The 50,583-nt window shown below is 72.0% G+C and carries 49 protein-coding genes, 2 pseudogenes and 1 riboswitch (1 of these 52 cut by a window edge); of the genes and pseudogenes, 22 read left to right on the forward strand and 29 right to left on the reverse strand.

Features of this window, described 5'->3' with window-relative positions; genetic code table 11:
• Together AB0I49_RS08785 and AB0I49_RS08790 are read right to left on the reverse strand one after the other, a co-directional pair.
• Nucleotides 1-282, reverse strand: partial view of an asparaginase gene (locus tag AB0I49_RS08785; RefSeq protein ID WP_363226131.1) — the beginning only. Its footprint begins 705 nt before the window's first position; 282 of the gene's 987 nt are visible here — the first part of the coding sequence; the start codon lies at nt 280-282; its stop codon lies beyond the left edge, outside the window.
• Between the two features lie 62 nt (nt 283-344).
• The gene (locus tag AB0I49_RS08790) at nt 345-986 is read right to left on the reverse strand and encodes an ABC transporter substrate-binding protein (protein ID WP_363226132.1); all 642 of its coding nucleotides are present in this window, start codon (nt 984-986) and stop codon (nt 345-347) included.
• Between the two features lie 158 nt (nt 987-1,144).
• Between AB0I49_RS08790 and dtd the strand changes: the two genes are divergently transcribed.
• A complete protein-coding gene (dtd, locus tag AB0I49_RS08795) occupies nt 1,145-1,570 on the forward strand; it encodes a D-aminoacyl-tRNA deacylase (protein WP_363226133.1) in 426 nt (141 codons plus the stop codon).
• A 67-nt stretch (nt 1,571-1,637) separates the two neighbouring features.
• Here dtd and AB0I49_RS08800 read toward each other — a convergent pair whose 3' ends face one another.
• From AB0I49_RS08800 to AB0I49_RS08825, 6 genes are all read right to left on the reverse strand, one after another.
• Nucleotides 1,638-2,603, reverse strand: a complete 966-nt coding sequence (locus tag AB0I49_RS08800) for a folate-binding protein (RefSeq protein ID WP_363226134.1) — start codon at nt 2,601-2,603, stop codon at nt 1,638-1,640.
• Nucleotides 2,604-2,628: 25 nt separating this feature from the next.
• Nucleotides 2,629-3,066: a transcriptional repressor gene (locus AB0I49_RS08805; RefSeq protein WP_363226135.1), complete on the reverse strand. Its 438-nt coding sequence runs from the start codon at nt 3,064-3,066 to the stop codon at nt 2,629-2,631.
• Between the two features lie 20 nt (nt 3,067-3,086).
• Entirely contained in the window at nt 3,087-4,136 is a 1,050-nt protein-coding gene (locus AB0I49_RS08810; protein ID WP_363226136.1) for an ABC transporter substrate-binding protein, read from the reverse strand.
• 20 nt (nt 4,137-4,156) lie between these two features.
• A complete protein-coding gene (locus AB0I49_RS08815) occupies nt 4,157-4,960 on the reverse strand; it encodes an ABC transporter ATP-binding protein (RefSeq protein ID WP_363226137.1) in 804 nt (267 codons plus the stop codon).
• Nucleotides 4,960-6,048: an iron ABC transporter permease gene (locus AB0I49_RS08820; RefSeq protein WP_363226393.1), complete on the reverse strand. Its 1,089-nt coding sequence runs from the start codon at nt 6,046-6,048 to the stop codon at nt 4,960-4,962. The genes AB0I49_RS08815 and AB0I49_RS08820 overlap by 1 nt, the downstream gene beginning before the upstream one ends.
• Nucleotides 6,049-6,179: 131 nt before the next feature.
• A riboswitch (cobalamin riboswitch) is annotated at nt 6,180-6,265 on the reverse strand.
• Nucleotides 6,266-6,327: 62 nt separating this feature from the next.
• A complete protein-coding gene (locus AB0I49_RS08825) occupies nt 6,328-6,891 on the reverse strand; it encodes an FABP family protein (protein WP_363226138.1) in 564 nt (187 codons plus the stop codon).
• Nucleotides 6,892-7,167: 276 nt separating this feature from the next.
• On the opposite strand from AB0I49_RS08825, the gene AB0I49_RS08830 reads away from it, so the two are divergent.
• The gene (locus tag AB0I49_RS08830) at nt 7,168-7,533 is read left to right on the forward strand and encodes a DsrE family protein (RefSeq protein ID WP_363226139.1); all 366 of its coding nucleotides are present in this window, start codon (nt 7,168-7,170) and stop codon (nt 7,531-7,533) included.
• A 21-nt stretch (nt 7,534-7,554) separates the two neighbouring features.
• Here the strand turns inward: AB0I49_RS08830 and AB0I49_RS08835 are convergent, their stop codons facing one another.
• The 7 genes from AB0I49_RS08835 to AB0I49_RS08865 all read right to left on the reverse strand — a co-directional run bounded on the left by AB0I49_RS08835 (nt 7,555) and on the right by AB0I49_RS08865 (nt 11,973).
• A complete protein-coding gene (locus tag AB0I49_RS08835) occupies nt 7,555-7,833 on the reverse strand; it encodes a DUF3099 domain-containing protein (RefSeq protein WP_363226140.1) in 279 nt (92 codons plus the stop codon).
• A gap of 119 nt (nt 7,834-7,952) precedes the next feature.
• On the reverse strand, nt 7,953-8,240 hold the full coding sequence (locus tag AB0I49_RS08840) for a DUF1416 domain-containing protein (RefSeq protein ID WP_363135692.1): 288 nt from the start codon (nt 8,238-8,240) through the stop codon (nt 7,953-7,955).
• A gap of 42 nt (nt 8,241-8,282) precedes the next feature.
• A complete protein-coding gene (locus AB0I49_RS08845) occupies nt 8,283-9,119 on the reverse strand; it encodes a sulfurtransferase (protein ID WP_363226141.1) in 837 nt (278 codons plus the stop codon).
• 161 nt (nt 9,120-9,280) lie between these two features.
• Nucleotides 9,281-9,361 (reverse strand): putative leader peptide, encoded by an 81-nt coding sequence (locus tag AB0I49_RS08850; protein ID WP_362163676.1) that lies wholly within the window; start codon nt 9,359-9,361, stop codon nt 9,281-9,283.
• A gap of 204 nt (nt 9,362-9,565) precedes the next feature.
• Complete coding sequence (locus tag AB0I49_RS08855; protein WP_363226142.1) at nt 9,566-10,276, reverse strand: DUF2993 domain-containing protein; 711 nt, start codon at nt 10,274-10,276, stop codon at nt 9,566-9,568.
• 91 nt (nt 10,277-10,367) lie between these two features.
• A complete protein-coding gene (locus tag AB0I49_RS08860; protein ID WP_363226143.1) occupies nt 10,368-11,717 on the reverse strand; it encodes a hypothetical protein in 1,350 nt (449 codons plus the stop codon).
• A gap of 10 nt (nt 11,718-11,727) precedes the next feature.
• Nucleotides 11,728-11,973 (reverse strand): MoaD/ThiS family protein, encoded by a 246-nt coding sequence (locus tag AB0I49_RS08865; RefSeq protein WP_363226394.1) that lies wholly within the window; start codon nt 11,971-11,973, stop codon nt 11,728-11,730.
• 147 nt (nt 11,974-12,120) lie between these two features.
• Here AB0I49_RS08865 and AB0I49_RS08870 point away from each other — a divergent pair, with 147 nt between their 5' ends.
• The 4 genes from AB0I49_RS08870 to AB0I49_RS08885 all read left to right on the forward strand — a co-directional run bounded on the left by AB0I49_RS08870 (nt 12,121) and on the right by AB0I49_RS08885 (nt 18,853).
• Nucleotides 12,121-13,854, forward strand: coding sequence for an ABC transporter ATP-binding protein (locus AB0I49_RS08870; protein WP_363226144.1), 1,734 nt, complete (start codon nt 12,121-12,123; stop codon nt 13,852-13,854).
• A gap of 194 nt (nt 13,855-14,048) precedes the next feature.
• Nucleotides 14,049-15,953, forward strand: a complete 1,905-nt coding sequence (locus AB0I49_RS08875) for an ABC transporter ATP-binding protein (protein ID WP_363226395.1) — start codon at nt 14,049-14,051, stop codon at nt 15,951-15,953.
• A 780-nt stretch (nt 15,954-16,733) separates the two neighbouring features.
• The gene (locus AB0I49_RS08880) at nt 16,734-17,564 is read left to right on the forward strand and encodes a phytanoyl-CoA dioxygenase family protein (protein ID WP_363226145.1); all 831 of its coding nucleotides are present in this window, start codon (nt 16,734-16,736) and stop codon (nt 17,562-17,564) included.
• Nucleotides 17,561-18,853, forward strand: coding sequence for a glycosyltransferase (locus AB0I49_RS08885; protein ID WP_363226146.1), 1,293 nt, complete (start codon nt 17,561-17,563; stop codon nt 18,851-18,853). Before AB0I49_RS08880 ends, AB0I49_RS08885 begins: the two co-directional genes overlap by 4 nt.
• 75 nt (nt 18,854-18,928) lie before the next feature.
• Here AB0I49_RS08885 and AB0I49_RS08890 read toward each other — a convergent pair whose 3' ends face one another.
• Nucleotides 18,929-19,558 carry a hypothetical protein gene (locus AB0I49_RS08890; protein ID WP_363226147.1) on the reverse strand — a complete coding sequence of 210 codons (630 nt, stop codon included), beginning with the start codon at nt 19,556-19,558 and terminating at the stop codon, nt 18,929-18,931.
• A 121-nt stretch (nt 19,559-19,679) separates the two neighbouring features.
• Here AB0I49_RS08890 and AB0I49_RS08895 point away from each other — a divergent pair, with 121 nt between their 5' ends.
• Both AB0I49_RS08895 and AB0I49_RS08900 read left to right on the forward strand, forming a co-directional pair.
• Nucleotides 19,680-20,885 (forward strand): galactosyltransferase-related protein, encoded by a 1,206-nt coding sequence (locus tag AB0I49_RS08895; RefSeq protein WP_363226148.1) that lies wholly within the window; start codon nt 19,680-19,682, stop codon nt 20,883-20,885.
• An 83-nt stretch (nt 20,886-20,968) separates the two neighbouring features.
• Nucleotides 20,969-22,591, forward strand: coding sequence for a Rieske 2Fe-2S domain-containing protein (locus tag AB0I49_RS08900; RefSeq protein WP_363226149.1), 1,623 nt, complete (start codon nt 20,969-20,971; stop codon nt 22,589-22,591).
• A 50-nt stretch (nt 22,592-22,641) separates the two neighbouring features.
• On the opposite strand, the pseudogene AB0I49_RS08905 reads toward AB0I49_RS08900, so the two are convergent.
• Nucleotides 22,642-23,043 (reverse strand): annotated as a pseudogene (locus AB0I49_RS08905) (transposase); the annotation flags it as partial.
• A 228-nt stretch (nt 23,044-23,271) separates the two neighbouring features.
• Between AB0I49_RS08905 and AB0I49_RS08910 the strand changes: the two are divergent.
• Nucleotides 23,272-24,480, forward strand: coding sequence for an MFS transporter (locus tag AB0I49_RS08910; RefSeq protein ID WP_363226150.1), 1,209 nt, complete (start codon nt 23,272-23,274; stop codon nt 24,478-24,480).
• 21 nt (nt 24,481-24,501) lie between these two features.
• On the opposite strand, the gene AB0I49_RS08915 is transcribed toward AB0I49_RS08910, so the two are convergent.
• Entirely contained in the window at nt 24,502-25,332 is an 831-nt protein-coding gene (locus tag AB0I49_RS08915) for an alpha/beta fold hydrolase (protein ID WP_363226151.1), read from the reverse strand.
• Nucleotides 25,333-25,567: 235 nt separating this feature from the next.
• Between AB0I49_RS08915 and AB0I49_RS08920 the strand changes: the two genes are divergently transcribed.
• The 5 genes from AB0I49_RS08920 (at nt 25,568) to AB0I49_RS08940 (ending at nt 31,100) form a co-directional block, all read left to right on the forward strand.
• Nucleotides 25,568-26,386, forward strand: a complete 819-nt coding sequence (locus tag AB0I49_RS08920; protein ID WP_363226152.1) for a response regulator transcription factor — start codon at nt 25,568-25,570, stop codon at nt 26,384-26,386.
• A 144-nt stretch (nt 26,387-26,530) separates the two neighbouring features.
• On the forward strand, nt 26,531-27,556 hold the full coding sequence (locus AB0I49_RS08925) for a LacI family DNA-binding transcriptional regulator (RefSeq protein WP_363226153.1): 1,026 nt from the start codon (nt 26,531-26,533) through the stop codon (nt 27,554-27,556).
• Nucleotides 27,557-27,678: 122 nt separating this feature from the next.
• On the forward strand, nt 27,679-28,878 hold the full coding sequence (locus tag AB0I49_RS08930; protein WP_363226154.1) for a trypsin-like peptidase domain-containing protein: 1,200 nt from the start codon (nt 27,679-27,681) through the stop codon (nt 28,876-28,878).
• Between the two features lie 75 nt (nt 28,879-28,953).
• Nucleotides 28,954-29,691 (forward strand): response regulator transcription factor, encoded by a 738-nt coding sequence (locus AB0I49_RS08935; protein WP_363226155.1) that lies wholly within the window; start codon nt 28,954-28,956, stop codon nt 29,689-29,691.
• The gene (locus AB0I49_RS08940; RefSeq protein WP_363226156.1) at nt 29,688-31,100 is read left to right on the forward strand and encodes a HAMP domain-containing sensor histidine kinase; all 1,413 of its coding nucleotides are present in this window, start codon (nt 29,688-29,690) and stop codon (nt 31,098-31,100) included. The genes AB0I49_RS08935 and AB0I49_RS08940 overlap by 4 nt, the downstream gene beginning before the upstream one ends.
• A 17-nt stretch (nt 31,101-31,117) precedes the next feature.
• On the opposite strand, the gene AB0I49_RS08945 is transcribed toward AB0I49_RS08940, so the two are convergent.
• The 3 genes from AB0I49_RS08945 to AB0I49_RS08955 all read right to left on the reverse strand — a co-directional run bounded on the left by AB0I49_RS08945 (nt 31,118) and on the right by AB0I49_RS08955 (nt 35,392).
• Nucleotides 31,118-32,356: a DUF2993 domain-containing protein gene (locus tag AB0I49_RS08945; RefSeq protein WP_363226157.1), complete on the reverse strand. Its 1,239-nt coding sequence runs from the start codon at nt 32,354-32,356 to the stop codon at nt 31,118-31,120.
• Nucleotides 32,357-32,515: 159 nt separating this feature from the next.
• Nucleotides 32,516-33,499, reverse strand: a complete 984-nt coding sequence (locus tag AB0I49_RS08950) for an NAD-dependent epimerase/dehydratase family protein (protein ID WP_363226158.1) — start codon at nt 33,497-33,499, stop codon at nt 32,516-32,518.
• A 75-nt stretch (nt 33,500-33,574) separates the two neighbouring features.
• Nucleotides 33,575-35,392 (reverse strand): bifunctional metallophosphatase/5'-nucleotidase, encoded by a 1,818-nt coding sequence (locus AB0I49_RS08955; protein ID WP_363226159.1) that lies wholly within the window; start codon nt 35,390-35,392, stop codon nt 33,575-33,577.
• Between the two features lie 153 nt (nt 35,393-35,545).
• Between AB0I49_RS08955 and mshD the strand changes: the two genes are divergently transcribed.
• From mshD to AB0I49_RS08990, 7 genes are all read left to right on the forward strand, one after another.
• A complete protein-coding gene (mshD, locus tag AB0I49_RS08960) occupies nt 35,546-36,469 on the forward strand; it encodes a mycothiol synthase (protein ID WP_363226160.1) in 924 nt (307 codons plus the stop codon).
• Between the two features lie 96 nt (nt 36,470-36,565).
• Nucleotides 36,566-36,994 carry a GntR family transcriptional regulator gene (locus tag AB0I49_RS08965; RefSeq protein WP_363226396.1) on the forward strand — a complete coding sequence of 143 codons (429 nt, stop codon included), beginning with the start codon at nt 36,566-36,568 and terminating at the stop codon, nt 36,992-36,994.
• On the forward strand, nt 36,991-37,926 hold the full coding sequence (locus AB0I49_RS08970; protein WP_363226161.1) for an ABC transporter ATP-binding protein: 936 nt from the start codon (nt 36,991-36,993) through the stop codon (nt 37,924-37,926). Before AB0I49_RS08965 ends, AB0I49_RS08970 begins: the two co-directional genes overlap by 4 nt.
• Nucleotides 37,923-38,921 (forward strand): ABC transporter permease, encoded by a 999-nt coding sequence (locus AB0I49_RS08975; RefSeq protein WP_363226162.1) that lies wholly within the window; start codon nt 37,923-37,925, stop codon nt 38,919-38,921. The genes AB0I49_RS08970 and AB0I49_RS08975 overlap by 4 nt, the downstream gene beginning before the upstream one ends.
• Nucleotides 38,922-39,060: 139 nt before the next feature.
• On the forward strand, nt 39,061-41,448 hold the full coding sequence (locus tag AB0I49_RS08980; RefSeq protein ID WP_363226163.1) for an RNA degradosome polyphosphate kinase: 2,388 nt from the start codon (nt 39,061-39,063) through the stop codon (nt 41,446-41,448).
• 211 nt (nt 41,449-41,659) lie between these two features.
• Nucleotides 41,660-42,763: a CHAD domain-containing protein gene (locus tag AB0I49_RS08985; RefSeq protein WP_363226164.1), complete on the forward strand. Its 1,104-nt coding sequence runs from the start codon at nt 41,660-41,662 to the stop codon at nt 42,761-42,763.
• A 61-nt stretch (nt 42,764-42,824) separates the two neighbouring features.
• Complete coding sequence (locus tag AB0I49_RS08990) at nt 42,825-43,244, forward strand: NUDIX hydrolase (protein WP_363226165.1); 420 nt, start codon at nt 42,825-42,827, stop codon at nt 43,242-43,244.
• A gap of 19 nt (nt 43,245-43,263) precedes the next feature.
• Here the strand turns inward: AB0I49_RS08990 and AB0I49_RS08995 are convergent, their stop codons facing one another.
• The 8 genes from AB0I49_RS08995 to AB0I49_RS09030 form a co-directional block, all read right to left on the reverse strand.
• The gene (locus tag AB0I49_RS08995; RefSeq protein ID WP_363226166.1) at nt 43,264-44,586 is read right to left on the reverse strand and encodes an MFS transporter; all 1,323 of its coding nucleotides are present in this window, start codon (nt 44,584-44,586) and stop codon (nt 43,264-43,266) included.
• 113 nt (nt 44,587-44,699) lie between these two features.
• A complete protein-coding gene (locus tag AB0I49_RS09000; protein ID WP_363226167.1) occupies nt 44,700-45,653 on the reverse strand; it encodes a VOC family protein in 954 nt (317 codons plus the stop codon).
• Nucleotides 45,650-46,861 (reverse strand): 4-oxalomesaconate tautomerase, encoded by a 1,212-nt coding sequence (locus AB0I49_RS09005; RefSeq protein ID WP_363226168.1) that lies wholly within the window; start codon nt 46,859-46,861, stop codon nt 45,650-45,652. The genes AB0I49_RS09000 and AB0I49_RS09005 overlap by 4 nt, the downstream gene beginning before the upstream one ends.
• The gene (locus AB0I49_RS09010) at nt 46,858-47,574 is read right to left on the reverse strand and encodes a 4-carboxy-4-hydroxy-2-oxoadipate aldolase/oxaloacetate decarboxylase (protein WP_363226169.1); all 717 of its coding nucleotides are present in this window, start codon (nt 47,572-47,574) and stop codon (nt 46,858-46,860) included. Before AB0I49_RS09010 ends, AB0I49_RS09005 begins: the two co-directional genes overlap by 4 nt.
• 49 nt (nt 47,575-47,623) lie before the next feature.
• The gene (locus AB0I49_RS09015; protein ID WP_363226170.1) at nt 47,624-48,382 is read right to left on the reverse strand and encodes a PIG-L deacetylase family protein; all 759 of its coding nucleotides are present in this window, start codon (nt 48,380-48,382) and stop codon (nt 47,624-47,626) included.
• Between the two features lie 48 nt (nt 48,383-48,430).
• Nucleotides 48,431-49,084, reverse strand: a complete 654-nt coding sequence (locus AB0I49_RS09020; RefSeq protein WP_363226171.1) for a GntR family transcriptional regulator — start codon at nt 49,082-49,084, stop codon at nt 48,431-48,433.
• Between the two features lie 226 nt (nt 49,085-49,310).
• Nucleotides 49,311-49,562, reverse strand: a complete 252-nt coding sequence (locus tag AB0I49_RS09025) for a hypothetical protein (RefSeq protein ID WP_363226172.1) — start codon at nt 49,560-49,562, stop codon at nt 49,311-49,313.
• Nucleotides 49,559-49,843, reverse strand: a complete 285-nt coding sequence (locus AB0I49_RS09030) for a hypothetical protein (protein WP_363226173.1) — start codon at nt 49,841-49,843, stop codon at nt 49,559-49,561. Before AB0I49_RS09030 ends, AB0I49_RS09025 begins: the two co-directional genes overlap by 4 nt.
• Nucleotides 49,844-50,058: 215 nt before the next feature.
• Between AB0I49_RS09030 and AB0I49_RS09035 the strand changes: the two are divergent.
• Nucleotides 50,059-50,583, forward strand: a pseudogene (locus AB0I49_RS09035) (hypothetical protein); the annotation flags it as partial.

The following is a 50,583-nucleotide window of genomic DNA, read 5'->3' on the forward strand; positions in this document are numbered from 1 at the left end:
TTCACCGGAATGGCTCGCGGCCGCCAGGGCCAGCCGCTCGCCGGACAGCTCCAGCCCGGCCCGCAGCACCGCCGCGGCCTGCATCGGCTTGTTGCTGGAGCGCGGGAAGACCGGCGCGGACGCCTCGCCGAGCGCGAGCTCCACGCTCCCGTCGGCGGCCAGCACCACCAGCGAACCGCGGTGGCGGCCCTCGACGAAACCGGAGCGTACGACCTCGGCGAGGACCGGGGATATGGCGGCGTCGGCCGCGGGGCCGGCAGCCGCGGGGCTGGAAGAGGACATCGAGGGCCTTCCGGGGGTGCGCACTCCCCGGCGGTCCGGTGGAACCGGCGGCCCCGCGGACGTCAGGAGAGCAGATCGTCTACTTGTGCTTCTCCCTCACGGTACCTGCGGGCGATCTCCGCGCCGCAATCGTCCGCCGTGTGCTGAAGCTGCTGGCGGCGGCGCGACACCTGCTGCTCATAGCGGATGAGCCGGCCCATCGCCGTGTGCAGTTCCTGGTCCGTACGGGCCTCCAGGTCGGACAGCTCGACCTCGGAGAGCATGTCCTCGGCCAGCCGCCGGAACTCCTCGCTGTGCGGCATGCCGAGCGTCACATGCCGGGCGGAGGAGCGGTGCGTGGACGGCACGTCGGCGAGGATCTCCGAGAGCCGGTCGACCACCGGCGAACGGGGCGCCGTGCGCCGCGCCAGCTCGGCTCGCAGGATGTCGATGCGGCCCTGGAGCAGCCGCCGCACATAGCTGAGGTCGGCCTCGTCCTGCTGCGCGTCGCGGCGCAGCGTGCGCAGTTCGGCGAGGCGCAGCTCGGCCAGTTCCCGTACCGGCATGTCGGCCAGTCTTCCGGAGCGCTGGATCGGGGGTCTGGGCTGCAATGCTTCGCTCTGGAGCATGAGGCCGTCCTCGGTACGAGCCGCGCCGGCGCGGCCGGTGGTGGAGCGGGCAGTGGATACGGGGCCGGGTGTCTGCCCGGCGCCGGGTGTGATCATGCGTTTCCGTCCCCTCGGGCGGTGCGTGACCAGGTCACGTTGCCCACATAACGCACCGCCTGCACGCATCGTGCCACTCTGGGCGCCTCCGTCGCAGGGCGTCTGCACCCGAACAGCCCCGGACGGCCGTACACCGGGCCCAAGGCATCATGGTCCGTATGCGAGCTGTGGTGCAGAGGGTGGACGGGGCGAGCGTCGCCGTGGACGGCGAGACGGTCGGCGAGATCGTGGGCCAGGGGCTGTGCGTACTGGTCGGGGTCGGCCATGACGACACGGCGGAGAAGGCCGCTCAACTGGCCCGCAAGCTGTGGTCCGTACGGGTTCTGGAGGACGAGAAGTCCTGCTCGGACGTCGGGGCGCCGCTGCTGGTGATCTCCCAGTTCACCCTCCTCGGTGACGCCCGGAAGGGGCGTCGGCCCACCTGGAACGCGGCGGCGCCCGGCGAGGTCGCCGAGCCGCTGGTGGCCGAGGTCGTGGCGCGGCTGCGGGAGCTCGGCGCACACGTGGAGACGGGCCGCTTCGGAGCGGCCATGAAGGTCTCGCTCACGAACAACGGCCCGTTCACGGTGCTGATCGAGGTCTGAGGGGGCGGGCCCCGGCCGGGAGCCCCGGCGGCTAGGGCTCCGGGGCCCCCGGCCGGGAGCCCCGCGGCTACGGCTCCACGACCACTTCCTGTGCCGCCGCCGTGCCGTCCGCGATCAGTGCGGCGTCGAGGGGCACGTTCCGCTTCACCAGGGCGAGCGCGATCGGCCCCAGCTCGTGGTGGCGCGCGGACGTCGTGACGAACCCCAGCTGACGCCCCTCCGGGCCGTCCGCCGCCAGCCGCACCGGCGCGCCGTGCGCGGGCAGCTTCACCTCGCTGCCGTCGAGGTGCAGGAAGACCAGCCGCCGCGGCGGCTTGCCCAGGTTGTGCACCCGCGCCACCGTCTCCTGGCCGCGGTAGCAGCCCTTCTGGAGGTGCACCGCGCCGCCGATCCAGCCCAGTTCGTGCGGGATGGTGCGGTGGTCGGTCTCCAGGCCGAGCCGGGGCCGGTGCGCCTCGACGCGCAGCGCCTCGTACGCGAGCGAACCCGCGGCCGGCCCGTGCGCGGCGGCGAACCCCTCCAGGTCGGCCCGCGGCAGGAACAGGTCGCGGCCGTGCGGGGTCTCGCGCACCGTCACGCCCTCCGGCGCCGCGGCGATCGAGCCCGCCGGGAGGTGCACCACCGCGATGTCGGCGGTGCGGTCGGCGACCTCGACGCGGTAGAAGAACTTCATGCTTTCCAGATAGGCGATCAGCGCCTCCTGGGTGCCGGGCTCCACGTGGATCCACGTGGTCTCCCCGTCGTCGACGAGGTAGAGGGCGTGCTCGATATGGCCGTTGGCGGAGAGGATCAGCGCCTCCGTGGCCTGGCCGGCCGGGAGTTCGCTGACGTGCTGGGTGAGGAGCAGGTGCAGCCAGGCCAGGCGTTCGGCGCCGGCGACGGTGACCACCCCGCGGTGCGAGAGGTCCACGAAACCGGTGCCGTCGGCGAGCGCGCGCTGCTCGCGGAACAGGTCGCCGTAGTGCGCGGCGACTCCTTCGTCGGGGCCCTCGCCGGGGACGGCGCCGGGCAGCGACAGCAAAGGGCTCTTCATGCGTCCAAGCCTACGACTCGGCAGGCTACGACTCGGCGGCGGCGGCCTTACCGGCGCACTTCGCGCACTGCCCGAAGATCGCGAAGTGCTTCATGTCCGTGTCGAACCCGAACCGCTCGCGCAGCGTCTCGGTGAACGGCTCCGCGACCGACAGGTCGGCCTCGATGACGTCCGTGCAGTCCCGGCAGACGAGGTGTATGTGGTGGTGCCGGTCCGCGAGGTGGTAGGTGGGCGCGCCGTGCCCGAGGTGGGCGTGGCTGACCAGCTTCAGCTCCTCCAGCAGCTCCAGCGTCCGGTAGACGGTGGAGATGTTGACGCCCTTGGCCGTGCGCCGCACCTCGGTCAGGATGCCGTCGGGCGTCGCGTGCTCCAGCTTGTCGACGGCCTCCAGCACGAGCTGGCGCTGCGGGGTCAGCCGGTATCCGCGCTTACGGAGATCGCTCTGCCAGTTGGTGTCCACCACGCCGCCCAGTGTAGGCAGCCTCAGCCCGCGCGGACCTCCTTCAGGTAGCCGGCCAGTGCGGCGATGGCGGACGGGTTGCGGGGGCTCTCCACCAGGTCGACGTAGTCGAGGACGAAGACGCGGTGGTTCTTGACGGCCTTCACGTTCGCCAGCGGCGCGTAGGACATCAGGAACTTCTTCTTCTGCTCGGCGTTGGGCGACCCGTAGTTGTTGATCAGGATGACCTCGGGGTCGCGGTCGACGACCGACTCCCAGCTGACCGTCGCCCAGGTGTCCTTGAGGTCCCCCATCACGTTCGTCCCCCCGGCCTTGGCGATGATGTCCTGCGGCCCCGCGTACGCGCCCGCCGTGAAGGGCTTGTCCTGGCCGGAGTCGTAGAGGAAGACGGACGGGCGGTGGCCGTCCTTCGGCTGCCCGGCCTGGGCGTCGGCGACCCGCTTCTTGAAGTCCGCGACGAGCTTGTCCGCCCGGTCCTCGACGTCGAAGATCTTCCCCAGCGCCGTCAGGTCCGTGTACAGGGCCTCCAGCGGCGGCATCACGCCGCGCGACTTGGCGGAGGACCCGTTGCGGCAGGACTCGGTCAGCACGTACGAGCCGATGCCGAGCTTCTTGAGCCCGGCGGGCGTGAAGCCGTCGCCCTCGCCGAAGCCGTAGTTCCAGCCCGCGAAGACCATGTCGGCCTTCGCGTCGAGGACCAGCTCCTTGTTGATCTGCTTCTTGGACAGCCACTTGACCTTCTGATAGCCGTCCTTCCAGGGGACGTCCTCGCGGCTGGCCTTGTAGTCGGGCATCACGTACCCGGCCATGTGGTCCTCCAGGCCGAGCGCGAACATGATCTCGGCTATGCCCACGTCGTTGGTCACCACCCGCTGCGGCGCCTTGTCGTACGTCGCCTTCTGGCCGCAGTTCTCCACGGTCACGGGGTAGTGGCCCGCGCCCTTGGCCGTCTTGTCCCCGGATTTCCCGGACGACTTCCCGGAGTCGGAGGCGCCGACCTCGGCGCCGCAGCCGGTCAGGGCCAGGGCGAGGGCCGCGACGGCGGCGATGGCGGTGGCTGCGCGAGCGTGCATGGCGGGGGACGTCCTTCGGGTCACGGGGCGGTGGGGGCGACGGGGGCGGCGGGGGCGGCGGGGAGGCGGTCGAAGAGCAGCTGCGGAGCGCCGGACTCTGGATGCGGGACGCGGTGCGCCCGTACCCCGAAGACCTCGGCGAGCAGCTCGGGGGTCAGCACCTCGTGCGGCGGGCCCGAGGCCACGATCCGGCCGCGGGCGATGACGTACAGCACATCGCAGTGGCCGGCCGCCAGGTTCAGGTCGTGCAGCGCGGCCAGCACCGTCAGCCCGCTGTCGCGCACCAGCGACAGGACCTCCAGCTGCTGGGCGATGTCGAGGTGGTTCGTCGGCTCGTCCAGGACCAGCACCCGCGACTCCTGGGCCAGCGCGCGGGCGATCAGCACCCGCTGCTTCTCGCCGCCCGACAGGGTCAGGAAGCCGCGGTCGGCCAGATGGTCCGCGCCGACCCGGCCCAGCGCGGTGGCGCAGGCGTCGGCGTCGGCGGCGGTGGCCCGCGCGACGGCCTTCTGGTGCGGCAGCCGCCCCATGGCGACCACCTCGGCGGCGGTGAAGTCGAACTCGTTCACCGACTCCTGCGGCAGCGCGGCCAGCGCCCGCGCCCCTTCCCGTACGTCCATGGCGTGCAGGTCCGCGCCGTCGAGGCGGACGGTCCCGGCGGCCGGGCGCAGCGCCCGGTAGACGCAGCGCAGCAGGGTCGACTTGCCGCTGCCGTTGGGGCCGACGAGGCCGACGAGCTGCCCGCTCTCCGCCCGCAGCGTGATGTCCTCGACGATGCGGGCGCCCGCTATCGCGACCGACAGGTCCTCGACGTCCACGCGCATCAGGCGCCTCCGAAGGTGTAGCCGCGGCGGCGCATCAGCAGCACGAAGCAGGGCACGCCCACGACGGCCGTGATGACGCCGATGGGGAGTTCCACGGGCGCGAGCAGCACGCGGGAGATGATGTCGACCCACACCAGCAGCACGGCCCCGAGCAGCGGGGCCACCGCCAGCACTCGCCGGTGGTCGGCGCCCACCAGCATCCGGGTGATGTGCGGGACCATCAGCCCGACGAAGCCGATCGCGCCGCTGACGGCGACCACGGCCCCGGTGACGCCCGCCGCGGTCACGAACAGCTGCTTGCGCAGCCGCCCGGCGTCCACGCCGAGGGCCGCGGCCGTCTCGTCGCCCATGGCCAGGGCGTTCAGCCGGCGCGCGGACCAGGCGAGGTGCGCGAGCCCGGCGAGCACGGCGCCGGCCGCGATCGGCACGGAGTCCCAGGACGCCCCGCCCAGGCTGCCCAGCAGCCACATCATCGCGGACCGGGCGGCCTCGGCCCGGTCGGAGCTGAAGACCATCAGGGTGCTGATCGCGGAGAAGCCGTAGTACATGGCGGTGCCGGTCAGCACGAGGCGCAGCGGGGTCAGGCCCTGCGGGGTGCGGGCCGCCGCGTAGACGAGCGCCATCGCGGCGAGCGCCGAGACGAACGCCGCCGCCGACAGCGCCCAGATCCCGAGCGCGCCCAGCGCGCCGAAGATCAGCACGGCGTTGGCGCCGACCGCGGCCCCGGAGGAGATGCCCAGCACGAACGGGTCGGCGAGGGCGTTGCGGACCATGGCCTGGACGGCGACGCCGATGGCGGAGAGCCCGGCGCCGACGATCGCGGCCAGCAGCGCGCGCGGGAAGCGCAGCTCCCACACGATCGTGTAGGCGGAGACGTCCTCGGGCGCGATCGTCCCGCCGGTCAGCCCGGCCCGCAGATAGCCGAACACCGCGCCCCAGGTCAGGCCGGAGTAGCCCATCGCCACCCCGCAGGCCAGTGACAGGAGCAGCGCCACGGCGAGCGCGGCGACCAGCGGCGGCAGGGGCAGGCGGCGCGGTGGGGGCGGGCCGCCGGGCGCGGTGCGCGCGCCGTCGGCCGGGGAGGTGATCGCCACGGTGGAGTCGGTCGCCTTCGCCTCGGGCCGCTTCCGTACGTACGGAGAGGCTGCCCCGAGCGGCGCTCGGCCGGGCGGCGTCCCCTCGCAGTCCACGGCGAGTTGTCAGGAGCTGTGGCCGCCGCGGGTGATCGGGCTCGCGGCGCCGCGCGCTCGCACGCGGCACCGCCCACCGTTGCGGGTCAGCGCCGGATTCTCACCGGACTTTCCCCGCGGGGCCGTGATCTTGAGGTTGTCGGGCTGGTCGCCCCGGGCTTCCTGCCTGCGGAAGACCTACTTGAAGAAGGCGATGCCGTCGTCGGGCAGGTCCTTCAGGTCCTTCGCCCATTCGCTCGGGTCGACGACCTTCTTCAGGTGCGCCGACATGTACGGGCGCAGCGGCACGTCCGGCGTGGACTTCTCGCCCACCCACATGAGGTCGCTGTTGACGTAGCCGTAGAGCCGCTTGCCCCCGCTGTACGGGCCGGCGGCGGCGGTCCGCGCGATGGCGTCGGTGACCAGGTCGATCTGCGGCTTCTGGTCGGCCAGCTCGCCGTACCAGATCTCCACCACGCCCTGGTCGCGGACCATCACGACCTCGACCTTGCGGTCCTTGTCGATGCGCCAGTAGCCGGTCTCGGTCTCCAGCGGAGCGACCTTGCGGCCCTCGCCGTCGAGCCGCCAGCTGTGCGAGACGTACTCCAGGAAGTCGCGGCCGTCGTGCGTGAAGGTCACTTCCTGGCCGAAGTTGCACTTCTCGGTACCGGGGAAATCGGCGACGCCCGCTCCCTCCCAGTTGCCGAGGAGGAAGGCGAGGGGCACGAGGTCCGGGTTCAGGTCGGACGGGATCTCGATCATTGGCTCAGGCGATCTGTAGGCGGAGGGAGGGGGTCAGCGCTGGCCCTGGTACAGCTTCTTCACGGACAGGCCGGCGAAAGCGATGACGCCGACGGCGACCAGGACCAACAGGGCGGTGAAGAATGCCTCAAGCACGAGCGCGCTCCTAGGGCGGGGAGTGAGGGTGTACGGACCGTGGCCGAGTCTAGTCGCCGACGGTCGCGGCGGCGCTGTGAGGTCCGCCGCGCGCCCGGTCCGGCGGAGTGGGGCGGGTGCGCGGGCTTCTAGAGTGGGCCCATGGCGAAGAAGCTCGTGATCAAGGTGACGGCGGGCGCGGACGCGCCCGAGCGGTGCTCGCAGGCGTTCACGGTGGCGGCGGTCGCCGTCGCGAGCGGCGTCGAGGTGTCGCTGTGGCTGACGGGCGAGTCCTCGTGGTTCGGCCTGCCGGGCCGGGCGGCCGCGTTCGAGCTGCCGCACGCCGCGCCGCTGCCCGACCTCATCGAGGGCATCACGGCGGGCGGCGGCATGATCACGGTGTGCACGCAGTGCGCGGCGCGCCGGGACATCGAGGAGAAGGACCTGATCGAGGGCGCCCGGATCGCGGGCGCGCAGGTCTTCGTCAGCGAGATCATGGCGGACGGCGTGCAGGCGCTCGTGTACTGAGGTCCGTACGGGCCCGCGCTCTCAGCGGCGGTGCTTCTTGCCGTCCAGCTCGTCCCACCAGCGGTCGGACTCCTTGTCGCCGGAGGGCGCGGACGGGTTCGGCGGCTCGTCCCACCAGCGGTCGTCGGGGCCCTTGCGGTTCGCGACGATCGCGGCGACGGGCGGGATCACCATCGCGACCAGGCACATGCCGACCGCGGCGGGGACCGACCAGATGCGTACGACGCCCCACGCCAGGACGAACAGCGCGATGCACGTGCCCATCATGGCGAAATACCAGTGCCGCCTTCGCGCGTACATGCCTCCACCGTACGACCGGGGGCCGGGCGGCGCGAAGGGCCGCACCCCGCCAAGGCGTCCAACCCCGGGGTGCGGCCCTTCGGCCGTGCGAGTGCCGTCCCCGTAGGACGGCCGGCGCCTCAGACCGCGATGGCGACCTCGGCGAGGCCGCCGCGCTGGGCGACGACGGTGCGGTCGGCGGTCGCGCCCGGCACCAGCGCGCGCAGCGTCCAGGTGCCCTCGGCCGCGTAGAAGCGGAACTGCCCGGTCGCCGAGGTGGGCACCTCGGCGGTGAACTCGCCGGTGCTGTCCAGCAGCCGGACGTAGCCGCTGACGGGCTCGCCGTCACGGGTCACCGAGCCCTGGATGGTGGTCTCGCCGGGCTTGATCGTCGCCGCGTCGGGGCCGCCGGCCTGTGCTCCACACATATGGGGGTCCTTGAGAGTAGAGGGGTGTAGCGGGAGGGGTGCTCAGTTGGCGCCGAGCTCGATCGGGACGCCGACCAGGGAGCCGTACTCGGTCCAGGAGCCGTCGTAGTTCCTGACGTTCTGCTGGCCGAGCAGCTCGTGCAGCACGAACCAGGTGTGCGCGGAGCGCTCCCCGATGCGGCAGTACGCGATGGTGTCCTTGGACAGGTCGACGCCGGCCGCCTCGTAGATCTCCTTCAGCTCGTCGTCGGAGCGGAAGGTGCCGTCGTCGTTGGCCGCCTTCGACCAGGGGATGTTGCGGGCGCTCGGGATGTGGCCGGGGCGCTGGGACTGCTCCTGCGGGAGGTGCGCCGGGGCGAGCAGCTTGCCGCTGAACTCGTCGGGGGAGCGCACGTCGACCAGGTTGAGGCTGCCGATCGCGGCGACGGCGTCGTCGCGGAAGGCGCGGATGCTCAGGTCCTGGTCCTTGGCTTTGTACTCGGTCCGGGCGCGGGTGGGCACCTCGGCGACCAGGTCGCGGGAGTCGAGCTCCCACTTCTTGCGGCCGCCGTCGAGGAGCTTGACGTCCTGGTGGCCGTAGAGCTTGAAGTACCAGTAGGCGTAGGACGCGAACCAGTTGTTGTTGCCGCCGTAGAGGACGACCGTGTCGTCGTTGGCGATGCCCTTCTCGGACAGCAGCGCCTCGAAGCCGGCCCGGTCGACGAAGTCGCGGCGCACCGGGTCCTGGAGGTCCTTCTTCCAGTCGATCCGTACGGCGTTCTTGATGTGGTTCTTGTCGTACGCCGAGGTGTCCTCGTCGACCTCGACGATGACCGTCTTCGGGTCGTCGATGCGGGCCTGGACCCAGTCGGCGTCGACCAGGACGTCGCTGCGGCTCATATATCTCTCCTCCGGGGCAGTTGCGGCGGTGCGGGCGATGCGGCGGTGCGCGGTGCGGGTGCGCGAGGGGGCGCGGCGGCACGGATACGCGGCGGCACGGGTGCGGCGCTGAGCGTCGGGCCCTTGCGGGGCCGAGGGAAGAACGGGAGGTCAGCGTCGCTTCAGGCGCTGTGACAGAGCATGGCGGCGACGCGGCACAGGTCGACTGCCCGCCGCTTCGTGAGATCCGCCTGTCGCTTCATAGGCCCGATCGTAGGGACGGACGGGCGCGCATGTCACCGGGGTGTCGGATGGTGAGACGAAGCGTCTCGGAGTGTGGGATACGTGAAGGGGGCACATGGCGGGAAGGCCGTCGTGCGGCCCGTACGGACGCCCGTACGGGCCGTGCGCGGGTCACCCATCTGCCGTATGGACGCGGGCGTCTCGCTGCGTGGACGCGCGGCGGTTCAGCCCGCGAGCTCCACGTGGGAGCCGGTGACGGAGATGTCCATGCCCTGCTCGTTGGTGGTGATCTTGTCGAGCTTGATGCCGCGGGGCAGCCCGTCGATCCGCCGGTCGAAGTCGATCTTCTTGCGGATCAGGCCCTCCAGGCCCGGGATCTCCTGACCCGGCACGCTGTCCGCGTGCAGCCGGATGGTGTCGCCGTTCACCATCGTGACGGTCGACAGCACGCTGCGCTCCACGGTGCGGCCGAGCACCGGGACCGGGACGCCCGCGCTGACCTTCACCTGGCTCTTGCCGTCCTTGTCGCGGCCCCCGTAGGAGACCTTCACACCGGCGTCGGCGGCCTTGGAGAGGTCCTCGTACGAGATGTGGGCGGAGCCCGTCGCGTGGTCGGCGGTCGCGGACGAGAAGCTGCTGTTGATCTTCACGTCGTGCAGCGCCGCGTCGAGCTTCGTGACCCGGATCGAGTGGCCGCCCGCGCTGGCCGAGACGCCGTCGAGGTTGACGTGGACCTCGTCCAGCTTCGAGTCCGCGACCTGGGTCAGGAACGGGAAGCCCTTGATCGACACGTCCGGCTTCTCGCTCAGGTTCTGGCTGCTCTTGATCTTCTTGGCCGCCTCGTCCTCGGCGAAGTAGACCGCGATCCGGTCGGCCGCCACGAACAAGATGCCCAGCACCACCACGACGGTCAGCAGTATCCGCAGTCCGCGCATTGTTCTTCGCTCCCCCGCGCTCTAGGTCAGGCCCCCCGCCCGTGCAGTGAGCCTAACCGGAGTCGATCGCGAGTGCGGCCGGCCCGAGGGCTCAGGCCAGCGTGCGGCCGATCACGTAGACGACCGGGGCCGCCGCCGCGAGCGGCAGCGCGACGCCCGCCGTCATGTGCACGAACCGCGAAGGGTAGTCGTAGCTCGCCACCCGCAGGCCGATCAGCGCGCAGCCGCCCGCCGCCGCGCCCAGCAGCGCGCCCGACGGGCCGATGCCGGTCAGCTGCCCGGCCGCGACGCCCGCGCCCGCCGCGGCGACGAGGGAGACGACGAGCGAGGCCGCCGACGGCAGCGGCAGCGCGCGGGCCAGCACGGCGACCGCGACGCCGAGGGCACCGACCACGACGGCGTCGGAGTCCGCCGCCAGGTGCCCGGCCGCGACCACCGCCAGCCCCGAGGCCGCCGCGGCGGCCGTGAGCCCGTACAGCCGCTCGTCCGGCGTGCTGCGGCTGCGCAGCTGGAGGACGAGGACCAGCAGGATCCAGACGCCGACCGTGCCGATCAGCACGGTCGGCGCCTGGTCCGCGTCGGTGGCCAGCAGCCCGACGTCGGCGACCAGACCGGCCAGGAACGCCAGCGCGATGCCCTGCCGCGCGGGCCACATGCCGTTGAGCCGGAACCAGCCCGCCGCCGTGACCGCCTGGAGCAGCACCACGGGGACCGCGAGCACCGCCTGCGGCAGCGGCGCCGCCACGGCGAGCAGGACGGCCAGCACCGCGGTGATCACCGCGGGCCGGAGCCCCGGCGCGAGGATCTGCGGCCGGCCCTCGGCGCGTGCCTTCTCCGCGGCGGTCAGCGGAGGCTGCGGTTCCTGGGCCGCCGGCCCGGCCGCCTGCGTCTGCTGGGGCTGGGGCACGGGTACGTCCCGGCCGCCGTCCATCGGGGCGTACGCGGCGGGGGCGGGCGCCGCCGGGGACTGGCCGCCGTGCCACGCGGCCTGGCCGGCCGGCGCCTCCTGGTACTGGCCGGCGTACTGGCCGGTCCCGGTCCCGTACGCGGCGTACTCTCCCTGCCCCTGCCCCTGCGGCTGCGCCTGCTCGGGCGGCAGCGGTCCCGGCTGTCCGCCGTCCTGCGGGGCCGAGATCGTCTGCCAGGTCCGCGTGTCCCAGGTCGGGCCCGCCCAGGTCTGGGTGTGCTGCTCCTGGTAGCCGTCCTGGTGCGCGGGGTAGTACGGCTGCTGTCGCTGCGGCTCCTGTCCGTCTTGCGCGGGCCACGCTCCGGGGTCCTGCGATGCGTAAGGGTCCTGCGGCGCGTAGGGGTCGTGCTGCCCGTAAGGCTGCTGTCCGTACTGCTGATGCGGATACGGCTCGTGCGGGCGGTTCGGGTCGTACGGGCGGTTCGGGTCGTACGGGCGGTTCGGGTCGTACGGATCGTGCGGCTGATTGCTCATGGTGCGGGGTTCACCCTCCTGCGAAGGGCGGGAGCACCTCGACCGTGCCGCCCTCGGCCAATTGGACCGTCGTGTGGTCGCGCGTGCCGACGGGGTCCCCGTCCACCAGGAACGAGCAGCGCAGCAGCACCCGAGCGAACTCCGGCCGCTCCGTGTGCCGCCGCCGGGCCGCGTCCAGGGCCTCCGCGAGCGTCGCCGCCGCGTACGGCTCCTCCGCGGCGCCGGCGGCGGCCTTCGCCGCGGCCCAGTACCGGATGGTGCCGGCCGGTGCTGTCTGTGTCGTCGCCACGGCGACCCCTTTCCGTCAAGTGCCGCTCCCCATGATGACGGGTAGCGGCGGCGGCTCGGTCAGGGCATGGAAAAGGACGGGTCGGAATGGCTTCACCTCGCATATGGTTCCGATGTGTTGGTACGACTTCTGCGGGCGTATCTGAGGCCCTACTCCAAACCGATCGCGTTGATCGTGCTGCTGCAACTCGTGCAGACGCTCGCCACGCTGTATCTCCCGACCCTCAATGCCGACATCATCGACGACGGCGTCGTGAAGGGCGACACGGGCTACATCCTCTCCACCGGCGGCTGGATGATCGCCGTCACTGTGCTCCAGATCGTCTGCGCGATCGGGGCCGTCTACTTCGGCGCCCGTACGGCCATGGCCGTCGGCCGGGACCTGCGCGGCGCCATCTTCGACCGGGTCCAGTCCTTCTCGGCCCGCGAGGTCGGCGACTTCGGCGCGCCGTCCCTGATCACCCGCACCACCAATGACGTCCAGCAGGTCCAGATGCTGACCCTGATGACGTTCACGCTGATGGTCTCCGCGCCGATCATGTGCGTCGGCGGCATCGCCATGGCGCTCAACCAGGACGTGCCGCTGTCCGCGCTGCTGCTGGTCATCGTGCCCGTACTCGGCATCGTCGTGACCCTGATCGTGCGCCGGATGCGGCCGATCTTCCGCGGTGTGCAGGAGCGCATCGACATCGTGAACCGGGTGCTGCGCGAGCAGATCACCGGCATCCGCGTGATCCGCGCCTTCGTCCGCGACACCCATGAGCGCAAGCGCTTCACCGGCGCCAACGCCGAGCTGATGGACGTGTCGGTGCGGGCCGGCCGGCTGATGTCCCTGATGTTCCCGACCGTGATGCTGGTCGTGAACCTCTCGTCCATCGCCGTCCTGTGGTTCGGCGGTCACCGCATCGACAGCGGGGGCATGCAGGTCGGCGCGCTGACCGCGTTCCTCACCTATCTGATGCAGATCCTGATGTCCGTGATGATGGCCACCTTCATGTTCATGATGGTGCCGCGCGCGGAGGTGTGCGCCGAGCGCATCCAGGAGGTCCTGACCACCGACTCCAGCGTCGTGCCGCCCGCCGCGCCCGTCACGGAGCTGCGCCGGAACGGCCATCTGGAGCTGCGGGGCGTGGAGTTCCGCTTCCCGGGCGCGGAGGAGCCGGTGCTGCGGAACATCGACCTCGTGGCCAGGCCGGGGGAGATGACGGCCGTCATCGGGTCGACGGGCAGCGGCAAGTCGACGCTGCTGAACCTGGTGCCGCGGCTGATCGACGCGACGGACGGCGCGGTGCTGGTCGACGGCGTGGACGTACGCGACCTCGACCCCGCGACGATGGCCGAGGTGATCGGGCTGGTCCCGCAGAAGCCGTATCTCTTCTCCGGGACGGTCGCCTCGAACCTGCGGTACGGCAAGCCCGACGCGAGCGACGAGGAGCTGTGGCGGGCGCTGGAGACCGCGCAGGCCCGCGACTTCGTGGAGCAGATGGAGGAGGGGCTGAACGCGCCGATCGCGCAGGGCGGCTCCAACGTCTCCGGCGGGCAGCGCCAGCGCCTCGCCATCGCCCGCGCGCTGGTGCGGCGGCCGGAGATCTACCTCTTCGACGACTCGTTCTCGGCGCTGGACTACGCGACGGACGCCCGGCTGCGGGCGGCCCTCGCGCGGGACACGGAGCGGGCGACGGTCGTCATCGTCGCCCAGCGCGTGTCCACGATCCGCGACGCCGACCGGATCGTCGTCCTCGACGAGGGCCGCGTCGTGGGCACCGGCACCCACACGGAACTGATGGCCGGCAATGACACGTACCGGGAGATCGTGCTCTCCCAGCTCACCGAGCAGGAGGCGGCGTGAGTACCCCGGAAAGGCCGGAGAAACCTGACAGCGCGCAGGACCCGGCCAACACCGACCAGCAGTCCGACCAGCAGACCGGGCCTCAGACCGACCAGCAGACCGGGCCTCAGTCCGACCAGCAGACCGGGCAGGAAGCGGGGCAGGAGGACGAGCCGCGCCGGGGGCCGGCGCCCGCGGCGGGCCCCGCGCGCTTCATGGGCGGGCAGCCCACCGAGCGCTCCATGGACTTCCGCGGCTCCAGCCGCCGGCTGCTGGCCTCCCTGCGCCCCGAGCGCGCGATCATCACGGTCGCCCTGCTGCTCGGCCTGGTGAGCGTCGCGCTGTCCGTACTGGGCCCGAAGATCCTCGGCAAGGCCACCGACCTGATCTTCGCGGGCGTGATCGGCCGGCAGATGCCGGACGGCACGACCAAGGCCGAGGCGGTCGAGCGGGTCCGGCAGCAGGGCAACGGCACCGTCGCCTCCATGCTCGACTCGATGGACTTCACGCCCGGCCAGGGCATCGACTTCGACGCCGTCGGGCAGGTGCTGCTCTGGGTGCTGCTGATCTACGTCGGCGCGGCCGTCTTCGGCTTCATCCAGGCCCGGATCGCCACCACCGTCGTCCAGCGGGCCGTCTTCCGGCTGCGCGAGGACGTCGAGCAGAAGCTCGCCAAGCTGCCGCTGAGCTACTTCGACAAGCAGGCGCGCGGCGAGGTCCTCTCCCGCGCCACGAACGACATCGACAACATCCAGACGACCCTCCAGCAGACGCTCAGCCAGATCGCCGCCTCGCTGCTGACCATCGTCGGCGTGCTCGCCATGATGTTCTGGATCTCCTGGCTGCTGGCGCTGGTCGCGCTGGTCACCGTGCCGCTCTCGATCATCGTGGCGACGCGGGTCGGCAAGCGCGCGCAGCCGCAGTTCGTCGCGCAGTGGAAGTCGACGGGCAAGCTCAACGCCCATATCGAGGAGATGTACACCGGCCACTCGCTGGTGAAGGTCTTCGGCCGGCAGAAGGAGTCCGCGCAGACGTTCCGCGAGGAGAACGAGGCGCTGTACGCGGCCAGCTTCAAGGCGCAGTTCATCTCGGGGATCATCCAGCCCGCGATGATGTTCATCGGCAACCTCAACTACGTGCTGGTGGCCGTCGTCGGCGGGCTGCGCGTGGCGAGCGGTTCGCTGTCGATCGGCGACGTGCAGGCGTTCGTGCAGTACTCGCGCCAGTTCAGCCAGCCGCTGACGCAGGTCGCCTCGATGGCCAACCTGGTGCAGTCCGGCGTCGCCTCCGCCGAGCGGGTCTTCGAACTCCTCGACGCCGAGGAGCAGTCCCCGGACGCCGCCGAGCCGCTGCGCCCGGAGCACGTGCGCGGGCAGGTCGCCTTCGAGGACGTCTCCTTCCGGTACGAGAAGGACCGCCCGCTCATCGACGGCCTCTCGCTCACGGTCAGCCCCGGCCAGACCGTCGCCATCGTCGGGCCGACGGGCGCCGGCAAGACGACCATGGTCAATCTGCTGATGCGGTTCTACGAGGTGAACGGCGGCCGCATCACGCTGGACGGCGTCGACATCGCCGAGATGTCCCGCGAGGAGCTGCGCTCCAACATCGGCATGGTGCTCCAGGACACCTGGCTGTTCGGCGGCACCATCGCGGAGAACATCGCGTACGGGGCCGAGTCCGCCTCCATGGACAAGATCGTGGAGGCGGCGAAGGCCACGCACGTGGACCGGTTCGTGCGGACGCTGCCGGACGGCTACGACACGGTGATCGACGAGGAGGGCTCGAACGTCAGCGTCGGCGAGAAGCAGCTCATCACCATCGCGCGGGCGTTCCTGGCCGAGCCCGCGATCCTCGTCCTCGACGAGGCCACCAGCTCGGTCGACACCCGCACCGAGGTGCTGATCCAGCACGCCATGGCCCAACTGCGGTCGGGGCGTACGAGCTTCGTCATCGCCCACCGCCTCTCCACCATCCGCGACGCCGACCTCATCCTCGTCATGGAGTCGGGCAACATCGTGGAACAGGGCACGCACGACTCGCTCCTGGCGGCGGACGGCGCGTACGCCCGGCTGTACTCGGCGCAGTTCGCGGAGCCGGTCGTGGAGGTCGAGGCGGGCTGAGCGCGCGGGGGTTCCGCGAGTGGGGGGAGGCCGGACGGTCCGGGCCTCCCCCCACTCGTATGGCGTGACCCGCTCGTATGGTGTGACGCGCTCGTACGGCGTGACCCGCTCGTACGGCGTGCGGAAGCGGTGGCGGGACCGCGTCCGGAGGCGGCTGCGGAAGAGTTGCCGGGGTTTGCGTTCGCGTATTGCGGATCTGGTCTGAACCTATTGACGCACGCTCGCCATGATCGGTAGATTCTCCAGCATCACGAACGCGGCGGCGGACAAGAATCCGCATAGCGCGGCTCGCTCGTACCTGAAGAATTCAGCACACCGGATCACGGGGGTTTCAGTGTCGCAGATTCACAGCACGGTCTTGAAAAGAGCCGATTCCGCCGTTCGCCTCTGTAGCGACTGACGCCGCCCCGCCGCAGCGCGCCCGCGCCTGCCGCGCCGGCCTGCGTCGAATTCCTCATCGAACCACCGGAGCCCGGCTTCCGGCAGGCCGCTCCGCCCTCCCCGGGCTCTCGCCCGCGGGTGCAAATCTGTGTGCTCGCACTTTCCCGTCAGCGTCGACGCCAGGAAAGTCATTCAGTCGCGGGCAGTTACCGAAGGAATGTTCATACGGTCGTCACTCAGCTGTCGGCCGGTAATTCCCCGGCGCTTTCGCGCGCCGAATTCGGCCTGCCCTGCGGAATATCCGTCGCGCCCCTGTGTGCGCTATTTCCCGCATGTCATCGGTAAATCCCTGAACGTTACATCGGCTCCATCGGGTTCACGTTAGACGAAAGGGTCCTCATGACAGTGAACGCTGACCTCACGCTGGCCCAGAAGTTCGATATAGATGGTTTTGTCCCCACCGGGCGCCTGCTCTCCGCGTCGGAGGTCGACACCTACCGGGACATCTACGACCGCTTCCTGGCCGGCGAGATCGAGAGCGGCGACAAGCGGTCCGACCTCGGGTCCCACGTGCCGCGCCGGGACGGCGTGCGGGAGAACATCACCCAGATCATGTGGCCGTGCGCCCTCTACGAGCCGCTGCTGGACATGCCGCTGCACGCCCGGGGCCTGGCCGTCGCCAAGGCGCTGATCGGGGACGACGCCGTCCTCGACTTCGACATGCTGATCCACAAGGACCCGCGCACCCACGTGCCGACGCCGTGGCACCAGGACGCGGCCTACTGGATCGACCTGCCCGACAAGCGGGCCGTGTCGATCTGGGTCGCGCTGGACGACACCGAACTCGACAACGGCTGCATGTGGTACGTCCAGGGCTCCCACCGGAAGCCGCTGCGCACGCACTACCCGACCAGCGACGGCAAGAACATCATGTGCGACTGCTCCGAGGACGAGCCCGGCGCGACGGCCGTGCCGGTCACCGCGGGCGAGGGGATCGCCCACTCGGGCACCACGCTGCACTACTCCCGCGGCAACGCCACGGACTCCGTCCGCCGCGCCTACATCCTCAACTTCCGGCCCGCCGAGATGCTCCGGCTCGAACGGGAGCGGGGCTACGACGTGGGCCTGACCGACAACACGCGGCTGGTGCGCAATTCGGCCGCCGGTGAGGCAGTCGGCGAGGCAGCCGGTGAGGCCGCGGGCGAGCAAGACGGCGGTGGCCGGCGGTGAACCCACCCGATCCGCACCTGGCCGGCATCATCGTGGTGAACGAGAGATATTTCCCCGACGACGAGCAGGTCCCGGCGCACGTCGGCGCGACCTCCTTCGCCCGCTCCGTACTGCGCTGCCTCCAGCGGGCCGGCCTCTCCGCCGGGGCCATTCTCTACAAGCGGGACGAGGAACTCGACGAGCCCTGGGTGCATCTGGAGCGCCGGTCCGGCGTCCTGTGCGCGATACTCCGGTTCCATTTCGACATGCGCGACAGCGCGGTGGCCGACGCCATCGCCGGGGCCGCCCACCGGCTGCTGGCCGAACAGGACATCGACGGCCCGGCGATGCTCTATTACCAGACGGACGCGCTACTGGGCTTCCACCCCGAGGAATTCGCCTGCTGCGTGACCCATCACGGGCCGTTCGTCTACGACTTCATCGGCACATTCCCCGCGGTCGCCACCGGCTGGGCCTTCGGCGACGCCGACAAGGCGCTGCATCTGCTGAAGTACCAGGAACTGGGCCTGGACAAGGTGCGCGCCAGCGACCGCATGTTCGTACTCCAGCACTCGCATCTGCAACGCCGGCACCTGGTCAGCCGGGGCGTCGACGAGCGGCGCATCCTCGCGGTGCGCCCGCCCATCCCGCTGCTGGACACGACCGAGTCCCTGGCCGACGGCGAGCTCCGGGACTTCGTCGACGACGCCGAACTGCTCGTGTTCACCGCCGTGGCGCGGCTGGACTACTTCAAGAACATCGAGCTCCTCGTCGACGCCGGGGTCAGGGCGCGCGCCCGCGGCATTCCGGTGCGCATCCTGGCCGTCGGCGACGACCGCGACGACCACGCCGCGCGGGAGCGGCTGCGGGCGCGCGTACCGGCGGAGCACCGCGCGGACTTCCTGGCCGCGGGCCGGCTCTCCAAGCCCCAACTCCACGCGCTGTTCCGCCGGGTGAAGCAGAACGGCGTGTTCGTCTGCCCCTCGCGCTACGAGACGCTGGGCATCACCCCGCTGGAGGCCGCGCTGTCCGGCGTCTGCACCCTCATGACCGACGCGGACACGGTGGAGGCGCGCAGGTACTTTCCCGCGGCCCACCGGTTCGCGCCCACCAGGGACGGCCTGGCCGACGCGATCGAGCGGATGTACACCAGCCACCTGGGCGTCGAGCAGCTGGGCAAGGAGCTCCAGGGAGGCATCTCGGCCGAGGTCTCCGAGGAGAACTTCGAACGCGACGCGCTCAGCGCCTGGGGCCACTTCTCGCGCGCGGCGCGGCGGCTCACCGTGCCCGTGGCGGACCCGGTGCCCTGAAGGCCGCCGCGGGCCGGAGCGGCCGGCCCGGTGCGGCGGCCTCCGGCGGGCGGCGGCGGATCAGATCGGATCGGATCAGCTCGGCTCGAACCAGTCGGTCATGGCCTGGTACTCCGCGGCCGGCCCGTCGTCCGACGCGGTCCAGATGCCCGTGGCGTTGTCCCGCTCCCACTCCGCGTGCCGGGCGTTGATCGCGGCCACGAAGTCCGCGGCCAGCCGCGCCGCCTCGTAGAGGTCCTGGTCGGTGCTCTGCCCGCTGGCGCCGACGATCTGGCCGCGGACCTCCGCCGAGTGCCCGTACCGGAAACCGCCCGCGCCGAGCAGATGGGGATCCACATGGACGGCCTCGCCGTTGTTGCGGCCCAGCCGCCGGTGGGCGCCGGCCTTGGCGGCGGCGTTCGGCAGGAAGGCGTGGCCGCCGTCGCCGACGGTGATCACCCCGAGGACCGCCTCCTCATTGGGGGTCCAGGGGCCCGCGGTGGCGTCCATCAGGACGAAGCCCATCGCGGCCCGCGGGTACCTGCCGCGCGGCGCGTCCGCGTCGTCCGCGGTGTGCTGGCGCCGGATGCTCGCGGCCCGGAGCAGCCCCGCCTCCAGCAGTACGGCGTCGAGCCCGGCGTCGTCGAGCGCGTAGCTGTACGGGTTCCGACGGTGCGCCACTTGGACCTTCAGTCCGTCGGGCGAGACAGCTGTGGCGCCGGTCATACCAACCTCCAGGAAGGGGTGCGGGGTTGAAACCGCACTGATGCGATCACGGGCGGCCGACGTCCGCCTATGACCGGGATCACTTCAGGAAGCCAGAGCAGGGATCAGGAAGGGAAACGACATGACACGTAGGACCGAGGGCGTCGTGGCGAAGGTCGCGGAGCGGCTCGCCGACCACGCGGCCCTCTCCGTCGACCAGGGCGCCCGCGACATCAGCGCCACGTCCTGGGAGCTCAGCGAGCCGTACGTCGTGGAGGCCGTCAAGCGGCTGGAGCGGCTCGCGGCCGACGACGCGGCGGCGACGGCGGCGTACGCGCGGCTGCGGAGCGAGCCGGCGAGCCCGGCCGCGCACGCCGGGCTGACCGACGCGCTCGCCGCGCTGCTCGGCCCCCGCCCCGAGGACACCGCCGAACTCGGCGCCTGGCTGGACGAGACCGAGCAGCGGACCGACATGGGCTACCACGTCGGCGCCGCGTACACGCCGGACGCCGCGCCCGCGCCGCTGACCAAGGTCCGCGAGTGGGCGGCCGCCCGCACCGGCGGACGCCCGGCCCCCGGCGGCCACGACCTGCTGGTGGTCGTGCCGTTCCGGGACGGCGACGCGGGTCACCGGACCCGCAACCTGCTCTCGTGCCTGCTGGCCCTCGGCGATCAGACGCTGAGCGCCGACCGGTACGCGGTGACCGTGGTCGAGGCCGACGACCGGCCGCGCTGGCGGGACGTGATCGCCCCGCACGCCAACCACTATGTGCACGCGCCCAACGGCGGGCTGTTCAACAAGTCCTGGACGATGAACGTGGGCGTGACCAACACCCCCGGCCGGCCCGGCTACGTCTGCATGCTCGACGCGGACGTCCTGCTCGACCGGGACTTCCTGGAGCGCAACCTGGAGCGCATCGCGACCGGCGAGCACGCCGCGCACCTGCCGTACCACCGGGGCGGCCTGCTCGCCCTCGACGACCCCTCCAGCGACCGGGCGCTCCTGCGCCGCCTCGGCGAGGGCCGCGCGACGCCCGACCCCCGGGAGCTGCGCGGCCAGCTGCTGCTGGCCGCGCCGGGCGCCAGCGTCTGGGCGGACGCCGCGCTCTACCACCGCATCGGCGGCTTCGACGAGCGGTTCGCCGGCTGGGGCGGCGAGGACGACGACTTCGTGGAGCGGCTGAGCCGGCACGGCGACTTCGTCCGCTTCGACGACACGGTGATGCACCTGAACCACCCGCGCCCCGTGATGCGCGTCGAAGGCCGCGCCTTCAACGCCCATGTGGAGATGGGGACATGGGACGGCTCGGAGGGATACGGGCTGATCGACGCCTACGCCGCTCCCTGACGCCGCCCCGCCGGCCTGTACGCCCCAGGGGTCTCTTCGGGCCCTCGCCAGCTGATCTGTTTGGAGTGCGAACAATGCGCATCATGTCGACCGGACACGCGGGACTGATGGTGGAGACGACGGCAGGCAGCGTCCTGTGCGACCCCTGGTTCAACCCCGCCTACTACGCGTCGTGGTTCCCCTTCCCCGACAACTCGGGACTGGACCCGTCCGTCCTCGGCGGGGCCGACTACCTCTACGTCTCCCACCTGCACCGGGACCACTTCGACCCGGAGTGGCTGCGCCGCCATATGTCGAAGCGGGCGACCGTGCTGCTGCCCGACTATCCGGTGCCCGATCTGCGGGACGCTCTGGAGGACCTCGGCTTCCGGTCCTTCGTCCAGACGCGCGACAACGAGGTCACGGAGCTGGACGGCGGCCTGCGCGTCCTGATCAGCACCGTCACCAGCCCGGCCGACGGGGAGATCGGGGACTCGTCCATCGCGCTGGACGACGGCACCGTGCGGATCTTCAACCAGAACGACGCGCGGCCCGTGGACAGCGGGCCGATCGAGGAATTCGGGCCGCTGTCCGGCCATTTCCTCCAGTACTCCGGCGCGATCTGGTTCCCGATGGTCTACGAATTCCCGGAACGGATGAAGTCCACGCTGGGCCGGCGCAAACGCAGAAACGGCATGGAGCGCGCGCTGCGCTACATCAACCAGTACGACGCTTCTCATGTCTTCCCGTTCGCCGGTCCGCCGTGCTTCCTGGACGACGACCTGTTCCACATGAACGACTTCGAGAACACCGACGACAACACCTTTCCCGACCAGATGGCGTTCCTGGAGTTCCTGTCGGAGCAGGGCCGCAGCAACGGGCATCTCTTCCTGCCGGGGACCGCGGTCGAGCTGGGGCCCGAGGGGCACTGCGCCATCGAGCAGCTGCCGCAGGAGGTCATCGACGACATCTACCTGGACCGCAGGGGCTATCTGGAGCGCTACCGGGAGCGCGCCCGCCCGGTGCTGGCCGCGGAGCGCGCCTCCTGGCCCCGGGACAGCAGCGATCTGCTCGGGCAGCTCACCGACTGGGTGGAGCCGCTGCTGGGCCGCGCGGACCATCTCTGCACCGGGGTCAACGGCCGGGTCCTCTTCGAGATCCAGCCCGACGGCGGAAACGGCGAGAAGGCGGATTCGGAGCACATCGTCTTCGACTTCCTGGACCGGCGGGTGAAGCGCTGGGCGGGCGAGGAGTGCCGCTACACCTTCCGCATTCCCCGGCCCCTCGCCGAGGACCTGGTGCGCCGCCGGGAGCAGGACTGGGTGAACCACCTGTTCCTCTCCTGCCGGTTCGCCGCGAACCGTAAGGGCACATACAACGAATACATCTTCAGCTTTCTCCAGGCGATGTCCCCGCAGCGGCTGGAATACATGGAGCGGTATTACGCGGAGCGGGACGGCATGGGCAGCCTCGCCCGCGCCGGGGACTACGTGGTCCAGCGGCAGTGCCCGCACCTCGGCGCCGACCTGGAGCGCTTCGGCGTCGTCGAGGACGGCGTCCTCACCTGCCAACTGCACGGCTGGGAATTCGACTTGGCCACCGGAACCTGCCTGACCAGCGATGACCGCAAGCTGTTCAGTGAGTACGATCCTGCTCGGGCCGAGGGCGACCTTCCCTCGATACCGGTACTCGGCCCGTCCGCGGCGGACGACAGGAGCAACGTTTGACTCCTCCCCCTCGCGGACGAGGGGGACTCCTAGCTCACTTCGCCTGACACCTAGCAGGTGGCGGGGCTTACAAGATCAGCACTAGCCGGGGTGAGACCAGCCCGGACGAGCATCACGCGGGCGGAGTTCTTGTCCCTGGAGGACACCGTTCCGCACGCAGTGCACGTATACGTTCTCTCGGAAAGAGGTAGGCGGTGCTTGGCTCTCGCTCCGCAGTGCGCACAGTCCATCGTGGTGTGCTGGGGGTTGACCAGGTGCACGGTACGGCCGTGCTTGCGGCCCATCTCGATCAGGGCCGCTTTGGTGGCGCCGATAGCGGCATCGGCGGCCTTGCGCGCCATGGTCGACTTCGCCAGGAACTTCGGGCGGAAGTCCTCGACCGCCAGGGCGTCATAGCCGCGGACAACCTTCTTGGCCCACTTGCGACCGGTGTCCTGGCGCTGCCGGGCCACCTAGGTACCGAGCGCACCCGGCATCCCCTGTCTCCGCTTCCGTCGCCATACGCATCAACCTACCCGGGAGGTACGACAGTTGAGTCGGACTGATCTTTGCAGTGTCCCTCACCTGAGTGGACGGTGGACGCCGAATCGCCCTGCCGGCGATTCGGCCCTCTCTGTCCTGCTCCGCAGGCGTCCGATTCCTCCCCGGCCTGAAGGCCGGGGCATCCTCGGAGGAATCCTGTGATCTCCCGGGAACGGCTGGCGATATCCGGGCTGTTCGCCGTGCACGGCGCGGTGACGGGCAGCCTGGCGTCCCGGATACCGGCGCTCGCCGGGGGCCTGCACATCTCGCCGGGGCCGCTGGGGCTGGCCCTGCTGATGCAGGCGGTGGGCGGGCTGCTGACGATGCCCTTCGCGGGGCGGCTGGTGTACCGGCTCGGCGGCCGGCGCGGCGCGCGGCTGCTGGTCATGGCCTGGTGCGCGGCCCTGGCGCTGCCGGCCGCCGCGCCCGGACTCGCCGCGCTGAGCGTGGCGTTCCTGCTCTTCGGCATGGCCGCGGGCGTCTCCGATGTGGCGATCAACGCGCAGGGGGCGCGGGTCGAGGAGCGGCTCGGCAAGTCGATCATGTCGAGTCTGCACGGGCTGTGGAGCCTGGGCAGCTTCCTCGGCGCGGGCATCGGCGCGGTGATGGCCGGCGTCCAGCTGGACTACCGGACGCACCTGCTGGTCACCGCCGCCGTGCTGGCGCTGCTCGCGCCGGTGCTGGGCGGCGGGCTGCCGGCCGACGGCGCCGGGGAGAGCGCGGTGAAGGCGCCCGCGCCGCCGCGGTTCTCGCTGCCCACGGGCGTGGTGCTGCTGCTGGGGCTGCTGGCCTTCTGCTCCGCCTTCGCCGAGGGCTCGGCCGTCAACTGGTCGGCCATCTACCTGGACAAGGTCACCGGCGCGAGCGACGCGGTGGCCGCCGCCGGGTACACGATGTTCGCCTGCACCATGTCGGTGATGCGGCTGAGCGGGGACCTGGTCGTGGGCAGGTTCGGCCCCGTCCGCACGGTCCGGGTCGGCGGCACCGTCTCCGCGTGCGGCGGAGCGCTGATCGTCTTCGCCGACAGCCCCGTCCTGGCCTATCCGGGCTTCGCGATGCTGGGCCTGGGCATCGCCGTCGTCGTGCCGCTCGCGTTCTCGGCGGCCAGCAGGACCGGGCAGAACCCCGGCCAGGCCATCGCGGGCGTGGCCACGGTGTCGTACGGATCGAGCCTGGCGGCCCCCGCGATCGTCGGCGGCATCGCCGACGCCGTGAACCTCCAGGCGGCCTTCGTGCTCATCACCCTCCTCGTCGCGTGCATCGCGGTGGGCGCGGGGCTGATGCGCACCGCGGCGGTGGGCCGCGCGGAGCAGCCGGCCGGCGACCTGGGCGCGGACCTGGACGTACAGGCCGCGGAGAAGGCGTAGCGGGCGGACCGCGGCCGTCCCTCACGCGTGGTCCGTGATCCACCCCGCGATGCGGCCCAGCAGCTCGGTGCTCGCCGCGTTCTCCGCGTGGCCGAAGCCCGGTTCGATCCACAGGTCCGTGGTGGCCGGGTCCGCCGCCGCGGCCAGCATCCGGGGGTGGTCCAGGGGGAAGTACGGGTCCAGGTCGCCGTGGACGATCAGCAGCGGCGTCGGGGCGATCATCGGGGCCGCGGCGACGGGGGAGAGGGGCACGGGGTTCCAGTCCTCGGGGTGGATCCGGGTGCGCAGGCCGTACCGTGACACGAGGCGGCCCGCGGGGCGCGTCACCACCCAGTGCAGGCGCCGCATCGGCGCGGTGCCGCGGTAGAACCAGCGGGCCGGGGCGCTCACGGACACCGCCATGTCGGTCCGCGCATCCGTGCGCCCCTCGCGCTCCGGTTCGTACAGAGCGGCGTGGCGCAGGACCACGGATCCGCCCATCGAGAAGCCGACGGTCGCCACGCGCCGGTACCCCAGCCCCCGCGCCCAGCGGACCGCCGCCGCGAGGTCCAGGACTTCCCGGTCGCCGACCGTGGAGCGTCCGCCCGAGCCGCCGTGGCCCCGGAACGAGAACGTGATCACGGATGCCACCTGTGCGAACGCCGCCGCGGCGCGCCGCAGCGCGGGCCGCTCCAGCGCGCCCGTGAAGCCGTGCGCGATCACCACGGCCAGCTCCTTCGCCGGGCCCCCTCCGGGCTCGTACGCGGCCTGGATCCGGACTCCGTCGGTTGTCAACAGCGCGACGTGCCGAACACTCGAAGTGATCGATGGAACACAAGACTGTGCAAAATCGCTCGGGGCCTCCGAAGTCATGTGGGCTATTCTGCTGGGCAGGAGGATCCGGGCAACGTAGCCCCCGGGTCCTTTTGTGCTTTCGACCACGCGAAGCGTGGATGAACGCACGGGACCGCACCACCGTAAAGAGCAGTGCCGCATACTCCCCCGGCCGAGGCCGGCAGGTACCCCCTCGCAGGGACCTAGGAGGAACCGACGTAATGGGCAAACGAAGCGTGCAGGACCGTCCGGACACCAGGGCAGGTGGCAGCCGGTGAGCTCGCTACTGCTCCTGACCAACGCACTTCAGCCGTCGACGGAGGTGCTCCCCGCGCTGGGCCTGCTGCTGCACAGCGTCCGGGTCGCCCCCGCCGAGGGACCGGCCCTCGTGGACACCCCCGGCGCCGACGCCATACTGATCGACGGCCGCCGCGACCTCCCGCATGTGCGCAGCCTCTGCCAGCTGCTGCGCTCCACCGGGCCGGGCTGTCCCCTGATCCTCGTGGTGACGGAGGGCGGGCTCGCCGCCGTCACCGCCGACTGGGGCGTCGACGACGTCCTCCTCGACACCGCGGGACCGGCCGAGGTCGAGGCCCGGCTGCGGCTCGCGACGGGCCGCCGGCAGATCACCGGCGACGACAGCCCGATGGAGATCCGCAACGGCGACCTGTCGGTCGACGAGGCGACGTACAGCGCGAAGCTCAAGGGCCGGGTCCTGGACCTGACCTTCAAGGAGTTCGAGCTGCTCAAGTACCTCGCGCAGCATCCGGGCCGGGTCTTCACCCGCGCCCAGCTCCTCCAGGAGGTCTGGGGCTACGACTACTTCGGCGGCACCCGGACGGTGGACGTGCACGTACGGCGGCTGCGGGCGAAGCTCGGCCCCGAGTACGAGTCCCTGATCGGGACCGTGCGCAACGTCGGCTACCGCTTCGTCGTGCCGGAGAAGGTCGAGCGGGCCGCCGCCGAGGAGGCCGCCAAGGCGAAGGCCGAGGCCGACGGCCGGGCGGCGCGGGCGCGTACGGACGCGGAGCCGCGCGGCGAGCGCGCCGAGCGGCCGGGGCGTCCCGAGCCGGTGAGCCAGGCCAAGCGGTGATACGGGCCGGGGCGTGAGCCGGGCCGGGGCATGACCGGGCGGGCGCGGCCGTGCGGGATACGGCCGGGCGGGGCCGCGGGGGCGGGCCCGTACCCCGGTCGCCGGGCGGCGGGTTCAGCCATTTAGCCGCGTAGACTGCCGCGCGTGGCCAAGGTGACGCGGGACGATGTGGCACGGCTGGCGGGGACTTCCACCGCGGTCGTCAGCTATGTCATCAACAACGGACCAAGGCCGGTCGCCCCGGCCACTCGGGAGCGGGTACTCGCGGCGATCAAGGAACTCGGCTACCGGCCGGACCGCGTCGCGCAGGCGATGGCCTCGCGCCGCACCGACCTCATAGGGCTGATCGTGCCGGACGCCCGCCAGCCGTTCTTCGCCGAGATGGCGCACGCCGTCGAGCAGGCCGCGGCCGAGCGCGGGAAGATGGTGCTGGTCGGCAACTCCGACTACCTCGACGAGCGCGAAGTGCACTACCTGCGCGCGTTCCTGGGGATGCGGGTGTCCGGGCTGATCCTCATCAGCCAGGGCCCGAGCGAGCACGCCGCGGCGGAGATCGACGCCTGGGAGGCGCGGGTGGTGCTGATGCACCGCCGCCCGGACGCCATCGACGACGTCGCCGTCGTCACCGACGACGTCGGCGGCGCGCAGCTCGCCACCCGGCACCTGCTGGAGCACGGCCACCCGTACGTGGCGTGCCTCGGCGGCACCGAGAAGACCCCGACGATCGGCGACCCGGTGACCGACCACGTCGAGGGGTGGCGGCGGGCCATGCGCGAGGCCGGCCAGTCGCTGGAGGGCCGGCTCTTCCAGGCCCCGTACAACCGCTACGACGCCTACACCGTCGCGCTGGAGCTGCTCGCCGGGCCCGACCGGCCGCCCGCCATCGTGTGCGCGACCGACGACCAGGCCATCGGGGTGCTGCGGGCCGCCCGCGAGCTGCGCATCGACGTGCCGGGGGAGCTGGCCGTGGCGGGGTTCGACGACGTGAAGGAGGCGGCGCTCACGGACCCGCCGCTGACGACGGTCTCCTCGGACCGCACGGCCATGGCGCGGGCGGCCGTGGACCTGGTGCTGGACGAGGGGCTGCGGGTGGTCGGCTCGCGGCGGGAGCGGCTCAAGCAGTTCCCGTCGGCGCTGGTGGTGCGCCGCTCCTGCGGCTGCGACGGCTGACCGGAACCCCGCGCTCGGCGCCGCCCCTGGTTCCCGATCTTTATTTCGGGCATACCTCCTTCTGTCGGGCTTCTCAGCAAGCCCTCAGAGAGTTCTCATGATCCGAGAGCAAAGTCATACCCATGACCGAAAGCCACCGCCCCAGCGGTTCCCAGGACCCCTACCAGCAGCAGCCTTCCGGTTACCCCGACCCGCCGGCCCACGCGCCGGAGCAGCCCGAGCAGCCCCCGCACCACGGGCAGACCCCGCCCCCGTACGGGGCCTCCCCGCAGTACGGGCAGCACGGGCAGCCGATCACCACGGCGACCGGTGTGACCGTGTGGCCCGGCGGCAGCGGCGGCAGCGGTGAAGGCGGCGGCCATGGGGACTCCGGCGGCGCCGCGTTCCACGGCGACGGCTCTCCGGCCGCGGGCGCCGTGCCTGCCCCCGTCAGGCACGGCGCCCGCAAGAAGACCGTCGGCCTGCTGGCCGCCGTGGCGCTGGCCGCCGCGGTGATCGGCGGCGGCACGGCCGCGCTCGTCGCCGGGGCTGCGAACGGCTCCTCGTCCTCCAGCGTCTCCGCGCCCGTGTCGAACGCGGCCACCAAGAGCAGCGGCGTCGCCGCCGTCGCCAAGGCCGTCTCCCCGAGCATCGTGGAGGTCCAGGCCACCACCGCCTCCGGGCAGTCCACCGGCTCCGGCGTGGTCGTCACGAAGAGCGGCGAGATCGTCACCAACAACCACGTCGTCTCCGGCGCGGACACCGTGAAGGTCAAGACCAGCGACGGGTCCACCCGAACGGCCGATGTGGTCGGCACCGATCCGGACAAGGACCTCGCGCTCATCAAGGTGCGCGATGCCAAGGACCTCAAGCCCGCCGCGCTCGGCGACTCCAGCAAGGTGCAGGTCGGCGACGACGTCGTCGCCATCGGCTCGCCGGAGGGGCTCACCGGCACGGTCACCAGCGGCATCGTCTCCGCCCTCAACCGCGACGTCACCGTCGCCAAGGAACCGGGCAAGGGGCAGGAGCAGGAGCAGCAGGGGCCCGGCGGCCGGGGGAGCGAGCGCCCGTGGCCGTTCGAGTTCGGCGGCGAGCAGTACAACGGCGACACCGGCTCCTCCAAGACGACCTACAAGGCCATCCAGACCGACGCCTCGCTCAACCCCGGCAACTCCGGCGGCGCGCTCATCAACATGAACGGCCAGGTCATCGGCATCAACTCGGCCATGTACCCGACCGGTTCGAGCGGCAGCGAGTCCGGCTCCGCGGGCCTCGGCTTCTCGATACCCATCAACACCGTCAAGGCGGACCTCGCCAAGCTGCGCAGCGGCGGCAGCAGCTGACACCGACTTCGCGGACCACGTGCGACGCTTGCGAACGTCCAGTGAGCCCGTCCCGTCCCACCGTGAGGTAACCCGATGACCCCCGCCGAACACGGCGACCAGCCCGCCCGCATCCTGATCGTCGACGACGAGCCGGCCGTCCGCGAAGCGCTCCGCCGCAGCCTCGCCTTCGAGGGGTACGGCACCGAGCTCGCCGTGGACGGCCTCGACGCCGTCGAGAAGGTCGCCGGCTACGACCCCGAGCTGATCGTCCTCGACGTCCTCATGCCCCGCATGGACGGGCTGACCGCCGCCCGGCGGCTGCGCGCCAACAAGGTCACCGTGCCGATCCTGATGCTGACCGCCCGCGACACCGTCGGCGACCGCGTCACCGGCCTCGACGCCGGCGCCGACGACTACCTGGTCAAACCCTTCGAGCTGGACGAACTGCTGGCCCGCATCCGCGCGCTGCTGCGCCGCAGCTCGTACGCCGCCGAGGCCGGCGCCGGACACGGCGACGAGGACGTGCTCTCCTTCGGCGACCTGCGCATGAACCCCGCCACCCGCGAAGTGGTGCGCGGCTCGCGGCAGGTGGAGCTGACCCGCACGGAGTTCACCCTGCTGGAGATGTTCCTCGCCCACCCCCGCCAGGTCCTCACCCGCGAGCAGATCCTCAAGGCCGTCTGGGGCTTCGACTTCGAGCCGTCCTCCAACTCCCTCGACGTCTATGTGATGTACCTGCGCCGCAAGACGGAAGCGGGCGGCGAGCCGCGGCTCGTGCACACGGTGCGCGGCGTGGGGTACGTGCTCCGGTCCGACGGCGGCGCCGAATGAGCTCACCGGTGGCGCGCCGGTTCAACCGGCTGCCATTGCGCTCCCGGCTGGCCATCCTGACGGCGGCGGCCGTGGCGGTCGCGGTGGCGGCCTCCGCGTTCGCCTGCTGGTTCTTGACCCGCAGCCAGCTGCTCGATGAGCTGGACAGCTCGTTGCAGAACACCACCGTCGCGGGCGGCTATATCCAGGACACCGCGATCAACTGTGGCTCCGGAAAGTCCACGAGCAATGACAAAGCGCCCCCGACGGTGGCCCCTATGCAGGTGGTCCAGCCTGACGGAACCCGCTGCGTCGGGCGGTGGTCCCAGGCCGTGAAGGTGACGACGTCGGATATCGCGGTCGCGCAGGGGCTGGAGCGGAGCGCACTGCACGACGGCACCACCGACAAGGGCGAGTCCGTCCGGGTGCTGACGCGGAACTTCGTCGTCGACGACCGCCAGTTCACCGTCTCCATCGCCCGGCCGCTCAGCGAGATCGACGGGGCGCTCAGCCGGCTGGTCCTGCTCCTCGTCGCCGTCGCCGGGGTCGGCGTCGTCGGCGCGGCGACCGCCGGGCTGTGGATCGCGCGCTCCGGGCTGCGCCCCGTGGACCAGCTGACCGGCGCCGTCGAGCACATCGCCCGCACCGAGGACCTGGCCGTACGCATCCCCGTCGAGGGCGAGGACGAGATCGCCCGGCTCTCCCGCTCCTTCAACTCGATGACCGCCGCGCTCGCCTCCTCGCGCGACCGGCAGCAGCAGCTGATCGCCGACGCGGGGCACGAACTGCGCACCCCGCTCACCTCGCTGCGCACCAACGTCGACCTGCTCGCCCGCAGCGAGGACACCGGCCGGGCGATCCCGGCCGAGGACCGCAAGGAGCTGCTGGCCAGCGTGAAGGCGCAGATGACGGAGTTGTCCGACCTGATCGGCGACCTCCAGGAGCTGTCCCGCCCGGATGCCGCGCCGGGCAGCGGGCCGATGCAGATCGTCGCGTTGCACGAGAGCGCGGAACGCGCGGTGCGGCGGGCCCGGCTGCGCGGCACCGGGCTGACGATCAACGCCGAACTGGAGCCCTGGTACGTACGGGCCGAACCCGCCGCGCTGGAACGGGCGCTGGTCAACGTGCTGGACAACGCGGTGAAGTTCAGCCCGGCGGGCGGCGTCGTGGACGTCGCGCTGCACAAGGGCGAGCTGACCGTACGGGACCGGGGGCCGGGCATCCCCGCCGACGACCTCCCGCACGTCTTCGAGCGGTTCTGGCGCTCGCCGTCCGCCCGCAGCCTGCCCGGCAGCGGGCTGGGCCTGTCGATCGTGGCCCGTACGGTCCAGCAGGCGGGCGGCGAGGTGGCGCTGCGGGCTGCGGAGGGCGGCGGGACGGTGGCGTCGCTGCGCATTCCGGGGGCGCCCACGGAGCCGCCCGCCCTGTAGCGGGCGGGGCCGCGCGGCTACTTCTTCGCGTCGCCGAACGGCAGGTCCGAGCCCACCAGGTCCGCGCGGATGCCGTCCCGCTCGACCTTGACGTTCCGCAGGTGCAGGTCCTTCGCCTCCTTGGGGAGCTCGAAGGCGAGGGACAGCCGGTCCGAGAGCTCGGGCGGTTTGAGGCTCATCACCCCGGAGATCAGCTTCGGGTCGATGCCGACCTTCTCCAGCAGCCAGGGGTGGTCCACGACCACGTCCACCAGGTTGACCTTCATCAGCTTGTCGGCGAAGCGCGGGGCCCCGGTCAGCTTGTGGAGCCGGTCCTCGTCGTGCAGCGCCGCCTTGACCGTGCCGCGCGGCACGCCGAGCCGGTCGACGACGGCGGGCACCGACAGCATCGCCTTCGCGCGCGCCGCGTCCCGGCTGATCCGGTCGGCCAGCTCGCGGTGGAGACGGAGCCCCTCGTGCTTGCCGGGCCGGTACGCGGCCACGCCGGGGATGTCGAGGAGCATGCCGTCGACGTCGGTGGAGACGCCGCGGTCGCCCTCGCGGCGGATGTGCGCCCGCGCCTCGACGCGCAGTTCCTGCCCGGCGACGTCCAGCCTGCCGTCGGCGCGGATGGAGTTGTCGCCGCGGTCGCTGAATCTCACCTGGGAGGCGCCGAGTTCGCGGTTCATGTCCTCGAAGGTCAGCAGCACGTCGCCGTCCATGCTGCCGATGACCGCGCCGCGTACGGACGTCGGCAGGTCGCCGGTGATCCGTACGTCCTTGGCGGCCGCCCGTACCTTCGCGAGCGACACGCGGTCGGCGGCGACGTCCGGGATCGTGACGTCCACTTCCTCCAGGCGCTTGTCGAGGACCTGCGTGAGGAACGGGAAGCCCTTGATGTCCACTTCGGGCGCGGTCGCCAGGTGCATGTCCTGCTGGAGCTTGTGCTGGGCCTGCTTCTCCGCGTACATCACGGCGCAGCGGTCGGCGAGCAGCGCGAAGGCGGTGAGGAAGACGGCGGTGACCAGCAGCTTCACGGTGATGGGGATGGCGGCGAAGCGTCTGCGGGCGTGGCCGCCGCGCCGGTGTACGGGCGGCGACCAGTCGTCGTCGGGGTCTTCGTCGTTCTCGTACCGCAGGCCGAGGCGGAGCGGGTCGTCCTCGGGCCCGGCGAGCGCGCCGAGTTCGTCGTACGGGTTGGGGTACGGGCGGGGGGACGGCTCGTCGGGCGGGGTGTGGGGAGTGTGCTCGACGGGGCCATGGGGAGGGTTGGGCATGCGTGTGGGGGAGCGCATCGGGCCATCCCAACACGCCAAGTCCCCCCGAACGCAAGTCCTACCGGGGGTACGTGCCGAATGTGACGGGTCTGTCGGCCGCTGCGGCACGTCGTCGGCCGCGGGGAGCCGGCGGTGTGCCGCGCGGCCCTTCCGCGGCTCTCAGCTCCCCAGGATCTCCGCTTCCTTCTCCGGGGACAGCCCGATCGGAGGGAGGTCCGAGCGCTGCGGCGCCGGGCCGGGGAGGGACTGGAGCCAGGTCCAGGTGTCGGCGACCGTCTCCGCGACCGGGCGGCACCGCAGCCCGGTGGCGACGGCCTTGGCGCAGCCTCCGGCGTGGATCGTCTCGTGCAGTTCGCCCGGCGGCAGCCAGACCGGCAGTTCGGTCCAGGGCGTGACGCCCGCGGCGAGGATCTTCTCCGGGTCGGTCCAGCGCAGTTCGGCCGCGCCGCCGGTGACGCGGGCGCAGGCGTCGAGGAGTTCGCCCATCGTGGCGTGGCCCTGGGGGCTGACCAGGTTGTACGGGCCGCCGAGCCCCTGCTCGATCGCGCCCAGGGTCCACGCGGCGAGGTCGCGGGGGTCGATGAACTGGATGCCCGAGCCGTGTGGGCCGGGGGCCAGGACCGGGCCGCCGCGGGCCATGCGGTTCAGCCACCACGGCAGTCGGCCGACGTTCTCCCAGGGGCCGAGGATCAGCCCGGCCCGTACCAGCAGCGCCCGGTCGCCGAAGGCGGCGACGGCGGCCAGTTCGCCGCCGCGCTTGGCCTCCGGGTACTCGACGTCGCCGTCGTCGGGCGAGCCGCCCACCAGCTCGCCGCTCTCGTCGAGCCCCGGCGCGCAGGGGTGCCGGTACACGGACCGGCTGGAGACGTAGGCGTAGCGCGCGGCGCGGCCGGACAGCAGCCGGGCCGCGTCCCGTACGGCCGAGGGCGCGCCCGCCCAGGTGTCGACGACGGCGTCCCACTCGCCCTCGGCGAGTCCGGCCAGGCCGTCCTCGGCGGTTCGGTCGCCGAGGACGGCGGTGACGCCCGGCGGCGGGGCGTGGCGGCCGCGGTGGAACACGGTCACCTCCCAGCCCCGCTTCAGCGCCTCCTCGGTGACGGCGCGGCCCACGAATTCCGTTCCACCCAGTATCAGCAGCTTCATGGCGGCGACTCTGCCCGACGGCGGCGAGGTACGGAAGCAGCGCACGCTCTCAGCGGAATCGCGGGTGAAACCGGGTCACTTGATGATCGTGATGCGGTCCGCGGGCGGCGGGGCCAGCGGCGCCGACGGGGTGGAGTGCGCCTTGAGGTACGCCACGAAGAGGTCGAGGTCGGACGCGCCGACGAGCTTGTTCCTGCCCTCCTTGAAGGCGGGGAAGCCGTCGCCGCCGCCGGTGAGGAACTCGTTCATCGCCACCCGGTAGGTCTTCGCCGGATCGATCGCCGCGCCGTTCAGCTTGATGGAGCTCGTCACGACGCGGTCCGCGCCCGACTTGGTGAGGTCGAGGGTGTAGGTGAGGCCCTTCGAGACCTGGAGGATGCGGGGCTGCGCCGCGTTGGCCCCGCTGACCTGCTGCTGGAGGGCGGCGACGACCTGCGCCCCGGTGAGGTCCACGGTCGTCATCATGTTGGTGAAGGGCTGGACCGTGAACGCCTCGCCGTAGGTGACGACGCCGTCGCCCTCGCCGCCCGACGCCTTGTGGGCGAGGTCGGAGCGGATGCCGCCGGTGTTCATGAAGGCGAGCTGCGCGCCGCCCTTGCCGTCCGGGGCGAGCCCTTCGAGCTGGGCGTCGGCGATGACGTCGCCGAGCGGTTTCTCGTACGCGGCCGAGCCCCGCCCGTCGATGTCCGCGGAGATGTAGCCGACGGGCTTGTTCGCGACGGGCGCGGCCACCTTGTTCCAGCGGTCCAGGAGCGAGGTCAGGTCCGGGGCCTTCGGCTGGGTGCGGTCCACGACGTGGTTCGCGGCCTTCGGCCCGCGGACGCTCGTACGGACGATGTCGCCGCCGCGGCGGTCGTAGGTGAGCGTCGTCTCCGTGTAGAGCCGGCCGAAGGAGGCGGCGGAGGTCACGGTGCGCGGGGCGCCGGAGGGGTCCGGGATGGTGCAGGCGTACGCCTGGTGGGTGTGGCCGGTGACGAGCGCGTCGACGCGGGGTGTGACGTGCTTGGCGATGTCGACGATGGGCCCGGAGATCCCGTCGCCGGGGCCGGGGCTGTCGCAGTCGTAGTTGTACGAGGTCGAGGCGGGCAGGCCGCCCTCGTGGATGAGGGCGACGATCGACTTCACGCCCTGGCGGTTCAGCTCCTTGGCGTACTTGTTGATCGTCTCGACCTCGTCGTGGAACCGGAGGCCCTTGACGCCCTCCGCCGTGACGACGTCCGGCGTGCCCTCCAGCGTGACGCCGATGAAGCCGATCTTCACGCCCTTGTGCTTCCAGACGGTGTACGGCTTGAGGATGGGGCGGCCGGTCTTCTCGTCGGTGACGTTGGCGGCGAGATACGGGAAGTCGGCGCCCTTGAAGGTCCTGCCCTTCTCGAAGCAGCCGTCCTTGGGGTGGCAGCCGCCGCGCTGCATGCGCGTCAGCTCGGCCCGGCCCTCGTCGAATTCGTGGTTGCCGACGGAGGTCACGTCGAGGCCGAGCCGGTTCATCGCCTCGATCGTCGGCTCGTCGTGGAAGAGCCCGGACAGCATCGGGCTCGCCCCGATCATGTCGCCCGCGGCGGCGGTCACGGAGTACGGGTGCCCCTCGCGGGCCGTGCGCAGCGAGTTCGCGAGGTATTCCACGCCGCCCGCGGGCACCGCCTTCGTGGTCCCGTCGGGCTGCCGCTCGGTGACGGCGCCGGAGGAGCCCTGCGGGGGTTCGAGGTTGCCGTGCAGGTCGTTGAAGGAGAGCAGCTGCACGTCGACGGTGTGCTGCGGCCGGTGGCGGGCGGCGGTGGCGCTGTCGGCGCCGGCCGGGGCGGCGGCGGAGAGCACCCCGGCGGCGGTGGCGAGCGCGGCAGCGGCGGCCGCCAGTCTTCGTACGGGACGTCCGCGGTGCGGTATGGCGGCCATGGGCTCCCCCTCGTGGGCGGCGTGGCGAGTACGTCGGGTGGGCGGCAGCCTACGGTCCGCGCGCGTAGCCCGACAGGAGGAACGGGTTACGGGCCGGTTGCCGCCCGACGACGGGGGAGGGGGCGCGCGGCGGCTCCGCCGTAGGCTCACCCCATGAGCGACATGGTGAACGAGACAGCCGGCGAGCGCCGGATCGAGGTGCTGGAGGAACTCGCGCCCCAGACGGCGCAGGCCGTGCTCGACCTGGTGGAGGAGGCGGCCCGTACGGACGGCCAGCCCGCCGTCTCCGAGCAGGGGCGGCTGCATCTGCGCGGCCGCCGCGACGGAGTGCGCCACCTGCTGCTGTGGGCCCAGGACGGGGAGCTCGTCGGGTACGGGCAGCTGGAGGACGCGGACCCGGTGGAGGCCCCGGCGGCGGAGCTGGTGGTGCGCCCCGGGCGGCGGGGGAGGGGCCACGGCCGGGCCCTGGGGAACGCGCTGCTGCGGGAGTCCGGCAAGCGGCTGCGGGTGTGGGCGCACGGCGGCCACCCGGCGGCCCGGCACCTCGCGCAGGTGCTGGGGCTCTCCCTCTTCCGCGAGCTGCGGCAGCTGCGGCGGCCGCTGAAGGACCTGGAGCTGGGCGAGCCCGTCCTGCCCGCCGGGGTGTCCGTACGGACCTTCCGGCCCGGCGAGGACGACGCGGCGTGGCTGGCGGTGAACGCGTCGGCCTTCGCGCACCACCCCGAGCAGGGCGCGCTGACGCAGCGGGACCTGGACGACCGCAAGGCGGCGGGCTGGTTCGATCCGAAGGGGTTCTTCCTCGCGGAGCGGGACGGGCAGATCGTCGGCTTCCACTGGACGAAGGTGCACGCGGCCGAGGGGCTCGGCGAGGTGTACGTGCTCGGGGTGCGGCCGGGCGCGCAGGGCGGCGGGCTCGGCAAGGCGCTGACCGCGATCGGGCTGCGCCACCTGGCGGCCGAGGGGCTGCCGACGGCGATGCTCTACGTCGACGCGGACAACGTGCCGGCGGTCACGGTCTACGAGGGGCTCGGGTTCGTGACGCACGAGACGGATCTGATGTACCGGACGGAGACCTGAGCGCCCCGGATGCCTCCGGTCGGCCTCCGTCCGTTTGACACCGGGCCGTGCCACACATCACCCTTTCACTAGGCAAATAGTGGAAGGGTGATGTGCGTGGTCGAGTTCCGCATCGACCGGCGAAGCGGAGTCGCCACCTATCTGCAGATCGTCCAGCAGACCAAGCAGGCGCTGCGGCTCGGGCTGCTCGCCCCCGGCGACAAGCTGCCCACCGCCAAAGAGGTCGTCGCGGCCACCGCCATCAACCCCAACACCGTCCTCAAGGCGTACCGGGAACTGGACCGCGAGGGCCTGGTGGAGGCCCGCCCGGGGCTGGGGACCTTCGTGCGCCGCTCGCTCGCCCGGCCGGGCGCCGCCGCCGACTCGCCGCTCCGCGCCGAACTGGCCGGCTGGATGGACCGCGCCCGCGCCGCCGGGCTCGACCGGGAGGACGCGGCCGCGCTGGTCATGTCCGTCCTGGAAGCGGAATTCGACGACGGCGGCCCGTCGCCCGCACCGAACGCAGTGACCGAGGGAACCGGATGACCGACCTGACCTATCAGCCGGACCGGACCGCCGTGGAGGCCGTCGGGCTGGGCAGCAAGCACTGGCGCGGCTGGGCCCTGCGCGACTGCACCTTCCGGATCCCCACCGGCCGCGTCTGCGCGCTCGTCGGCCCCAACGGCGCGGGCAAGTCCACCCTGCTCGCGCTGGCCGCCGGACTGCGGCGGCCGACCGAGGGCCGCATCGAGCTCTTCGGCCGCCGGCCCGCCGACCCCGCCCTGCGGCCCCGCGTCGGCTACCTCGGCCAGGACAAGCCCCTGTACCCGTACCTGACCGTCCGCGAGACGCTGCGAGTGGGCCGCGAGCTGAATCCGGACCGCTGGGACCAGGCCACGGCGGAGCGCGTACTGGGCGAGGGGCGCGTGCCGTTCGGCCGCCGGGTGGCCGCCCTCTCCGGCGGCCAGCGGACCCGCGTCGCCCTCGCCCTCGTCTTCGCCAAGCGCCCCGAGATCCTGCTGCTGGACGAGCCGATGAGCGACCTCGACCCGCTCGTGCAGCACGAGATGACGGCCGCCCTGATGACCGAGGCCGCCGAGCACGCCACCACCGTCCTGATGTCCTCGCACGTCCTCGCCTCCCTCGACGGGATCTGCGACTACCTGCTGCTGGTGGCCGGCGGCCGGGTGCGGCTCGCGGGCGAGGTGGAGGACCTGCTCGCCGCGCACTCGCTGGTCGTCGGCCGCAAGGACGGGAGCGCGCACCGGCCGGAGCTGGCGCCGCACACCGTCATCGAGTCGCGCACCACCGGCCGCCAGCTCACCGCGCTCGTACGGTCCGAGGGCCCGGTCACCGGCCCCTGGGAAGCCGTCGAACCGTCCCTGGAGGAGCTGCTCCTCGGCTATCTGCGCTCGCCCGCCGCCCCCTGCCTGTTCACCCCCAGCGCCGAGCCGCGCGCCCGGAAGGCGGCGGCATGACGGCGACTGCGACGACCGGGCGCACGCCGCGCACCGCCTCGGACCCGCACCGTTCGCCGGTGCACGGGGTCACCTGGCTGGTGCTGCGCCAGCACCGGCTCACCCTGTGGATATCGGCGGTCGTCTTCCTCGCGCTCGTCATCGAACTCGTGTGGCTGCGCACCGCCATGACGGATTACATCCGTACGACCCTGCGGCACTGCGCCGACGCCGGCGCGCACACCGACTGCGCCACCGAGGCCATGGGGGTCGAGACGGACTACGGCGAGCTGCTCAGGGCGACCGGGCTGTTCGTCGGGCTCCTGCCGCTGCTGTTCGGCCTGTTCGTGGCCGGGCCGGTGATCGCCCGCGAGCTGGAGAGCGGCACGTACCAGCTGGCCTGGACGCAGTCCGTCACCCCGATGCGCTGGTTCGCGGCCAAGCTCGCGCTGCCCGCCGTCCTCGCGGTCTCGGGCCTCACGGCGCTCAGCGCGCTGCACACCTGGGCCTGGTGGCCGGTCCAGGACCTGCTGCCCGGCCAGAGCTGGTACCAGGGCTTCGACAAGCTCGGCGTCGCGCCCGTGGCGTACGCCCTGCTCGGCGTCGCCGTCGGCGCGACAGCCGGGCTGCTGATCAAGCGCACGCTCGTCTCGATGGCCGTGACGCTGGTCGTCTTCGAGGTGCTGACCTGGGCGTTCGCGGCGCTGCGGCCGTATCTGGCGGGGTCCCGCACGAAGGTCGGCAAGGACTTCCCGACCCTGAACAGCATGGACTGGGGGTGGCGGCAGGGGTACGTCACCGCGACCGGCGGCCACCTGCCCGAGGAGGCGTGCCCGGTCCGCTCGACCGTGCAGCAGGAGTGCCTCACCGATCACCACGTGGTCGGCGGGTTCAGCGATTACCACCCCGCCTCGCAGTTCTGGACGCTCCAATGGACGCAGGCGGCGCTGGTCGTCGTCCTCGCCGCGGCGCTCGTGTGGTTCACGGTGGGCTGGATGCGGCGCGGCAACCGCTGAGGGCTGTATCCCCGGCATCCTCCGCGGCGTCCAGCGCGACGTCCCCGCGGCGCCGTCGACGCCGCGGGGTAGCGTCCCGATTTCCTAAGCGCCATGTGCGCGTTACCGGCGATTCAATTGCGGTTGCGAGCATCGCTGAATGCAGCCCGCTGTGCCCGATCCCCCCGACCGCAGGCTCCGCGCCGCCCACGAGCCGCTTTCCGACGCGCCCGTGGTACCGCTCGCGCGGAACAATGGCCACATGCTGCATTCTCCGCAGGAGCGTCCGTCGGACCCCCGGAAGACCGCACGGAACCAGGCCCCGGCCGACCCGCCGCCGCAGCCCTCGGTCGGCTCCATAGCGGCGCACCGCCCGCACGCCGTGGGCGCGCCCGCCGTCCGGGAGCTGGAACCCGACCTGGACGCGGACCCCGACGCGTACGACGAGGACGCCTCCCGGCGGGCGGACGGCGAGGACCTGCCGCAGGGCCGCTTCCTGGACCGGGAGCGCAGTTGGCTCGCGTTCAACGAACGGGTGCTGGAACTCGCCGAGGACCCGGCGACGCCGCTCCTCGAACGGGCTAATTTCCTGGCCATCTTCGCGAGCAACCTCGACGAGTTCTTCATGGTCCGGGTCGCCGGCCTGAAGCGGCGCATCGCGACCGGCGTGGCGACCCGCTCGGCGTCCGGGCTCCAGCCCCGCGAGGTGCTGGACCTGATCTGGACCCGGTCGCGGGAGCTCATGGCCCGGCACGCGGCCTGCTACCAGCAGGACGTCGCCCCCGAACTGGCCGAGGCGGGTATCCACCTGATCCGCTGGCCCGAGCTGACGGAGAAGGAGCAGAACCGCCTCTTCACGCTCTTCCGGCAGCAGATCTTCCCCGTGCTCACCCCGCTCGCCGTGGACCCCGCGCACCCCTTCCCGTACATCTCGGGGCTCTCGCTCAACCTCGCCGTCGTCGTGCGGAACCCGGTCAGCGGACATGACCACTTCGCACGTGTGAAGGTTCCGCCGCTGCTGAACCGCTTCCTGGAGGCGTCGCCGCAGCGGTACGTGCCGCTTGAGGACGTCATCGCGGCCCACCTGGAGGACCTCTTCCCCGGCATGGAGGTGCTCGCGCACCACATGTTCCGGGTCACCCGCAACGAGGACCTGGAGGTCGAGGAGGACGACGCCGAGAACCTCCTCCAGGCGCTGGAGAAGGAGCTCATGCGGCGCCGCTTCGGGCCGCCGGTGCGCCTGGAGGTCGAGGAGTCCATCGACCCGTACGTGCTCGACCTGCTGGTCCGCGAGCTCAAGGTGAGCGACGCCGAGGTCTACCCGCTGCCCGGCCCGCTGGACCTCACCGGGCTGTTCGGGGTCGCGGCGCTGGACCGGCCGGAGCTGAAGTACCCCAAGTTCGTGGCGGGCACCCACCGGGACCTCGCCGAGGTGGAGTCCGCGTCCGCCCCCGACGTCTTCGCCGCGCTGAGGGAACGGGACGTGCTGCTGCACCACCCGTACGACTCGTTCTCCACCTCGGTCCAGGCGTTCCTGGAGCAGGCGGCGGCCGACCCGGCCGTGCTGGCCATCAAGCAGACCCTGTACCGGACCTCGGGCGACTCGCCGATCGTGGACGCGCTGATCGACGCCGCCGAGTCCGGCAAGCAGGTGCTGGTCCTGGTGGAGATCAAGGCGCGCTTCGACGAGCAGGCCAACATCAAGTGGGCGCGGAAGCTGGAGGAGGCCGGCTGCCATGTCGTCTACGGGCTGGTGGGGCTCAAGACGCACTGCAAGCTCTCCCTCGTGGTGCGCCAGGAGGGCGACACGCTGCGCCGCTACTCCCATGTGGGGACCGGCAATTACCACCCGAAGACCGCGCGGCTGTACGAGGACCTCGGGCTGCTGACCGCCGACGCGCAGGTGGGCGCGGACCTCTCGGACCTCTTCAACCGGCTGTCCGGGTACTCCCGGCGGGAGAACTACCGGCGGCTGCTGGTCGCCCCGACGTCGCTGCGCGACGGCCTGCTCTCGCGGATCGCCAAGGAGGTCGCGGGCCACCGCGAGGGGCGGCCCGCGTACATCCGCATCAAGGTCAACTCGATGGTGGACGAGGCCGTCATCGACGCGCTGTACCGGGCGTCCATGGCCGGCGTGCCGGTCGACGTGTGGGTGCGCGGCATCTGCGCGCTGCGGCCGGGCGTAGCCGGGCTGAGCGAGAACATCCGGGTGCGCAGCGTGCTCGGCCGCTTCCTCGAACACTCACGGGTGTTCGCCTTCGGGAACGGCGGCGAGCCCGAAGTCTGGCTCGGCAGCGCCGACATGATGCACCGCAACCTCGACCGGCGCATCGAGGCGCTGGTACGGGTCGCCGACCCGGCCCACCGCGCCGCGCTGAACCGGCTGCTGGAGTCGGGCCTGTCCGACTCCACCGCCTCCTGGCACCTCGGCCCGGACGGCGGCTGGACGCGGCACGCCACGGACGGGGACGGCCGGCCGCTGCGGAACGTGCAGGAGATGCTCATAGACGCCCGGAGGCGCCGGCGTGGCTCATCAGCGACCCCATGACCGGCCGGCGCCGACCGCCACGACCGCTCCGGCGATCCCGGCCGCCGCTCCGGCGACTCCGGCCGCTCCGACCGCTTGCGCCGCGGGGCCGCGGGGGTCGGCCGATGTGCCCGCGCCGCGCCGTGCGGACCGCTACGAAGACAGCCTCCGGGGCCTCCGGGGGGAGGACATGATGACGAACGACGCGGCAGGGACGGCATCCGCTCCTCCGATGACCGCCGGACCGTCCGGACCGTCCGGCCCGACGGCCGCCGACGTGCTCTCCCGCTACCTCAACGCGCGGTCCGCGGACTTCCTGCGCAGCCTGCGGCTCCACGCGGAGAGCGGCGCCGACGCGGACGACGCCGTCGAGGCCGCCCGGCTGCTGCGCCGCTCCGCGCGGCGGATCAGCGGGGCGCTGTACGTCTACCGCCCGCTGACGGACACCGACTGGTCGGACCAGCTCCGCGCGGAACTCGCCTGGCTGTCGGGCACGCTGGCGCGCGAGCACGCGTACGCGGCGCGGCTGACGCGCCTGCGGGGCGCGCTGCACCGCCTCTCCGGGGCGGCCGACCGGCCGCAGCAGGCGGGAGCGGAGCGGGGCCGGGCGCGGGCGGAGGGCGAGCGCCCGGCGAGCGCGCTGACGGTGGGCGCGGCGCGCGCCGGGGCGCTGCTGGAGCGGCAGTTGACGCTGGCGCGGACTCGCGCGCACTCGGCGGCGCTCCAGTCGATGGGGTCCTCGCGCTTCCACGCGGTGGCCGACGCGGTCGCCGTACTCGCCTCCGAAGCGCCGCTGGACCCCGCCGCCGAGGACCTGCTGGCCCACCAGGCGCTGCCGCGGCTGGCCGGGCACACGCACCAGCGGCTCATCGAGGCGGTGCAGGCGCTGCCGCTGGGCCTGGCCGGACATCCGTACAACGCCGAGGCGCTCGTACACGGCCTGGCCGCCGCCGAGACCGCCGACGCGCCGCCGGCCGCGGAGCGCCAGGACGCGCCCTGGCACCACGTACGGCAGCTCGTACGGCTGCGCCGGTACGCGCAGGAAGTGCTGGACCTGCCGGGCCTGGGCGCACCGGGTTTCCCGGACGAGGAAGGGGAACCCGGCTTCGCGGCGCGGCTCCTGGGGGCGAGCCAGGCCCTCGACCGCCACCGCGACGCCGCCGAAGCCGCCGCCGCGGCGGCCTCCGCCGCCCGTACGCCCCGCATCGCCCCGGCCACCGCGTACGCTCTCGGCGTGCTCCACGCCGATCAACGGCACGAGGTGGAGGCGGCGCGGTTCTCCTTCGGGCGGATCTGGCAGCGGCTGACGGCGGCGCCGGCGAAGACGGCGCCGTGACGCGGACGGGCGCTCGGGCGCCGTACGGCCGGAGGATACGAGCGATGGGCGGAGCGACGGAATGACCATGGTGGACGGGACCATCCGCGCGGCGGGCTGCGTACTGTGGCGGCGCGGTCCGGTCGACGGGCGGCTGGAGATCGCCCTCGTACACCGCCCCAAGTACGACGACTGGTCCCACCCCAAGGGCAAGCTGAAGCGCGGCGAGGACGCCCTGACCGGCGCGAAGCGCGAGGTCCTGGAAGAGACCGGCATGCACTGCGCGCCGGGCCCGGTCCTCCCCACCGCCCACTACATGGCGGGCGCGCGGCCCAAGGAGGTCCGCTACTGGGCGGCGGAGGCGACGGAGGGCTCCTTCGAGCCCAACCGGGAAGTGGACCGCCTGCTGTGGCTGCCGCCCGCCGCGGCGCGCGCCCGCCTGACGCAGGACCGCGACCGCCCCTTGGTCGACGCACTGCTGGCGGCCCTGCATCTGGCGTGACGCGGCCCGCCTGAGTTGATCAGGTGTGCGGGGCGACCGGGCGCGCCCTGATGGCGAAGGCGGCCAGGGCCATCATCAGCGCGCCGAAGACGGCGGCGCAGGCGTACACCGTGAAGCCCGCGCCGGCGTTGCCCGCGGCGAGGAGCTCGCCGCCGACCCACGGCCCGAAGACGGCCCCGAAGCGGCCCATGCCGGCGACCCAGCCGAGGGCGGTGGGCCGGTCCTCGTCGCCATGGTGGGCGCCCACCGTCGCGTAGACCATGGCCTGGGCGGAGAAGAGCAGCAGGCCCGCGAGGAAGACCACCGCGTACAGGACGCCGACCGGCATCCTGACGCCCATGAGGTAGACGAAGACCGCGGTCAGGACGAACCAGGCGATGACGACGGCGCGCGGGCCGATCCTGTCGGCCGTGCGGCCGGCGATGAGCATGCCGCAGATGCCTCCGACGTTCAGGAACGTCGAGAACAGGAGCGAGTCGCCGGTGTCGTAGCCGAGATCGACCATGATCTTCGGCAGCCACTGGCCGACCCCGTAGACCAGGAGCAGGCCGGCGAAGGACGTCAGCCAGAAGCACAGGGTGGTGGTCCACCGGCCGCCCCGGAAGAGGTTCTTCAGCGCGGCCAGCTTGTCCGTGCCGCTCTCCTTCGCCTCGGGCAGGTCGGTGCCGAAGTCGGCGGCGAGCGCCTCGGCCTCGGCGCGGCGGCCGCGGGTGAGCAGGTTGGCCGGCGACTCGGGCAGCGCCTTGAGGGCGACCGGCAGCAGGACCAGGGCCGGGATCGCGGAGGCGATGAAGGCCGAGCGCCACCCGAAGTCCTCGACGAGCCACAGCGCGAGGAGCGGGGCCAGGGCGCCGCCGGTCTGGTGCGCGGTCATGATGACGCCGGTGGCGAGGGCGCGGCGGCCTCGGGAGGCGAACTCCATGCCGTACGAGATGGCGATCGGCAGCAGCGCGCCGAGCCCGAAGCCGCATACGAGGCGGAAGAACCCGAACTGGCCGGAGGTCTGGGACCAGCCCGTGCCCAGCGTGGCGAGGGTGAAGAGCGCGACGCTGGAGAAGACGGTGTTGCGGCGGCCGATCCAGTTCGACGCCATGCCGGAGAGGATCGTGCCGATCAGCATGCCGAAGGTGGAGTAGCTGCCGATGGCGCCCGCGGTGGCGGCGGTGAGCCCGAGGCTCTTGCCGCCGAGCATCTTCGGGAGCACGGAACCGTAGATGAACGTGTCGATGCCGTCGAGGAGGACGAGCCCCCAGCACAGGGCGATGACGGCGGTACGGCTTCTGCGGGCGGCCGGTAACGCGCTTGCCTGGGCGAGCGGGGAGGCGGCGGAGGAGGACGTCATTGTTCCCTCTCGTGCGGGACAGCAGGGCGGGGCCCCGCCCCTGGCTGCAAGGGCGGTGGGGAAGTCGGGGCGGTGGGGCAGTCGGACCGGCCGGACGGGCCGGACCGGGGCGGTCAGGCCTGGGCGGGAGGCGTGCCGTGGGTATGGAACGACGCGATGGTCCGCAGCCCCCATGCCTGGCCCTTCGCGCGCTCCTCCTCGGTCCAGGTGACCAGCGGCCAGTCGGGGGCGAGCACGAGGCGGCTGAGCGGGTTGCACAGCTCGACGCGGTTGCCGCCCGGCTCGTAGACGTACAGGAAGAACGTCTGCTGGATGGCGTGCTTGTGCGGGCCCGTCTCGATGAAGACACCGGTGTCGATGGCGAGGTCGGCGGCGCGCAGGATGTCCTCGCGGGTGTCGGTCGCGAAGGCGATGTGGTGCAGGCGGCCCTCGCTGCCGGTCCAGTCCTCGGTGTAGACGACGTCGTACGACTTGTCGGTGAAGGTGAGCCAACGGGCCCCGATCTCGCCGGAGTCGAGCTGGATCTGCTCGGTGGGGCGGGCGCCCAGGACGTGCTGCTGGAACTCGGCGTTGGCCAGTACGTCGGCGGCCAGGAAGTTGACGTGGTCCAGGCGCCGCACCCCCACCCCCCTGTTGGGCTTGGCCTGCGGCTGGTTCTTCAGGGCGGGCCGGAGGCCGCCGGGGGCCGTGTAGTGCTCGCTCTCCCAGTACAGGGCGTGTTCGTGGCCGTCGGGGTCGGTGGTGACGTACAGCTTGCCGAGACCGGGCTCGTCCTCGGTCCAGTGCCCGGTGCCGCCCGCGTCCTCGACGGCCCGCACGCGGCGCCGGAGCGCCTCCTCGCTGGAGACGCGCAGGGCGAGCCGGCCGGGGCCGGGCCGGTCGCGGGCGGTGAGGACCAGGCTGTGGTGCTCGTAGTCGTCGAAGGTGCGCAGGTACACGGTGTCGCCGCGCTGTCCGTTGACCGTCAGGCCGAGGAAGTCGGTGAAGAAGACCACGGAGGCGTCCAGGTCCGGGGTGAACAGCTGGGCGTGGCCGATGTGGGCGATGTCGCCGAGGGGCGGGGTCATCCTTGGCCTCCTGTGGTGATGGGCGCGGAAAGTGGTGCGGTCTTGGGCAGCGGTGCCGTCTCGGGTGACCGGGGGAAGACGGTGCCGTCGAAGATCTTGCGGGCCGTGCGGACCACGGCGGTGCGGCGGACGCGGGGCGGGCCGTCGGGGGAGGGGGCGGTGGCCGTGAGGCCGCTTTCGGTGTCGGCGTCGCTGTCGCTGTTGCTGTCGATATCGGCGTCGGCGTCGGTGTCGATGCCGGTGTCGATGTCGATGTCGGTGAACCCTGTGGGGTGCTCGATGCGGAGCCGCTCGCCCCGCTCCGGGAGCGCCGCGATGCCGTGCGCGACGCTTCCCTCGACCCGCAGCCCCGCGGCCACGCTCGCCGCGCCGAGTACGCCGATCGAGGTGTGGCAGCGGACCGGGATGAAGGTGCGGGCGGTGACCGCGCCGCCGTGGCGGGGCGGGGCGAGCAGGGTGAGCTTGGGCACGGTCGCCGTGGAGACGTCGCCGAGGCCCATCAGCTCGGCCGCCGCGAGCCGGATCTCCCGTAGCCGTTCGGCGAGCGCGCCGTCCGCCTCCAGATCCGCCGGTTCCTCGTAGCCGGTGACTCCGAGGTGCTCGGCGGGGATCAGGACTGTCGGCATGCCGTTGTCGACGCAGGTGACCTCAGTACCGGCGACCGTGTCGCGCACGCGCCCCGTGGGCAGCAACTCGCCGCCTCCCGAAGGGAATTCGAGGACTGTGGCGGCTGCTTTCCCAGGAACGCCGGAGATCTCCGTGCCGCCCGCGTAGTCGACGTGCCCGCCAGGTGTCGGGAAGGTCGCCGTGGCGAGTTCACCGGAGTTCACCATGCGGATGCGTACGGACGTCTCACCGTCGCCGGGGGCGACCAGGCCGCGTTCGACGGAGAACGGGCCGACTCCGGCGAGCAGGTTGCCGCAGTTCTGACGACCCGACACTTCGGCTTTCTCGACCCCGACTTGGAGGAAGAGAAAGTCGACGTCGGCCTCGGGTCCGGTGGATAAGGACACCACGGCGACCTTGCTCGTCAGCGGGTGCGCCCCGCCGAGTCCGTCGATCTGGCGCGGGTCCGGGCTGCCCATGATGCGCAGTAACAGGCTGTCGCGGGCGGCCGGCTCGGCGGGCAGGTCGTCGGCCAGGAAGTACGCGCCCTTGGACGTGCCGCCGCGCATCAGCATGCAGCGCACCCCCGCGGCCCCGTTCATGAACCCCCCTCCGCCATTTGTCCTTGGTGCTCCTCGTACGTCCGGTACTGGACGCCGAGCCGTTGAAGCGTGTCCCTCAGCCCGTAGCGGTCGAGGCCGAGTTGCCCCTCCAGGAAGGCGGCGCGGGCTCCGGCCTCCTTCTGTTCGCGGGCCCTGGACGCCTCGGCGGTCCGCCGGGCGTGCCGGCGTTCGACGACCACGACGCCGTCGTCGTCGGCGACGATCACGTCACCGGGGCGGATCACCTGGCCGCCGATCGCGACGGGCACGTTGACGCTGCCGCCGGTCGCCTTGACCGTGCCCTGCGAGCTGACGGCGGCGGACCAGGCGGGGAAGCCCATCGCCCGCAGTTCGGCGGTGTCCCGGATGCCGGTGTCCATGACGACGCCGCGCACGCCGCGCCGCGCGAGGGCCGTGGCGAACAGCTCACCGAACAGGCCGTCCGTGCACGGTGAGGTGGTGGTGACGACGAGGATGTCGCCCTCGCCGCACTGCTCGACCGCCGCGTGGAGCATGAGGTTGTCGCCGGGCCAGGACAGCACCGTGACGGCGGTGCCCGCGACGCGTACGCCCTGCTGGACCGGGCGCAGATGCGTGCCGAGGAAGCCGGTACGGCCCATCGCCTCGCCGACGGTGGCCGTGCCGTAGCCGGCGAGCGCCTCGACGTCCTCCGCTTCGGCTCTGGGCGGACCGGTGACGATGACGCCGGGCATCAGGCGGACTCCTTGGTTCTGGGCGGACCGGTGACGATGACGCCGGGCATCAGGCGAGCTCCTTCGCGATCTGCGGGTACGGGCGCATGTACGCCTCGGCCATGGTCTTGTGGGCCAGGCCCAGGTTCGGTCCGGCGTTCCGCTTGAGCTGCACCCCTCGGCGTACGGCGAGATCCGTGTAGTAGTCCCAGAGGTGCTGCTGCGCGCCGAGGCACTCCATGGCCTCGCGCTTGGTCTCCCACACCTCGGTGATGTCGAGCAGCACCTCGGGCTTGAAGCCGCTCATCTCGGGCTGGTGCGGCTCGAAGTAGAAGACGGGCGGAGCGCCGATGATGTCGCCCTCGCCGGGGTAGCCGATGGCCTGCGCGAGGACGCGGGCCTCCAGGGCCATGCGGTTGGCGGCGGGGTGGTCGCCGTTGTACGGGTCCGCGACCGGGTGGGTGAGTACGACGTCGGGCTGGGCGGCGCGGTAGACCGCGACGAGCTGATCGGTCAGCTCGGCGGTGGCCACCAGGGGATAGTCGCCCGCGTCGTAGAAGCGGATCTCCGCGCCGAGCGCGGCGGCGGCGCGCTCGGCCTCGTCGCGGCGTAACTCCTTGATCTCGTCGAGCTTCCTGCCCTCGCGCCACGCCTGGGCGGACTCGCCGCGTTCGCCGAAGGTCAGGCACGCGATGGTGACCTTCTCGCCGCGGGCGGCGGCCAGGGCGATGGCGCCGCCCGCCCGCCACACGAAGTCCCCGGCGTGTGCGGTGATGACGAGGGTCGATCGTGGCGGGGCGGTGGCGGGTAGGCCGTTGCCGTGGGTCATGCTGCGTCTCCTTGGTGACAGGTGTGCCCAACCCGCCCCAGGAGCGCGTCAGTCGGCGCGCAGAGCGCCGAGCACGCTGCTGAGGTGGGCCCGAACGGCCGCTTCGGCCGCTTGCGGATCCCTGGCGCGGATCGCCTTGATTACCGCCAGGTGCTCACTCAGGGACTGCTGCGGACGCCCGGGGCGCAGTGCCAACTGAAAGCGATGGCGGACCAGTTGGGCGTTGAGCCGCTCCAGGAGGCCGACGGCCGTGTGCTGGCCGGAGATGTCCCGGATCAGGGCGTGCAGGTCGTGGTTGAGCTCGGAGTAGGTGACCGGGTCGCCGTCGGCGACCGCCTTGGCCATGGCTTCGCCGATGCCGGTCAGCTCGTCGAGCTGCGCGTCGGTGGCGACCTCCGCCGCCTTGGCCGCGCACAGCCCTTCGAGTGCCATCCGGCACTCCGTGATCTCCACGGCCTCCGCGAGGGTGACCACGCGCACCCGCGATCCGCGGTTGCGGATCCGCTCGACCAGCCCCTCGGAGGTGATCTCCAGCAGTGCGGCGCGCATGCTGGCGCGCGTGACGCCGTACTGCTCGGCGAGCTCGTTCTCCATCAGCCGCTGCGCCGGCGCCATTTCGCCCTGCATGATCGCCTTCCGCAACCGCTCCAGCGCGTACTGCTTGGCCTGCTCTCCGGAGCCTGGACGGGCTTCCTTCGGCATGTGCCCTCCCTGAGTGAGTGCCTGTCGACGCTAAATCTAGGCGAACAGAATTGTCAACGATTTTGTTAGCACTTCATGGGCGCAGGGTCGCAGGGCTCCCGTTCGCGGTGGTGGGGGCGAGGAGGGCGAGGGCGGCTGCGGGGCGTCGCCTTGTCGGCAGCCGCCGATGTCCGGACGCAACAAGGCCCTGCTTCCCCGGAGTTCGGGGAAGCAGGGCCCGGCGGTCTCAGTGCATGAGTCGGAGAGCGGTGACGACGAGAGCGTCGGGGGCGGGGGAGACGTAGTAGACGACGAAGACGCCGCCCACGGTGACCTCGCGATAGTCGCGATCCCCCTTGATCGCGGCGGATCCGTGCCCGTACGGATCGGTGCCCAGGGTCTTGGTCATCGCCTGTTCGAAGGCTGCGCGGAACTCCGGGCGCATCGCGCGGCGGGCGGCTTCGGCCGGGTTCGCGTACTGGATCCGGTAACGGCTCACGCCGCCCCCGGGCGAGAGTTGTCCTGCGAGGTGCAGCCGGAGAAGTCGCCGGTCTTCAGGCGGGCGACGATGGCGTCGTCCTCTTCTTCGGCCTCGGCCGGCAGCGCCCATCGGGCGAGCACGCGGTGCAGGTCCTGGGCCGGGGTCCGGCCGATCTCCGCGTCGTACGCTTCGGCGTCCGCTGTGCCCAGGGTGGCGCGGATGCCCTCGATGGTCGCCGGGATCTCCATCGGTTGCCCTCCGACGCGGGTGGTCCACGTCGCTGCCGCGATATCGCTCACGCTCGCCCTCCCTGGTCCTGCTGTCACCGTCACCGTACGCCGCCGCCGGGTGCGAAGCCGTGTGCGAAGCCTTCAATCAGGCGCGCGAGGTGGGGTTTTGGCGGTACTGTGACCGGGTCATCACGCTCCGTGCGTACGTACGGAGCGGCCCCCAGTGGTGCTCCAACACCGGTCTGAGGGCCTTCACCGCGAGTGGAAATCAAGGTCCCACCGAGATGCTTCGGCATGTTATCGCGCCCATCGGGCGCTACGTGAAGGCGTCGCACGACGTCGTCCGTCATTGTCGTCTGAACAGTGACGCCAAGATCCTCCTCATCTACGTACAGGGCCTCCCCGAGTCCGAGACCGCCAAGCCGCTCAGCGAGCACGCGGAGCGGGTCGGGATCAAGGGGCGGGCGTTCCAGAAGGCCAAGCGACTGCTCACCGAGGACGGCTACTTCCACGACTGGCGGGAGCAGGTCGAGCGCGGGCGCTGGATTACGGATCAGGTCTTCTCCAACACCGTTCTGAGCGGCGAGGAGGCGGCCCGGGTGCGGGACGGGGTCCCGCCGAGTGTGCAGTCTCCGACGGTCGGCGGGCCGACCGGTCGGACGGCCGGTGACTATCTCCGTAAGAAGAAGAACGAGGAGAAGAACTCCTCCCACCCACCCACCGTCGCTCCGCTCGAAGAACCGAGCGCCCAGGGGCACCCGGACGGACCAGCCGTCTCGGACGGGTCGGTCGTCTCTGAGGAGCCGGTC

The organism is Streptomyces sp. NPDC050617, assembly GCF_040654795.1.
Taxonomy (GTDB): Bacteria; Actinomycetota; Actinomycetes; order Streptomycetales; family Streptomycetaceae; genus Streptomyces.

Coding starts and splice junctions, on each gene's coding strand:
- AB0I49_RS09010 (WP_363226169.1), bottom strand. CDS start 47,574: ATGCCCGGCGTCATCGTCACCGGTCCGCCCAGAGCCGAAGCGGAGGAC.
- AB0I49_RS08975 (WP_363226162.1), top strand. CDS start 37,923: ATGACGGCGACTGCGACGACCGGGCGCACGCCGCGCACCGCCTCGGAC.
- AB0I49_RS08980 (WP_363226163.1), top strand. CDS start 39,061: ATGCAGCCCGCTGTGCCCGATCCCCCCGACCGCAGGCTCCGCGCCGCC.
- AB0I49_RS08850 (WP_362163676.1), bottom strand. CDS start 9,361: ATGAAGCGACAGGCGGATCTCACGAAGCGGCGGGCAGTCGACCTGTGC.
- AB0I49_RS08985 (WP_363226164.1), top strand. CDS start 41,660: ATGACCGCCGGACCGTCCGGACCGTCCGGCCCGACGGCCGCCGACGTG.
- AB0I49_RS08995 (WP_363226166.1), bottom strand. CDS start 44,586: ATGACGTCCTCCTCCGCCGCCTCCCCGCTCGCCCAGGCAAGCGCGTTA.
- AB0I49_RS08875 (WP_363226395.1), top strand. CDS start 14,049: ATGGGCGGGCAGCCCACCGAGCGCTCCATGGACTTCCGCGGCTCCAGC.
- AB0I49_RS08790 (WP_363226132.1), bottom strand. CDS start 986: ATGATCACACCCGGCGCCGGGCAGACACCCGGCCCCGTATCCACTGCC.
- AB0I49_RS08845 (WP_363226141.1), bottom strand. CDS start 9,119: ATGAGCCGCAGCGACGTCCTGGTCGACGCCGACTGGGTCCAGGCCCGC.
- AB0I49_RS08930 (WP_363226154.1), top strand. CDS start 27,679: ATGACCGAAAGCCACCGCCCCAGCGGTTCCCAGGACCCCTACCAGCAG.
- AB0I49_RS08825 (WP_363226138.1), bottom strand. CDS start 6,891: ATGATCGAGATCCCGTCCGACCTGAACCCGGACCTCGTGCCCCTCGCC.
- AB0I49_RS08950 (WP_363226158.1), bottom strand. CDS start 33,499: ATGAAGCTGCTGATACTGGGTGGAACGGAATTCGTGGGCCGCGCCGTC.
- AB0I49_RS08940 (WP_363226156.1), top strand. CDS start 29,688: ATGAGCTCACCGGTGGCGCGCCGGTTCAACCGGCTGCCATTGCGCTCC.
- AB0I49_RS08880 (WP_363226145.1), top strand. CDS start 16,734: ATGACAGTGAACGCTGACCTCACGCTGGCCCAGAAGTTCGATATAGAT.
- AB0I49_RS09000 (WP_363226167.1), bottom strand. CDS start 45,653: ATGACCCCGCCCCTCGGCGACATCGCCCACATCGGCCACGCCCAGCTG.
- AB0I49_RS08800 (WP_363226134.1), bottom strand. CDS start 2,603: ATGAAGAGCCCTTTGCTGTCGCTGCCCGGCGCCGTCCCCGGCGAGGGC.
- AB0I49_RS09020 (WP_363226171.1), bottom strand. CDS start 49,084: ATGCCGAAGGAAGCCCGTCCAGGCTCCGGAGAGCAGGCCAAGCAGTAC.
- AB0I49_RS09015 (WP_363226170.1), bottom strand. CDS start 48,382: ATGACCCACGGCAACGGCCTACCCGCCACCGCCCCGCCACGATCGACC.
- AB0I49_RS08855 (WP_363226142.1), bottom strand. CDS start 10,276: ATGCGCGGACTGCGGATACTGCTGACCGTCGTGGTGGTGCTGGGCATC.
- AB0I49_RS08895 (WP_363226148.1), top strand. CDS start 19,680: ATGACACGTAGGACCGAGGGCGTCGTGGCGAAGGTCGCGGAGCGGCTC.
- AB0I49_RS08935 (WP_363226155.1), top strand. CDS start 28,954: ATGACCCCCGCCGAACACGGCGACCAGCCCGCCCGCATCCTGATCGTC.
- dtd (WP_363226133.1), top strand. CDS start 1,145: ATGCGAGCTGTGGTGCAGAGGGTGGACGGGGCGAGCGTCGCCGTGGAC.
- AB0I49_RS08955 (WP_363226159.1), bottom strand. CDS start 35,392: ATGGCCGCCATACCGCACCGCGGACGTCCCGTACGAAGACTGGCGGCC.
- AB0I49_RS08890 (WP_363226147.1), bottom strand. CDS start 19,558: ATGACCGGCGCCACAGCTGTCTCGCCCGACGGACTGAAGGTCCAAGTG.
- AB0I49_RS08915 (WP_363226151.1), bottom strand. CDS start 25,332: ATGACTTCGGAGGCCCCGAGCGATTTTGCACAGTCTTGTGTTCCATCG.
- AB0I49_RS08860 (WP_363226143.1), bottom strand. CDS start 11,717: ATGAGCAATCAGCCGCACGATCCGTACGACCCGAACCGCCCGTACGAC.
- AB0I49_RS09005 (WP_363226168.1), bottom strand. CDS start 46,861: ATGAACGGGGCCGCGGGGGTGCGCTGCATGCTGATGCGCGGCGGCACG.
- AB0I49_RS08835 (WP_363226140.1), bottom strand. CDS start 7,833: ATGTACGCGCGAAGGCGGCACTGGTATTTCGCCATGATGGGCACGTGC.
- AB0I49_RS08970 (WP_363226161.1), top strand. CDS start 36,991: ATGACCGACCTGACCTATCAGCCGGACCGGACCGCCGTGGAGGCCGTC.
- AB0I49_RS08815 (WP_363226137.1), bottom strand. CDS start 4,960: ATGCGCGTGGACGTCGAGGACCTGTCGGTCGCGATAGCGGGCGCCCGC.
- AB0I49_RS08840 (WP_363135692.1), bottom strand. CDS start 8,240: ATGTGTGGAGCACAGGCCGGCGGCCCCGACGCGGCGACGATCAAGCCC.
- AB0I49_RS08990 (WP_363226165.1), top strand. CDS start 42,825: ATGACCATGGTGGACGGGACCATCCGCGCGGCGGGCTGCGTACTGTGG.
- mshD (WP_363226160.1), top strand. CDS start 35,546: ATGAGCGACATGGTGAACGAGACAGCCGGCGAGCGCCGGATCGAGGTG.
- AB0I49_RS08900 (WP_363226149.1), top strand. CDS start 20,969: ATGTCGACCGGACACGCGGGACTGATGGTGGAGACGACGGCAGGCAGC.
- AB0I49_RS08810 (WP_363226136.1), bottom strand. CDS start 4,136: ATGCACGCTCGCGCAGCCACCGCCATCGCCGCCGTCGCGGCCCTCGCC.
- AB0I49_RS08945 (WP_363226157.1), bottom strand. CDS start 32,356: ATGCCCAACCCTCCCCATGGCCCCGTCGAGCACACTCCCCACACCCCG.
- AB0I49_RS08830 (WP_363226139.1), top strand. CDS start 7,168: ATGGCGAAGAAGCTCGTGATCAAGGTGACGGCGGGCGCGGACGCGCCC.